At 68.0% G+C, this 57,671-nt stretch carries 45 protein-coding genes and 3 pseudogenes (1 of these 48 running past the window's edge); 28 read left to right on the forward strand and 20 right to left on the reverse strand.

Annotation, left to right across the window (positions count from 1 at the left end):
- Positions 1–135 precede the first annotated feature (135 nt).
- A complete protein-coding gene (locus tag OG538_RS35720; RefSeq protein WP_406099784.1) occupies positions 136–435 on the forward strand; it encodes a hypothetical protein in 300 nt (99 codons plus the stop codon).
- Positions 436–806: 371 nt separating this feature from the next.
- On the opposite strand, the gene OG538_RS35725 is transcribed toward OG538_RS35720, so the two are convergent.
- Positions 807–1,913, reverse strand: a complete 1,107-nt coding sequence (locus tag OG538_RS35725) for a GlxA family transcriptional regulator (protein ID WP_406099785.1) — start codon at positions 1,911–1,913, stop codon at positions 807–809.
- A gap of 69 nt (positions 1,914–1,982) precedes the next feature.
- Here OG538_RS35725 and OG538_RS35730 point away from each other — a divergent pair, with 69 nt between their 5' ends.
- Entirely contained in the window at positions 1,983–2,966 is a 984-nt protein-coding gene (locus tag OG538_RS35730; protein WP_406099786.1) for an NADP-dependent oxidoreductase, read from the forward strand.
- A gap of 506 nt (positions 2,967–3,472) precedes the next feature.
- A complete protein-coding gene (locus OG538_RS35735) occupies positions 3,473–4,192 on the forward strand; it encodes a VWA domain-containing protein (protein ID WP_406100431.1) in 720 nt (239 codons plus the stop codon).
- Between the two features lie 796 nt (positions 4,193–4,988).
- Here the strand turns inward: OG538_RS35735 and OG538_RS35740 are convergent.
- The 3 genes and pseudogenes from OG538_RS35740 to OG538_RS35750 form a co-directional block, all read right to left on the reverse strand.
- Positions 4,989–5,297 carry a glycosyltransferase gene (locus OG538_RS35740; protein WP_406099788.1) on the reverse strand — a complete coding sequence of 103 codons (309 nt, stop codon included), beginning with the start codon at positions 5,295–5,297 and terminating at the stop codon, positions 4,989–4,991.
- 460 nt (positions 5,298–5,757) lie between these two features.
- Positions 5,758–6,075, reverse strand: a complete 318-nt coding sequence (locus OG538_RS35745; protein WP_406099789.1) for a putative quinol monooxygenase — start codon at positions 6,073–6,075, stop codon at positions 5,758–5,760.
- 218 nt (positions 6,076–6,293) lie between these two features.
- Positions 6,294–6,524, reverse strand: a pseudogene (locus OG538_RS35750) (Imm53 family immunity protein); the annotation flags it as partial.
- A gap of 179 nt (positions 6,525–6,703) precedes the next feature.
- On the opposite strand from OG538_RS35750, the pseudogene OG538_RS35755 reads away from it, so the two are divergent.
- Positions 6,704–7,184: pseudogene (locus OG538_RS35755) on the forward strand (helix-turn-helix domain-containing protein); the annotation flags it as partial.
- A gap of 490 nt (positions 7,185–7,674) precedes the next feature.
- Positions 7,675–7,854 carry a hypothetical protein gene (locus OG538_RS35760; protein WP_406099790.1) on the forward strand — a complete coding sequence of 60 codons (180 nt, stop codon included), beginning with the start codon at positions 7,675–7,677 and terminating at the stop codon, positions 7,852–7,854.
- A gap of 147 nt (positions 7,855–8,001) precedes the next feature.
- Here the strand turns inward: OG538_RS35760 and OG538_RS35765 are convergent, their stop codons facing one another.
- Complete coding sequence (locus OG538_RS35765; RefSeq protein ID WP_406099791.1) at positions 8,002–8,202, reverse strand: chaplin; 201 nt, start codon at positions 8,200–8,202, stop codon at positions 8,002–8,004.
- 734 nt (positions 8,203–8,936) lie between these two features.
- Between OG538_RS35765 and OG538_RS35770 the strand changes: the two genes are divergently transcribed.
- Together OG538_RS35770 and OG538_RS35775 are read left to right on the forward strand one after the other, a co-directional pair.
- Positions 8,937–11,612 (forward strand): tetratricopeptide repeat protein, encoded by a 2,676-nt coding sequence (locus OG538_RS35770; protein WP_406099792.1) that lies wholly within the window; start codon positions 8,937–8,939, stop codon positions 11,610–11,612.
- A gap of 93 nt (positions 11,613–11,705) precedes the next feature.
- A complete protein-coding gene (locus tag OG538_RS35775) occupies positions 11,706–12,431 on the forward strand; it encodes a dienelactone hydrolase family protein (protein WP_406099794.1) in 726 nt (241 codons plus the stop codon).
- A gap of 159 nt (positions 12,432–12,590) precedes the next feature.
- Here OG538_RS35775 and OG538_RS35780 read toward each other — a convergent pair whose 3' ends face one another.
- From OG538_RS35780 to OG538_RS35790, 3 genes are all read right to left on the reverse strand, one after another.
- On the reverse strand, positions 12,591–12,872 hold the full coding sequence (locus tag OG538_RS35780; RefSeq protein WP_406099795.1) for a hypothetical protein: 282 nt from the start codon (positions 12,870–12,872) through the stop codon (positions 12,591–12,593).
- 329 nt (positions 12,873–13,201) lie between these two features.
- A complete protein-coding gene (locus OG538_RS35785) occupies positions 13,202–14,491 on the reverse strand; it encodes an amidohydrolase family protein (protein ID WP_406099796.1) in 1,290 nt (429 codons plus the stop codon).
- Positions 14,492–14,783: 292 nt separating this feature from the next.
- Positions 14,784–14,927 (reverse strand): hypothetical protein, encoded by a 144-nt coding sequence (locus tag OG538_RS35790; protein ID WP_406099797.1) that lies wholly within the window; start codon positions 14,925–14,927, stop codon positions 14,784–14,786.
- A gap of 52 nt (positions 14,928–14,979) precedes the next feature.
- Between OG538_RS35790 and OG538_RS35795 the strand changes: the two genes are divergently transcribed.
- Positions 14,980–15,309: an SDR family NAD(P)-dependent oxidoreductase gene (locus tag OG538_RS35795; protein WP_406100433.1), complete on the forward strand. Its 330-nt coding sequence runs from the start codon at positions 14,980–14,982 to the stop codon at positions 15,307–15,309.
- A 10-nt stretch (positions 15,310–15,319) separates the two neighbouring features.
- On the opposite strand, the gene OG538_RS35800 is transcribed toward OG538_RS35795, so the two are convergent.
- Positions 15,320–15,499, reverse strand: a complete 180-nt coding sequence (locus OG538_RS35800) for a hypothetical protein (protein ID WP_406099798.1) — start codon at positions 15,497–15,499, stop codon at positions 15,320–15,322.
- 532 nt (positions 15,500–16,031) lie between these two features.
- Positions 16,032–16,457, reverse strand: a complete 426-nt coding sequence (locus tag OG538_RS35805) for an ArsR/SmtB family transcription factor (RefSeq protein ID WP_406099799.1) — start codon at positions 16,455–16,457, stop codon at positions 16,032–16,034.
- Positions 16,458–16,553: 96 nt separating this feature from the next.
- Between OG538_RS35805 and OG538_RS35810 the strand changes: the two genes are divergently transcribed.
- The 3 genes from OG538_RS35810 (at position 16,554) to OG538_RS35820 (ending at position 20,738) form a co-directional block, all read left to right on the forward strand.
- Complete coding sequence (locus OG538_RS35810) at positions 16,554–18,545, forward strand: heavy metal translocating P-type ATPase (protein WP_406099801.1); 1,992 nt, start codon at positions 16,554–16,556, stop codon at positions 18,543–18,545.
- Positions 18,542–18,949 (forward strand): (2Fe-2S) ferredoxin domain-containing protein, encoded by a 408-nt coding sequence (locus OG538_RS35815; protein WP_406099802.1) that lies wholly within the window; start codon positions 18,542–18,544, stop codon positions 18,947–18,949. Before OG538_RS35810 ends, OG538_RS35815 begins: the two co-directional genes overlap by 4 nt.
- 331 nt (positions 18,950–19,280) lie before the next feature.
- Positions 19,281–20,738, forward strand: coding sequence for an NF041680 family putative transposase (locus OG538_RS35820; protein WP_406093517.1), 1,458 nt, complete (start codon positions 19,281–19,283; stop codon positions 20,736–20,738).
- A gap of 193 nt (positions 20,739–20,931) precedes the next feature.
- Here the strand turns inward: OG538_RS35820 and OG538_RS35825 are convergent, their stop codons facing one another.
- Positions 20,932–22,296 carry an IS4 family transposase gene (locus OG538_RS35825; RefSeq protein ID WP_406100435.1) on the reverse strand — a complete coding sequence of 455 codons (1,365 nt, stop codon included), beginning with the start codon at positions 22,294–22,296 and terminating at the stop codon, positions 20,932–20,934.
- Between the two features lie 355 nt (positions 22,297–22,651).
- A complete protein-coding gene (locus tag OG538_RS35830) occupies positions 22,652–23,158 on the reverse strand; it encodes a class I SAM-dependent methyltransferase (RefSeq protein WP_406100436.1) in 507 nt (168 codons plus the stop codon).
- A gap of 236 nt (positions 23,159–23,394) precedes the next feature.
- On the opposite strand from OG538_RS35830, the gene OG538_RS35835 reads away from it, so the two are divergent.
- A complete protein-coding gene (locus tag OG538_RS35835) occupies positions 23,395–23,889 on the forward strand; it encodes a Tn3 family transposase (RefSeq protein WP_406099803.1) in 495 nt (164 codons plus the stop codon).
- A 432-nt stretch (positions 23,890–24,321) separates the two neighbouring features.
- Here OG538_RS35835 and OG538_RS35840 read toward each other — a convergent pair whose 3' ends face one another.
- Both OG538_RS35840 and OG538_RS35845 read right to left on the reverse strand, forming a co-directional pair.
- The gene (locus tag OG538_RS35840) at positions 24,322–25,440 is read right to left on the reverse strand and encodes a fatty acid desaturase family protein (protein WP_406099804.1); all 1,119 of its coding nucleotides are present in this window, start codon (positions 25,438–25,440) and stop codon (positions 24,322–24,324) included.
- Positions 25,441–25,447: 7 nt separating this feature from the next.
- Entirely contained in the window at positions 25,448–26,503 is a 1,056-nt protein-coding gene (locus tag OG538_RS35845; RefSeq protein WP_406099805.1) for a ferredoxin reductase, read from the reverse strand.
- A gap of 86 nt (positions 26,504–26,589) precedes the next feature.
- Here OG538_RS35845 and OG538_RS35850 point away from each other — a divergent pair, with 86 nt between their 5' ends.
- Positions 26,590–27,729 carry a PucR family transcriptional regulator gene (locus OG538_RS35850; RefSeq protein ID WP_406099807.1) on the forward strand — a complete coding sequence of 380 codons (1,140 nt, stop codon included), beginning with the start codon at positions 26,590–26,592 and terminating at the stop codon, positions 27,727–27,729.
- Positions 27,730–28,166: 437 nt separating this feature from the next.
- Positions 28,167–28,505 (forward strand): thioredoxin family protein, encoded by a 339-nt coding sequence (locus OG538_RS35855; RefSeq protein ID WP_406099808.1) that lies wholly within the window; start codon positions 28,167–28,169, stop codon positions 28,503–28,505.
- 344 nt (positions 28,506–28,849) lie between these two features.
- Here OG538_RS35855 and OG538_RS35860 read toward each other — a convergent pair whose 3' ends face one another.
- Positions 28,850–30,148, reverse strand: a complete 1,299-nt coding sequence (locus OG538_RS35860) for an MFS transporter (protein WP_406099809.1) — start codon at positions 30,146–30,148, stop codon at positions 28,850–28,852.
- A 49-nt stretch (positions 30,149–30,197) separates the two neighbouring features.
- Between OG538_RS35860 and OG538_RS35865 the strand changes: the two genes are divergently transcribed.
- The 3 genes from OG538_RS35865 to OG538_RS35875 all read left to right on the forward strand — a co-directional run bounded on the left by OG538_RS35865 (position 30,198) and on the right by OG538_RS35875 (position 32,308).
- Positions 30,198–30,566 (forward strand): MerR family transcriptional regulator, encoded by a 369-nt coding sequence (locus tag OG538_RS35865; protein WP_406099810.1) that lies wholly within the window; start codon positions 30,198–30,200, stop codon positions 30,564–30,566.
- A gap of 99 nt (positions 30,567–30,665) precedes the next feature.
- Positions 30,666–31,670: a transposase gene (locus OG538_RS35870; RefSeq protein WP_406099811.1), complete on the forward strand. Its 1,005-nt coding sequence runs from the start codon at positions 30,666–30,668 to the stop codon at positions 31,668–31,670.
- Between the two features lie 38 nt (positions 31,671–31,708).
- The gene (locus OG538_RS35875; RefSeq protein WP_406099813.1) at positions 31,709–32,308 is read left to right on the forward strand and encodes a GPP34 family phosphoprotein; all 600 of its coding nucleotides are present in this window, start codon (positions 31,709–31,711) and stop codon (positions 32,306–32,308) included.
- A 282-nt stretch (positions 32,309–32,590) separates the two neighbouring features.
- On the opposite strand, the gene OG538_RS35880 is transcribed toward OG538_RS35875, so the two are convergent.
- Positions 32,591–32,980 (reverse strand): hypothetical protein, encoded by a 390-nt coding sequence (locus OG538_RS35880; RefSeq protein ID WP_406099815.1) that lies wholly within the window; start codon positions 32,978–32,980, stop codon positions 32,591–32,593.
- 464 nt (positions 32,981–33,444) lie between these two features.
- Between OG538_RS35880 and OG538_RS35885 the strand changes: the two genes are divergently transcribed.
- The 7 genes and pseudogenes from OG538_RS35885 to OG538_RS35915 all read left to right on the forward strand — a co-directional run bounded on the left by OG538_RS35885 (position 33,445) and on the right by OG538_RS35915 (position 41,610).
- Positions 33,445–33,687 carry a hypothetical protein gene (locus OG538_RS35885; protein ID WP_406099817.1) on the forward strand — a complete coding sequence of 81 codons (243 nt, stop codon included), beginning with the start codon at positions 33,445–33,447 and terminating at the stop codon, positions 33,685–33,687.
- A gap of 117 nt (positions 33,688–33,804) precedes the next feature.
- On the forward strand, positions 33,805–34,104 hold the full coding sequence (locus OG538_RS35890) for a hypothetical protein (protein ID WP_406099818.1): 300 nt from the start codon (positions 33,805–33,807) through the stop codon (positions 34,102–34,104).
- Between the two features lie 389 nt (positions 34,105–34,493).
- Positions 34,494–35,984, forward strand: a complete 1,491-nt coding sequence (locus OG538_RS35895) for an alpha/beta hydrolase family protein (protein WP_406099820.1) — start codon at positions 34,494–34,496, stop codon at positions 35,982–35,984.
- A gap of 639 nt (positions 35,985–36,623) precedes the next feature.
- The gene (locus tag OG538_RS35900) at positions 36,624–38,699 is read left to right on the forward strand and encodes a M4 family metallopeptidase (protein WP_406099822.1); all 2,076 of its coding nucleotides are present in this window, start codon (positions 36,624–36,626) and stop codon (positions 38,697–38,699) included.
- Between the two features lie 954 nt (positions 38,700–39,653).
- Positions 39,654–40,508, forward strand: coding sequence for a hypothetical protein (locus OG538_RS35905; protein WP_406099823.1), 855 nt, complete (start codon positions 39,654–39,656; stop codon positions 40,506–40,508).
- Positions 40,509–40,541: 33 nt separating this feature from the next.
- Positions 40,542–40,878, forward strand: a pseudogene (locus OG538_RS35910) (transposase); the annotation flags it as partial.
- A 162-nt stretch (positions 40,879–41,040) separates the two neighbouring features.
- Complete coding sequence (locus OG538_RS35915; RefSeq protein WP_406100438.1) at positions 41,041–41,610, forward strand: bacterial transcriptional activator domain-containing protein; 570 nt, start codon at positions 41,041–41,043, stop codon at positions 41,608–41,610.
- Between the two features lie 48 nt (positions 41,611–41,658).
- Here the strand turns inward: OG538_RS35915 and OG538_RS35920 are convergent, their stop codons facing one another.
- Together OG538_RS35920 and OG538_RS35925 are read right to left on the reverse strand one after the other, a co-directional pair.
- Positions 41,659–42,846, reverse strand: a complete 1,188-nt coding sequence (locus tag OG538_RS35920) for a DUF2235 domain-containing protein (protein WP_406099824.1) — start codon at positions 42,844–42,846, stop codon at positions 41,659–41,661.
- A 627-nt stretch (positions 42,847–43,473) separates the two neighbouring features.
- Positions 43,474–43,686, reverse strand: coding sequence for a hypothetical protein (locus OG538_RS35925; protein ID WP_406099826.1), 213 nt, complete (start codon positions 43,684–43,686; stop codon positions 43,474–43,476).
- Positions 43,687–44,830: 1,144 nt separating this feature from the next.
- Between OG538_RS35925 and OG538_RS35930 the strand changes: the two genes are divergently transcribed.
- Positions 44,831–46,288, forward strand: a complete 1,458-nt coding sequence (locus OG538_RS35930; protein ID WP_406099827.1) for a hypothetical protein — start codon at positions 44,831–44,833, stop codon at positions 46,286–46,288.
- An 18-nt stretch (positions 46,289–46,306) separates the two neighbouring features.
- On the opposite strand, the gene OG538_RS35935 is transcribed toward OG538_RS35930, so the two are convergent.
- Positions 46,307–47,767, reverse strand: a complete 1,461-nt coding sequence (locus tag OG538_RS35935) for a hypothetical protein (RefSeq protein ID WP_406099828.1) — start codon at positions 47,765–47,767, stop codon at positions 46,307–46,309.
- A gap of 385 nt (positions 47,768–48,152) precedes the next feature.
- Entirely contained in the window at positions 48,153–48,920 is a 768-nt protein-coding gene (locus tag OG538_RS35940; RefSeq protein ID WP_406099829.1) for a peptidoglycan-binding protein, read from the reverse strand.
- 413 nt (positions 48,921–49,333) lie between these two features.
- Between OG538_RS35940 and OG538_RS35945 the strand changes: the two genes are divergently transcribed.
- From OG538_RS35945 to OG538_RS35955, 3 genes are all read left to right on the forward strand, one after another.
- Positions 49,334–50,371, forward strand: a complete 1,038-nt coding sequence (locus OG538_RS35945) for a hypothetical protein (RefSeq protein WP_406099830.1) — start codon at positions 49,334–49,336, stop codon at positions 50,369–50,371.
- A 422-nt stretch (positions 50,372–50,793) separates the two neighbouring features.
- Complete coding sequence (locus tag OG538_RS35950) at positions 50,794–53,727, forward strand: hypothetical protein (protein ID WP_406099831.1); 2,934 nt, start codon at positions 50,794–50,796, stop codon at positions 53,725–53,727.
- A gap of 27 nt (positions 53,728–53,754) precedes the next feature.
- Positions 53,755–57,671, forward strand: partial view of a peptidoglycan-binding protein gene (locus OG538_RS35955; protein WP_406099832.1) — the 5' portion only. The gene runs 733 nt beyond the window's last position; only the first 3,917 of its 4,650 coding nucleotides appear in the window; the start codon lies at positions 53,755–53,757; its stop codon lies beyond the right edge, outside the window.

Below are 57,671 nucleotides of genomic sequence, written 5' to 3' on the forward strand. Positions count from 1 at the left end.
GATGCGGTGCATCGCAAGGCGGAGAGGCGCCCGCATACTGGATGTATTCGGGCGTTTCGACAACGCGGCGAGGTGTCGTAGCTGTCGTCGTGCGCCCACCAGGAATTGCGGGACAGCCCTTACCATCTCGGAGGTATGCATGACGCGGCGCAGACGCCTTTCATCGCCCCGGACTCCGACTACCCGTGCTGCTGGTTCTGCCCCGCACTGCGCTTCCCGCGTACGGGCTTCCTCGTCGCGGACCGGCCCAGCCGGCACTGGCCGTTCGATGCCGCGGACGGATTCCGGTATACGGTCGATGACCGGGTCCCGGTGTGCGTGCATCCGGGTCGGGTGGGGCTGGAACCTGAGCGGACGGCCCCGCCTTTCGTCGAGGCGCCGCCCACCGAACCGGAACCGACCCGGCGCTGCCGCCGATGGTGGCGGCGCGACTGAGCGGGTCAGTGCGCAGGCTCTGCCAGCCCTCGGGTGTGGCGACGCAATCACCCATGCGGGCCTATGCCGTTGTGCGCCCCGCCGCCCCGCCCTGTGACGGTGCTGACCGCCACTTCCAGGGGAGACCAGCCGTTCTCCCTGTGCCGCCGTGGCGATGTGCTGTCAGCGCGGAGCGGAGGGGGCGGCCTCGTACTCGCTGCTTGGGCCACGGCTCCTCCGGCCGGAGGCGGCGCAGTGGGCTGCCCAGGACGCCCGGGCCCTCGACACCGCACTGATCAGTCGGCCTCTCACGGTCGAGACCACCAGGCCGGCGGTGCGGACCACGATGTACCGGGGGCGTGCCGCCGGAGCGGTCCGGCCGAGCGCGGGCCTCAGCTTTCAGCCCGCTCGATGTGTTGCCTCCCTGGGGAATCGCTCGCGGCCGGAGTGGAGGCGCGGAAGGTGCGCCGGTATGCGGACGGGGCGACCCCGGCCTCCGCAGCGAGGTGCCGGCGCAGCGATGTGGCGGTCGCGAAGCCGACCTCGTGGGCGACTCGGTCCACCGACAGGTCGCTGGACTCCAGCAGGTGCCGGGCGCGCCGCAGCCGCTGCTGGGTCAGCCAGCGGCCGGGGCTCAGACCGGTCTCCTCCTGAAAGTGCCGGGCGAAGGTCCGGGTGCTCATTGCCGCGTGCGTGGCCAGTTCCTTCAGCGACAGCGGAAGCTCCAGCCGCTGCAGTGCCCAGTCGCGGGTCGGCCCGGTGCCGGTTTCGCTCGCCGGCGGTAGCGGTCGCTCGATGTACTGTGCCTGCCCGCCGTCCCGGTACGGCGGTACGACGCAGCGGCGGGCGACCTGGTTGGCCACCTCGCTGCCGTGGTCCTGACGCACGAGGTGCAGACACACGTCGACGCCGCTCGCCGCACCCGCGGAGGTCAGCACGTCGCCGTGGTCGACGAAGAGCACCCCCGCGTCGAGCTCGACCCGGGGGAACAGTCGCTGGAAGTGGTCGGTGAGCGCCCAGTGGGTGGTGGCCCGGCGCCCGTCCAGGAGACCGGCGGCGGCGAGCAGAAATGCGCCGGTACAGATGGACACCAGACGAGTGCCGGGGCGTACGCGGGACAGGGCGGCGAGGGCCTGCGGGTCCAGGGCGGCGGCCGAGGCCCTGGAGAGCGCGTACGGAGGGATGATCACCGTGTCCGCCTCGGCCAGTACCTCGGGGCCGTGCCCGGGGGTGACGGTGAGGTCCGAGTCGGTGCGCACGGGCTGCCCGTCCAGGCTCGCGGACAGGACTTCGTAGCGGCCGTCGGCCGAGCCCAGGACCCGGTGCGGGATGCCGAGCTCGAAGGGATAGACGCCGTCGAGGGCAAGGACGACGACCTTGTGGGCGTCGGGCCGAGGGGCTTGGTGCATGTAGCTGTCCAGTTCGGACACGCGGTCGGCGAGGTCCTGGGCCGCTTCGGGCGCGGGGGACGCGATTCGGGCGGCCGGGTCGAGGAGCATGGCGTGATTGTATCGGAGGATGACCTTCTTGCCATCGTCACGAGCGGACCGGGCAGCCAGGGTGGAGGCATGACTTCTGCGGACACCCGTGAAAACATCCACTCCCCGAGGCGGGCACCCGTGATGCTCGCCCTGCACCAGACGGCCCTCGGCGGGCCCGAGGTGCTGCAGCTGACGGAGCTTCCCCGGCCCGTGCCCGGCCCCGGGGAGATCCTGGTTGCCGTGCACGCGGCCGGACTCAATCCCACGGACTTCAAGCACCGTGCCGTGAGCCTCTTCCTGCCGCCCCCGCCGCGGACCCTCGGTTGGGACGTTTCCGGCACCGTGATCGAAACCGGCTTCGGCGTCACCCTCTTCCAGCCCGGTGATGAGGTGTTCGGCATGCTGCCCTACCCCTACGGGGCCGGTTCCCACTCCGAGTACGTGACCGGCCCCGCCCGCGCCTTCGTCGCCAAGCCCGCCGGGATCGATCACATCCAGGCGGCTGCTCTGCCGCTGGCCGCGCTCACTGCCTGGCAGGCCCTCGTCGAGACCGCGGGCCTGCGGGCCGGGCAGCGGGTGCTGATCCACGCTGCGGCCGGGGGTGTCGGTCATCTCGCCGTTCAGATCGCCAAGGAACGCGGCGCGCATGTCACCGGGACGGCGAGCGCCCCCAAGCATGAGTTCCTGCGCGAGCTCGGCGCGGACGCCTGCATCGATTACCGCTTCGACGATTTCACCGATACCGAGGAGCCTTACGACGTCGTTCTTGACACCCTCGGCGGGGAGACCGCCACCCGTTCCCTGGGCGTGCTTCGCCCGGGTGGCACCCTCGTCTCCCTCCTGCCGGGTGCCGAGGACACCCCGGCCGCAGCGGAGAAGGCACAGGTTCGCGCCGTTGTTCTGCTCGTCGAACACGACCAGGCCGGCATGCGCGCCGTCGCTGAACTCGTCGACCGGGGCAAGCTCCGTGCCCACGTTTCCGGCGTCTTCCCCCTGGCCGAAGGAGGCCGGGCCCACGCCATGGGGGAGACAGGACGCACCACCGGGAAGCTGGTCCTCAGCGTGCGCTGAGGCGAGATGATCCCCGCGTCGCCCCGGGCCGCTGCACGGGACGACGGATAGAGCCCGAACGCCTGGCGCGCCCAGAGAGGGACCCGGTGTGCAGCCGGTGACCGGCGCCATGGCACAGCACCATCAGGATCGGGGGCGTCCACCGGCGGAGTGCCTGCCCCGAAGCGGCTGCGAGACGTACACCTCCCAGGCGAACCACTGCGGAAGCTCGGCGCTCCGACCAGCGAGGTATGCACCGACTTCAGGGCCACCGCTCGGCCGCCGGCCGAGCGGTGGCCTCTCGCGCCTTCCACAGTCAACGCCGATGCCTTCCTCGCCCCCGCAGGGAGGCCCGAGGCCCGGAACGAGACAGCGGCGACCCAGAACGTCGCGCGGACAAAGGCCGACTGGTGTCCCCACACGGTGGCCGTACCGCGCGGCGTGCTCCGAGAGCCGTCGATGCGGCCATACGCGGCTGCCCGAGGCGCCACTATGGCGAGGTGATTGCGAAGAACGGCACGGAGCGGATGTCGGCCATGAGTCTGGTCAAAGTGCAGGAACGCGCACCTGACCTGGTCAGTCTTTACAAGACCGCAGGCGACAGCCTCAGGGGACGGGGGCTGGAGGGTATGCGGGCTGCGGTCTATCTCGTACTGGACCGCTCCGGGTCCATGCGGCCCTACTACCGCGACGGCACCATGCAACATCTGGCCGATCAGGTCCTGTCGCTCTCGGCCCATCTGGACGACGACGGCATCGTGCCGGTGGTCTTCTTCTCGACGGACGTCGACGGCTCGGCCGACCTGAAGCTCGGGGGGCACCGGGGTCGCGTCCACCAACTGCACGCGAACCTGGGTCACATGGGACGCACGAACTACCACTGGGCCATGGACCAGGTCATCGATCACTACCTCGACTCCGGAAGCCGAGAGCCAGCGCTGGTCGTCTTCCAGACGGATGGTGGACCCACCAGCAAACTCGCCGCGGAACGCTACCTGTGCAAAGCGGCGCGCCTGCCCCTGTTCTGGCAGTTCGTCGGCTTCGGAGACCCCGACAGCAGCGAGTTCACCTTCCTGCGAAAGCTGGACGCCCTTGACGCACCGGCCCGCCGCATCGTCGACAACGCCGCCTTCTTCCACGCCGGGAAGACCCCCAAGTCCACGGGCGATCGCCGTCTCTTCGACCAGTTGCTGCGCGAGTTTCCGAGCTGGCTGGCCGCGGCACGCGCTGCTGGAATCGTGCAGTGACACCGCGCTGAGAGGCGCGGGAAGTTACGCGTTCCCTGGCGCGCCGATCGGAATCCATCACTGCCTCGTCAGCCCTGCCGAGGCGGATCGGAACACTCAGCGTTGCGACGCCCGGGGCGCCGGCCTCCCCGTCAGCGACAGCCGCGCTTCTCGCGTTCGGCTTCGGTCCGCTGTCCCGCGGATCGATCAGCACCGTGGGCGCGCTTCCAAAGGGGCGACACGACCGGGCACCGTACAACCCGTACCCGCTGCCCGGCCCGGCGTCCGGGGAACGCCGTCCGACCGCGTCGATGACACCGGCCGCCGCGGCCACCGGGCGGGGTCACCCGCTGGTAGGCGTCATCGACCGCTGCTTTCACATGTCGGGGCCGGTCGCCCTCTCACAGAAGAAGGTCCCCGGTTGTTCCAGAAGTTCAGAGGCCTGCGCAGGACGTGCGCAGTTCGCCGACGGACGGCAGCTGGGAAAGGTACGCCAGAATCGTCAGGATGCGCGAGAGGTCGGTGTTCTCGTCGTCCGACGCCGACCACCTCCGCGACGTTCCCGCCCACCGGCCCGGCCGCCCACCGGCCGGACGTCTGGCGCACCGCACCCGCCGATGCCCCGGCTGCTCGCTCTGCCGTACGACCGGCGCGCCCGCCAGGGATGAGCAGGACAGCCCCTGGCACGGGCGGCCGGCGGCGAGCCACTGGGCGAGGCCGCTTAGCCCGACCGCCCAGCGTCCGAGGTCGGTGACCTCGGGCGCTGGGCGGTGACCACGGTGAGCAACTCGGCCTCAGGGCCGGCCCCAGGCGCTTCTCAGATGGGGACGACCGCCCCTTCGCGCATCCAGCCCCGTCCGTCCGCTGCCGCATCGGTGGTGACCAGGACGTAGCCGTACTCGTTGTAGGACGCGCCCTCACAGGTCGATGCGCCGACGATGTCCCCGGCGTACTTGGTCTTGACGACGACACTGTTCGGATTCGGGTTCTCGTACACCCCGGCGGTCGGCCACACGACCTTGTACTGGCAGCCGGCCTGGGCTGCGGCGCCGGGGGCAAGGGCAAGCGCTCCGGCGAAGCCGAGCGCGGCGGCCAGGACGGCGGCGGCGGGACGGGTCATGCGCATGATCGGTGGCTCTCCTTGGGAGGCGGCGATGTGTCAGGCACATGATGACAGGTCGGATGGGCTGACGGCGCTCAAGGAACTCGGCAGACGAGATGAGGGAACGCCGGGGGCAATTCGGCACGCTGCGTTGCGCCGTCAGCGCAGGGGCACGCAGTAGTCGGGGCCGTCGTGCGGTACATGCCTGCCGGCGGAATCGCCGTACTCCTGGAGGCGTCCTCGGCGCAACGCTCATCAAGCGGCGGGAAGACCAGGACATCCGGTGGCGGGACAACTGACCGCGCTGCCGGACGGGTTCGACGCTGCTGCTGAAGCTCAAACGGCTCGCCGAACGCACAGTCCGGATCGAGCCCGGGGAGGGCTGTTCACCATGCCGCCGCCGTGGTTGCCCAGCAAGCCCCCACGGCCGGGCGCCTCGCCATACCGAAGGCGGGCAAGACCTATCGGCCCGCGTACCGTTGCGCTAACGTCCCGCGGGCGGGATCTCGTGAGGCTGGTCATACATCCGCACGTCGCGTGCAGTCGCCAGCGGCATCAGCCGTGCAAGGCCGATCTCGCGGAAGTGGTCGGAGTCGCGGTGAGCTGCGAATGCCGCGGAGTTGACGTACTTCTCGATGCTCACGTACCGCTCGGGTGTGTCTTCGGAGCGGAACACGTCGTAGGAGAGGCAACCCGGTTCCTCGCGACACGCGGCAGCGAACTCGTGCAGGACCCGGCTGAACTCAACGGTGTTCTCCGGACTGCATGTCACATCGGCAACGAGAAGTACGGTCGACTCCATAACGCACACCCTACGTTCAACGGTTACGTGTCCGGCAGCAGGACGCTGAGGTCCGGTCACAAGGAGGAGCTCCCCACCCGGTGTCGGTTCTGATGGCGGCCATGCTTGATGCAATCCGCTACTCGAACGGATGCGGACTCGCAAACCGTCCCTTGAGGGAGGACATTCTGGGACGGTAGGAAGGCCTTGTGGTCGCCTGATCATGTGGGTTCAGGCGTTCACTGCGGGGTGTTCTCCACCGCCCACCAGCGGAAGAGGGCGAGTGCCTCAGTGAGGTTGCGTGGCCCGCATGCAGCATGGAAGGTCATGTGAGAGGTCCAGGCCAAGACCCAGTCGTCCTTGCTGCGTCTAAGGTCCTGGCGGAGGAAGTCGTGCCCTTCGAGGTCGGTGTCCTGCAGGTCGATGCGGACTGACCAACCGGGGTTGTCGAGCGTGTCGATCTTGACGCCCCATTCATGTTCCCAGTCCTCATTGCACTGTGCGGAGTACCAACCCTGCAGCCAGTCCAAGACGTTCTCGGCTTCGGTCATGGCACGAGATGCTAGGTCAGCCGCGGGCCCAGGACCGTGACACGTTGGTTCAACCTGCCCTGGGAGTCGCGAGGGCCGAGCCGGTACACGTGCGAATAATGACCGAACAGGAGGGGCGGCGGTTTCAGCAGATCGTGCGGCGGAGCAGCGCCAACTCGGTGCGCTACCGACGCGCGACGATGCTGCCGGCCTCCGCCGGCGGGAACCGGGTCCCGGTGAACGCCCAACTGGTGCAGGCCGACGATGACACCGTCCGCGACGTGATCCACCGGTTCAACGAGATCGGACTGGCCTCCCTGGACCTTCGTGGGCGGGAGGCCGCCCCCGCCTGCTCAGTCCTGACGACGAGGACTTCGTCGTGCAGACGGCCGCCACCCGCCCCCACCATGCTCGGCCACCGGCGGGTCGTGCTGGGCCGCGTAGGGCCAGCCCGAGCGACACCCCGCGACCCGCCACCGCACCCACGGCGTTCGCTGCTTCCACGGCTGCTACTCCGTCGGCGACTACAACCTGTGGGGCGTCAACCGCCGCGAGAAGGGCGCCGCGAACACTCTGGCCGTGCTCCGATCGGTACCGGCAGGAACGGCCGCAGCGGCTCGCACTCGGCATCACTTGGATCACCCCGCCCCAGGCCCACATCAACGACCCGGACACAGAGCAGTCACCTGATCCGCAAGAGAGGTTCTAACCTCGGGCTTTCACGGGCGGGCCGGCGCGGACCTTGATCAGATAGACGGAGAGTGCCGCTGAGCTGTGGCGATGGGACTTGCCAAGGGTCTGTCGGATGAGAGGAAGCAAGCACTCTCCAGGTGAACGAGCGCATCGTGCCGTAGCCGCCTGCCCGAGCCCTTGTCGGCGGTGCCGCGGGGTCGCATAGGCTCCGCAAAATGGCTGGTCACGGGAGCGGTCTGTGCAGGACTCTGTGGGTATGCCTCGACGTCTCATGTTCGTGCAGTTGAAGACTGGTTACAGCACCGACCGCGGACCCTCGTGGATCGGGTGGGTGGGCTTCTCGAAGACCTGGAACACTGCGTACTTTCGCGGGAGGACACTGCGCAGGGCAGGGGGAATGTTCGATGCGAACTTCTACGACGTGCAGACCGACGAGGAGTTCTGGGTCTCCGGGCCGAAGCGGGACCGCACGGACACCCGCTATGGCCCCTCCGACCCTGAAATCGAGCCGGAAGCCGTCGACGCCTATCGCGCCTTCCTTGAGGGCGCACCTCTGCCGGGCCGGGAAAACGGCTGATGTCGCGCCCTTGCGAGCGGGGTCGTCCGGGTCTTGATCATAAGGGCGGAGAGTGCTCCTGAACTGCAACGATGGGACTTGTCTAGGGGCCGTCGGCCGCGCGGACGGCCAACTCATCGGCCGACGGCCAGACCTGAGGGCGCAGGGTCAGTTGTTCGAGCCGACCGTGTTGTCGTGACCGGCGTTGAAGACGTCGTCGGCAGCGAACTGGAGCCAGTCGCCGAAGACGAGCGTGTAGGAACTGCCCTCCGGGATGGTCACGTTCACATCGGCGCTGGCAGCGGACGCACCGCCCAGGACGATGGCGAGAGCGGCAGCGGCGGTCAGTACAGAGGAAACAGAGCGCATGGAGAAGACCTTTCGAGGTAGTGGACGAAGAGTGATCAGGCCGCACCTGTTGTGGGACATGAGGAGCACGCCCTTGACCCGATCAGCTTGTGGGCGCTGGTGCCTGCGCCCCGCCGCGCCACACGGTTGATCAAGCTGAAGTCACCTGCTTGGCTCGGCACTGTTGTCGGCAACTCATGAGCGCCTGCTGGGGGTACTCGTACCAGGGAGCGCCACAACCGTCCGGGGCGCGCGCAAACCCATCCACACGTGTGTGTACCTGGCGAGCGTCGGCGCGGGGGAGTGGTTTGGTAGGAAGGAAGACGGAGAGGGCGCTCTGTCGGCGGACGGTCAGAGGAAGACGGCCGGGGGCGAGGCGGCCGGCGTGGTTGACCGTGGCGGTTCTCTCGCAGCGAGTACCCAGGCCGCGGCCCACCCGTCGTACAGGAGGTGCCGACCGACGCGGTCAGGCCTGCGTGCGCAGGCGTCCCTGGCCACCGGGTGCGCCGAGGCCTGTCTGAAGATCGAGGTCAGGACACCGGGCGGCACCAAAGTTCTCCCGCGGGCCGAGGCGGCCAACGGGGCCGAGGCTGTCGCCACGGTCCGCTGCGCGCGGCCCGACGTTGTCGTCGTGGACATCCGGATGCCGGAGATCGACGGCTGCCCCGTGTTGCCTGCTCACACGGTTGACCTGTCTACAACAGGGATGTCGCCTAGCCTTGTGAGTGGGGACGTCTTCTGATCCGGAGTTCGCCATGATCAATCGGCGAAAGGAAAGCGAGACCACGCTGACATCCCCGCTTCCCGCGCCGAGGCGGATCGCATGGATTGTGTGGAGCGGCGTGGGCACGCTCGGCCTCCTCGGCCTCCTGATGTGGGCAGGCAAGGGCCACCCGGCCTGGAACGAGGGCGGTTGGGGCTGGGCGCAGGGGTTCACCGGGTGGGTGGCGCAGATCTTCGGCGGGCTCGGGCGGGTCGTCGACGGCGACGGCCTCGTCCTCGGCCAAAGGCTGGGATTCTGGTTCGTCGCGCTGGTCGTTCTCTACCTGTACTGGCGCGCGACGCGTGCGCTGGTGGCCTACAAACCGGGTCCGGTCGACGTTCAGGAACTCATCGACGCGACGGCCCCGGGGACCCTCGCTGTGCCGGTGGGGGATCTGACCGCCGAGCTTCGTCAGCAGTTGTCCGAAAGCAGCATCTACGCACCAACAACGCTGCCCGCCGAGGCCCCGCCGACCAGCTTTCTCGAGCTGGTCGGCGATGTCGAGCTGGACCCCAAGAAGCTGGGGACCGCAATTCCGCGCCTCCTGAGCCGGCTGAGGCCGAAGCTTGCCTACCGGGTCGGAGGAGTGCTCCGGATCCGTGAACAGGGACCGGATCGCTTTGGTGTGACGGTGACGGTTACGGCGTTCGTGTTCGGCGGTTCCAGCTCGACGACCCTGTGGGGAAAGGAATGGGGCGAAGTCATCCGCAAGACCGGCTGCTGGGTGATCAGCGTCCTGCTGCCGGTGACTCGAGCGGGGCGGCAGCCACCGTGGCGTCAGTGGTGGGGCCGTGAACTCAATCCGGAACTGTACGAGGCGTACCAGAGCGCGAACGAGCTCAGCCGGGCCGGCCGCTATCACGAGGCGTTGTCCCGGTACTTCGACGCGGTCGCGCTCGACCCCAAGAACGCGTACCTCAGGAGTGAGTTGGCCGAGGTGCAGGAGAAGATGGGTCTGCATATCGACGCTCTCGAAACGTGTCAGCGCGCCCTGACTCTCGATGGACAGACTTCCAGGCAGTACAACAGGCGACTGTGGCTGAGACCTAGGGAGGCGGATTGGCGGCGGCTGCGCTATCTGCGTCACCCTCGCCTGTATCGGGACGTGCTTGGTCTGCGGTACCGGAACGCCATCCTCCTGGGAATGGCGGAGGAGACGGCACAGCAATGGGCCCAGCGTAAAGGCAGCCAGGATGACACGACCCGGCGCCGCCTCGTGCCCCTTCTGGCGGAGCGCTACCAGCAAGCGGCCAGCACGCTGGCGCCTCCCGGGGAGGAAGAGGCCTGGCTCGCAAGAGTGCTGGAGCAGTCCCTCTACGGGAGGTCCGAGTCCGCTGCCGTCGCCAAGAATCTTGTGCGTCTGGTCTTCCAGCGGGCCGCGATGCAGGAGACGAACCGTCTGGCCGCAGATGACCGCTGGGCGCGCCTCGCCGGCCTGTACTGGCCGGCACGGCTCCGAAGTTACTTCCGGCTCATATCCCCCTTCTCCCATGTCCAGAGCGTCCGCGGCCCCCGGCAGGCGGTGACTCGAGGCGCATTCCGTATCAACCGTGAGGTGTGGGCCCCTCTGCGTCTGGCGTGGGCGGTTGAGAAGATGCAGCTCCCCGGCCCCGGGTGCGACCCGCACTCCCGCTATACCTGGCGCACCGGACCGCCTGTGACAACGCACGTCACCCCCGATGAACTCGAAGCCCGGATCGACAGGGCCCGGAGTCGACTGGTCTTTGTACGTCGCTTCCTTCCGCGGTGCCGGCGCGGCGACTGGTTGACCCGCTACAACAGCGCATGTGTGCATGCCGTGGCCCTGAAGATCAAGGTCAACAAGGAGGAGAGGGAAGCCCGGACGAAGGAGCACACGCAGCACGCGGTGGAGGAGCTTGAATGGGCGATTCTGGTTCCCAGAGGAGACTCCGCAACGGTGGAGCGGACCTGGATGGTGCATGAGGACCCGGATCTCGCTCTTCTTCGGAGGGCGCCGATCTTCGAGCGCTTCGTACTGACCGCCTACCCGGGGCAGGAGCTTCCGGCGCATCCTCCGCCGCACAGCTGGTCCGAGGCCCAAATGAGGGAGTACGACTACAGGCTCCTCGAAGAGGCCGCCAAGGTGATGGAGAAGGTGTGGATCGCCCGAGGCGAGGAGCCCAGCTTCGACATCCGGGACGCGACGGAGTGGCTTCGTGCCGAATCCGACATCTGGAACGGGATGCGGAAGGTGTCCGACTCGCAACAGCGGGGCCACTGGGAGTACCGAGTGGACCTCATTCGATCGGTTCGGGCCGGCAGTCAGCCCACGCTCCCGGACACTCTGGGATTCCCTCCCTCGATGTTCGCCGAGGGCTCGGTGCGGTCGGACCGTGACGTGATCACCAGACGCCTCCGGAGGCTGCAGAGCGACCTCCGGAGAGACGTGAGAGGCGAGATGGCCCACTACACGAACATCCAGGAGGGGCAGGACGCCTTCAGCAGGGCCACAGCGGGCGGCGTGGCGTGGCTGAACCCGCGTACCGTCCACAGCCTGTGCACCGCATACTCTGCCGTCTGGCAGACGCTCGCCGAATGGCTGGAACAGGGCCGGGCCGAGAGCCACTTCGTGGACGCTCTCGACAATGTTCCCAAGCCATCGGCGGACGGGCTGCCCCGGGAGGGTGTCCCACGCTACGGATCCTGAGCAGGGACCGGCATTTCAGGGGCGCACCCGCGCTGTTCTGCCAGCGGTGAACACCGGCCCGCCCGGGCTCGACGATCACTACAGTCCAGTCTCATGACGACGGTTACCGCGCGTACGGTCGGGTACCCGGCCGACGGTGTGACGATGATCGGCCACCTCGCGCTCCCGGCCGGCGTCGACCGCCGGCCTGCGGTGCTGCTCGGGCCAGAGGGCATGGGACTCAGCGACGTCGAGCGCCGCCGGGCCGATGCTCTCGCCGAGCTGGGGTACGTGGCGCTTGCCTTCGACCTTCACGGCGGGCGCTATCTGGGTGACCCCGAGGAGATGCTGGCCCGTTGCATGCCGCTGCTCGCCGACCCCGACCGGCTGCGGGGCATCGGCCATGCGGCGCTCGACGTGTTGCGTGCCGAACCGCGGACCGACCCCGACCGGATCGCTGCCGTGGGCTATGGCACCGGGGGCGCCGTCGCGCTGGAACTCGGGCGCGACGGCGTCGACCTGCGTGCGATCGGGACGGTCAACGCAACGATCACGGGCCGACCGGGCGAGGCTGCGCGCATTCGCTGCCCGGTGTGGGCCGGGGTCGGGTCGGAAGACCCGATCATGCCGCCCGCGCAACGGGACGCGTTCACCGCCGAGATGCAGGCCGCGGGCGTCGACTGGCGCCTCGTGGTCTACGGCGGCGCCCTGCACGCTTTCCACCACCCGCCGGTCGATCACCCCGTGGTCCCCGGCGTCGGCTACCACCCACAGCACGCGCAGCGCGCCTGGCGCGACGTCATCGACCTGCTCGCCGAGTGCCTGCCCGTAACGGCGTGACCTGGTCAGCAACACGCGATTCCTGGCCGCGAGCCAGGCGGTAGACCGCCACCGGCTCTGGTTTGGGGGACATCACCGCAGATCGGAGACATGGGGACGAGGTGCTCTGCGAGGCCGTTCCCACTCGGCGGCGGGAACCGGCTCCGCCGATGGCAGGGCTCATCCGGCTTCAGGGGCATCCGGCTTGGTGTTCTCCCTGCGCATCATCCGGCGCAGGCTCGCGCGAGCCGCGTCCCGCCCCGGCACGGCCTCCGCCTCCGCCTCCGCCTCCGCCTCCGCCTCCGCGAGCTTCTCCTCCCACTCGGCCTTGCCCCGAGTCAGCGCGTCCCTCTGGGCGGTCAGCTCGGCGTTCTGGCAGCTGAGCTCGTCGATACGTGCCGCCGGCTCGCATTTCGAGCGGCCCGCGTGCCAGTGGACGTAAATCTGGGTGAGGTCGACCACGACGAACGGTCTCCTGGCCGTCCGGGCGACCATCGGCCTTCCGAACCACAGGGCCAGGGGCCCCCACGCGCCTCAGCGATGACCAGGCCCTCGATCCCGGACGCCGTCGTACCCAAGGCCGATGAGGAGAAGGCGGGATCAGGAAGTACACGACGCTCGAACCACCCGAGACGGGGATGGCGTGAACACCCACACTCACTGGCCGGCGAGATATTCCGGCCGAATGCCCGGCGAACCCTGGGTGCTGACCTCGGCGGCTCCAAGATCCCCGACTGAGTCACGTGAGGAGGCAGACGTTCGACCGCCACGGCCCTTCATCCGGTTTTCCTCTACGGGAGCAGGCCTGCGGAGGCGAGAACCCCGGCCCGGTCGATGGCGATGCGTCCCTCCTTGAGTACGGCGTGCACATGGGCGGGGTCGGCGAGGGAGTTGATGTCGTTCAGGGGGTCCGTTCCGCAGACGACCAGGTCGGCGGCTTTGCCGGCGACCAGGCTGCCGGTGGTGTCACCCACGCCGCACAGATCGGCGGCGTCGAAAGTGGCTGCTCGGATGGCTTGGAGCGGCGTCATGCCACCGATGCGGACGAGGAGTCCCAGTTCCTTGAGGTTCTGTCCGTGGGAGGCGATCAGGCCCGCGTCAGTTCCCATCGCGACACGGATCCCGGCTGCCACGGAACGCGCCACGGACTCCTGGGCCACCCGGTGCCAGTGCACGGCCTTCGCGTGTACGGCCGCCGTCACGGCGGAAGGGTCGGGATCGGCCATGGTCTCCAGGAGGGTGGGCACAAGGAACTGGCCACGTTCGGCCATCTCCGCCCGCAGTTCGTCGGTGAGAGCGTAACCGTGCTCGATGCTGCGGACCCCGGAGCGGACAGCCGCGGCGATCCCGGCCTCCCCGATCGCGTGCACCGCGACGGGAAGGCCACCGTAGGACTCGGCCTCCTCCACGGCTGCGCGGATCATCTCCGCACGCAGCCCGAGCCATTCGGGCTGGTCGTGCGGGGAGGTGACGCCTCCGCTGGCGGCGAGTTTGATGCAGTCGGCGCCGGCGGCGACAAGCTCGCGTACACGGGTGCGGATGTCATCGACGGTGTCCACGATGCCGGCAGGGCTGCCGGGAAAAGCGACGGCGGAGGCGAGGGCGTCGATGCCGCTCGGGAGGCGGAAGTCGGCATGCCCGGCCGTCTGGCTCAGCATGCTCACCGCGACCAGGAGCCGCGGGCCTGCGATGCGGCGTTCGGCCACCGCCCGCCGGAAGCCCGCGTCGAGCCCCATGAGGTCGCGTGCCGTGGTCACCCCGTTGTGCAAGGTGACACGGAGCCGTTCGATCACCTTTAGCGTCCGGTAGCTGACGGGTTCGCCCGCACCTGCCAACGGGCTGCCCACCGGGCCCGGTAGGGCGAAGTGCACGTGCGCGTCGATGAACCCCGGGCAGATGGTGCGGCCACCGAGGTCAACGCGGGTTGCGCGACGTAGTTCGGGATCCTCCGGCGCCGCGTGGGCAGGGCCGCACCAGCGGATGAGGGCGTCTTCGACCACCAGGATTCCATCGGACACCGGCGGGGCACCCGTACCGTCGACGATCCGGGCGTTGTGCAGGACGACAGAGGTCGGGGGCACGGCGATCCTTCGGTTTCGGCCAGCGGTGAGGCGATCGTGCCACGGCACACAGGCAAGATCGGGGAGCCGCTCAGCAGTGAGGACCGGCTTTTCACTTGGGGTGCCGGGAAGCCCTGACCTCCACGACCGGCCGGCAGGGCCGGAGCCCGTCCCGCCCTTCAGGGGCGTCTACGCCCGCATGGCCACCGATCGCGCCACCTTCGCCTCTGGCTCCTTGTCTGACGTATCGGACGGATGCTGTCGCGCATGCTCACCGTGATCAGCGGCGTTCTTGTACGGGTAGGGGAGGTAATCACACGACAGGGGAGTCGAGTTGGATCCCGTGGGCATCGGAACGGAGGGCTGCGACAACAGCGCCTCCGTGGGCGAGCGTGAGGAAGGACAGTCCCACCTGCTCCGGGGTACGGGCCGCGGTCGTCGATTCGTGCTGCTCCATGGTTCGGGTATCCACCCACAACATGACCATGAGGTACCTCACGAAAGGGGTGATGGGGAGGGGCCGTCCCGTCGCCGTGATCACCGGAGCCACCTCCGGACTGGGTCGCATCGCCGCCTTCGAGCTGGCCGGCCGGGGCTACCGCATCAGGGCCGTGGCCCGTTCCCGTACCAGAGTGGAAGCCCTCGTCGCCGACCTCAAGACGGTGACGAACGAGCCGGTCGACGTCTTCCACGCGGGCCTCGGACTGATTTCCGACGCGCCGAGTGGGGGAGGAGATCGCCGCGTACTACCGCTGCCCGCGCTCGGACGTTCTGGCCAACAAACGCCGGCCTGCGTGGCTTTGCGCAGCGCGTCACCGCCGAGGGCTTCGCGGGGATGACGGCTGTGAACTACCTGGGCCCGTTCGTCCTGACCGAGGCGCTGAAGACGAAGCTCGGCGCCGCGCCCGGATCGTCAACGTCGCCACCGAGGCGTCCCAGCAGGCCAAGACGATCGCCCCGGCCGAGGATCTGCGCCGCACCGACCCCATACACCCGCCGGGAGTCGATGGCTCTGTACGGGCGCACCATGCTGATGACCATCATGTGGACGCAGGACCTCGCTCGGCGCATGGACCCGGGCGAGGTCACGGTGAACTGGTGCGCTCCCGGTTTCAAGGCCACCGGTCTGGGCCGGGACCTGCCCGGCTCGGCCGTGCTCCAGCGGGTGCTGAACACCTGCGGATGGGGGACCCTCGCAAGGGCGCCGGCATCATCGTGCGGCTCGCCACCGACTCGGCGCTCGGGGCATCAGCGGCGGCTGTCTTTCCCGTGCGCGACGCCCGCTCACTCCAGTGCCCCGAGCCCGGCCGGGACCCGCGCGTACAGGGGATGGACGGTCACCGCGGCAGCCACGGGTGTGACCGTCGGCGAAGCACCCCCATCCCCGTGAGCCCACAGCGACGGGACACCAGCACTTGACACCCAGACGGCCACGATCGGAGCGAGGGGATGCGGAGTCGCTCTCGGTGCGGTCGACCGGCTCGGTGGCGGCAGCCCGGGCGGGCGACGGCTGCGCAGGGCGTCGCGGGTCTTGGCGTATTCGGTGAGGCGTCGCTGACGTCTACTTCGGTGCCCGAGAGGTCGAGGAACCCGGCCGCCTCCCGCGGATCACGGCCGAGACTGCTTCGGTGCCGGGGGAGTCGCGCAGGCCGAGCCGCAGGTGTTCGACGTGGAAGAGGGCCTGCTCCACCAGTTCGGCGACATGGTGGTCGTGCAGGGCGTAGATGATGGAGCGGCCCCGGCGCTCGCTGGTGACGAGTCCGAGGTTGCGCAGCAGGCGGAGCTGGTGGGAGCAGGCTGAGGCCTCCATGCCCACGGCCTCGGCGAGGTCGCCGACCGCGCAGGGGCCCTCCTCGAGGCGGGCCAGGATGTACAGCCGGGAGGGGGTGGCCAGGGCCTGGAGCGTGGCGGCTACTTCGGTGGCCCCCGCCGCATCCAGGCGCTCGCGGGGGGTGGCGTGGTTCTTGTCATCGGCTCCGTGACCCATGGCATCCACCCTACCCGTCACACATGAAAACCTGTTCAGATGTTCCTGTACGGTGGATGGGTCGCCTTGCTTCCGGCCCGAAGGGTTTGTTCTGTCATGCCTTCCGACCTGCTCCAGAGGGCCGGGCGGGCAGCCTCGGCCGCCCCGGGAGCGGCGCCGAAGCGCCTCACCCGGGTGTTCGCCCTGCCCGAAGCGCGCTGGGCCGCCGTCGCGCTGGGACTGTTTCTGATCGCGCTGCCGCTCCAGCTGACCGGCGCTCCCGCCTGGGCCTGGGGCCCGCTTTACGCTGCTGCCTACGTCACTGGCGGGTGGGAACCGGCTCGGGCGGGGCTGACGGCACTGCGGAAGAAGACCCTGGATGTAGACCTGCTGATGATCGTTGCTGCGATCGGCGCGGCCTCGATCGGGCAGGTGATGGACGGCGCGCTGCTGATCGTCATCTTCGCCACCTCCGGCGCTCTGGAGGCCCTGGCAACGGCCCGTACCCAGGACGCCGTGCGCGGTCTGCTCGATCTCGCTCCGAGCGTCGCCACCCGCCTGGCCGACGACGGCAGCGAGTCGAGGGTCCCGACCGAGGACCTGGTGGTCGGCGACACCCTCTTGGTCCGTCCCGGTGAGCGGGTCGGCGCGGACGGCCGCGTGCTTGCCGGGGCCAGTGAAGTGGACCAGGCCACCATCACCGGCGAGCCACTGCCGGTCGTGAAGGAGGTCGGGGACGAGGTATTCGCCGGCACCCTGAATGGCACCGGTGCCCTGCGGGTCAAGGTCGAGCGGGACGCCTCGGACTCGGTGATCGCCCGGATCGTGGCCATGGTCGTGGAGGCTTCGAAGACCAAAGCACCCACCCAGCTGTTCATCGAGAAGGTCGAGCAGCGCTACAGCCTGGGTATGGTCGGCGCGACCCTGGCGGTCTTCGCGGTCCCCCTCGGGTTCGGTGCGGACCTGACCGGCTCGCTGCTGCGGGCGATGACCTTCATGATCGTGGCTTCCCCGTGCGCGGTGGTCCTGGCGACGATGCCGCCGCTGCTCTCCGCGATCGCCAACGCCGGACGTCACGGTGTCCTGGTGAAGTCCGCCGTGGTGATGGAGCGTCTCGGGCAGGTCGACGCGGTCGCCCTGGACAAGACGGGCACCTTGACGGAGGGCACCCCCCGCGTCACCGACATCCGTCCCCTGTCCGGCTCCGGGCTGACCGAGGATGTCCTGCTGGCGCTGGCGGCCGCCGCCGAGCACCCCAGCGAACACCCCTTGGCCCGCGCCGTCGTCGACGCCGCCCGCACCCGCCACCTGACCATCACCGACCCGCGGGGCTTCACCTCCACTCCCGGCATCGGTGTCACCGCCACCGTCGACGGCCACACGATCACGGTCGGCGCACCCGACCGCCTCCTCGGTGGGAACGGCGGCGCCGGCTCGACCCGTGTCGCCGAGGTCGCGGCCGACCTGGAGCACCGGGGTCGCACGGCCGTCCTGGTTCTGCGCGACGGCGTCCCGGTCGGGGTGCTCGGCGTCGCAGACCGGCTGCGCTCCGATGCCGCCGCGACCGTCGCCACCCTGACCGCGCTGACCGGCAGCACCCCAATGCTGGTGACCGGCGACAATCCCCGGGCCGCCGCCCGCCTGGCCGCCGAGGCCGGCATCCCCGGCGATCAGGTCCACGCCACTCTGCTGCCCCAGGACAAGGTCGAAGCCGTACGGCGCCTTCAGGCCCGCGGGCGCAAAGTGCTGGTCCTCGGCGACGGCGTCAACGACGCCCCCGCCCTGGCCGCTGCCCATACCGGTATCGCGATGGGCCGGACCGGCTCCGACCTCGCCCTGGAAACTGCGGACGTCGTCATCGTCCGCGACGAACTCGCCACCGTTCCCAAGGTCATCGCCCTCTCCCGGGCTGCCCGATGGCTGGTGGTGCAGAACCTGGTCATCGCCGCGGTGTTCATCTGTGGCCTGGCCATCTGGGACTTGGTCGGCCACCTGCCACTGCCGCTCGGTGTGCTCGGCCACGAGGGCTCGACCGTCATCGTCGGCCTCAACGGACTGCGCCTGCTGCGCGAAGCCGCCTGGAACCGCGCCGGACGGGACGCTCGGTGAGCCGCCGCACCAAGAAGGTCGCGCCCGCTGCGGGTGCGGCCCGGCCCACCGTCACCGTCTGCCGGGGCTGCTGTTGCGGCACGCCGGCCAGGGTGCCGTATCTGGACCACGAAGCGCAGCTGGCCGACCTGCGTGCCCAGCTGGCCGAGGTCGCGATGGTTCGGCGCACCGACTGTCTGGATGCGTGTGAGCGCGCCAACGTCATCGTCATCCAGCCCTCAGCCGAAGGCCGTAAGGCCGGCGGACGCCCCATCTGGCTGGGGCAGGTCAACGACCCCGACGCCGCCGCCGACATCACCACCTGGGTCAAGAACGGCGGACCCGGCCTCGCCGAGGCGCCCGACATCCTCGACCTCTACACGTTCAGCCCGTCCCGACGCATCCGCCACGAACTCGACGACTGACAGTGCGACCGTCGTCAGTAGTCAGCACGAGCAGCGTCAACGGCAGCCACTGACATATCTCTGACTCGGCGCCGCGCGTGATTCCCGTCGCCTCGACGACCCGGTGCTGTCGGAGGTGCTGGCCGAGCGCGGGCGGACGGGAAGGGCGTCGACACAGGTCGTTCAGCGGGGGCTCGTCAGCACTCACCTAACTTGATCTTTAACCTCGGGGCCCGAACGAGTCCTCGTACTTGATCACTCGGACTGGTAACTGCGGTACATGCGGGCGGCCTTCGGCTGAGCATGTGATCCGACCAAGGAACACACAACGCTCAGCACGAAGGCCGTGGGGATGAGTCTGTCGCATCACGTCGTCCGACAGGATCCGATTGCGGGACTGTCACGCTTCCGGGGTGAGTTCTACTCCTGTCTGACCAGGCGTGCGGATGGACTGTTCGAACTCGTGGACGCGGTGTTGTGCGCGGACGGGCCGGTCCGTTCCCTGGTGGAACTGTCATTGGTCGGCGAACACCGGCGGGGACACGGCGGGCTCTACGACGCCCTGGCCGCAGGCCGGGTCGATGTCACCCGGCTGCGACGGGCCCTCGCCACGATGCCGCTGCCGCGCGCGTCGGACGGCCGCCTCGTCCTTGCCGCCGACCTCACCTGCTGGCTGCGGCCCAGCGCCCACACCTCACCGCAGCGAATCCTGTGCCATACCTACGGCCGGGGCAAGGACCAGCACATCCCAGTTCCCGGCTGGCCGTACTCGGTGATCTGCGCGCTTGAGACGGGCCGCAGTTCCTGGACCGCACCACTGGACGCACTACGTCTGGCACCGGGCGACGACGCTGCCACCGTCACCGCCAGGCAGATGCGCGAGCTCATCGAACGGCTCATCACAGCCGGGCAGTGGAAAGACGGCGACCCGGAGATCCTGATCGTGGTGGACGCCGGATACGACGTGCCACGTCTGGCCTTCCTGCTGAAGGACCTGCCGGTGCAGGTGCTGGGCCGGATGCGCTCGGACCGCGTACTTCGACGCGCGGTACCACCCCGTGAGCCCCGTCTCCGAGGGCGGCCGCCCCGTCACGGCGGCGAGTTCGTGTTCGGTGACCCGGCCACCTGGGGCGCCCCCGACGCGCAGACGGTGACTGCGACACGCCTTTACGGCACTGCCGTCGCACGGGCCTGGGACCGGCTCCACCCGAGACTGACCCACCGCTCGGCCTGGACCGCCGAGCTGGGTGCCCTGCCGGTCATCGAGGGCACCGTGATCCGGCTGCGGGTCGAGCACCTGCCCAGCGGCGCGACACCGAAGCCGGTCTGGCTGTGGTGGTCAGGCACCGACGCCACAACGGCCGACGTCGACCTGCTCTGGCAGGCATTCCTGCGACGCTTCGACATCGAACACACCTTCCGGCTCTTCAAACAGACCCTGGGCTGGACCTGCCCGAAGATCCGCAGCCCCGAAGCCGCCGATCGCTGGACCTGGCTGATCGTCGCCGCGTTCACTCAGCTCCGGCTCGCACGCCCACTGGCGGCAGACCTCCGACGGCCGTGGGAGAAGCCGGCCCCGCCCGACAGACTCACCCCCGCCCGAGTCCGCCGCGACTTTCGGCACCTCCGCACGAAGGCCGCCTGCCCAGCCGGAGCACCGAAAACCGCCCGGCCCGGTCCAGGACGCCCACCCGGCCGCAAGAACGACCAGCCCACTGCCCGCTATGACGTGCACACAGTCGGCAAACCAGGTTCCGCCAAGCGACGAACGAAAAAGTCAACGACTCCACGTCCACGCCGCACAGGTTAAAGATCAAGCTAAGGGCTGTCCCGCAATTCCTGGTGGATCAGCGTGCGGCGTCAGATGCGGTGTATCGCCCAAGGCGGAGAGGCGCCTGCATACTGGATGTATTCGGGTGTTTCGGCAACGCGGCGAGGTGCCGTAGCTGTCGTCGTGCGCCCGCCAGGAATTGCGGGACAGCCCTTAGGCCAAGGCCGTGAAGTTAAGGCTTGGTCGTTGGCGTCAAGATCTTGATGTTGAGGGTGGCTGTGTAGGTGCGCCGGTCGACTCTGAGGCTTTTGTATGCGTATCGGGACATGGGTCGTTTCACCGCTCGGGGGCTGACGCGGAGGCGGCGGGCGGGCATGAGGTGGTCCAGGACGGCTCGGCCGATCGTTCCGGCGAGGTCGATGACGGAGTCGGCGATGATGCCTGCGGCTCGGACGATCTGATCGCGGGCGCATCGTAGTGCGACGCTGAAACTTCCCCGGTCGGGGTCTGCTCCGGGTGTGGTCCCGGTGGCGTCGGCGATCGCGATCCGCAGGGCCTGGTATGCGCTCAGGAGGGCATAGACCTCTTGGGTGATGCCTGCCCAGGTCTGAGAGCGCAGGACTCGTCGGCCCAGCATCGACTTCTTGATCGCGAAGTAGGCGGATTCCACTTCCCATCGCTCGTGATAGAGGCTGACCAGGTTGGATGCCGGGTATCGGTGGTGGTCGAGGAGGTTGGTGGCCAGCCGGTAGAGGCCGGTCGTGCGGCCCTGGCTGGTAATGATGGTGATCTCGCACTCGATGATGCGGACTTCGAGGCCGCCGAAGCGGGAGAGGTGGGAGCCGTCGTCGAAGCGGGCCAGGACCGGGGGCTTGCGGGCGGCCGAGATACGGGCCAGGAAGGCGGCCTCGGTGCCGGCGACGGCGGTCAGGAACGGATTGCCGGAGAAGCCCCGGTCGAGAAGGACGATCATTCCCGCGTGCAGGGAGCGGGCCAGTTGCTTGGCGTAGGCGGTCTCGCCGCTGGAGCGGGGGCCGAAGGCAGCGTCCAGGACCGCGCGGGTGCCGCAGGCCACCAGCGCGGTCAGGCAGATCTGCGGGTAGCCGGAGGTCCCGTACTGGTTGGTGATCCCGCCCAGACGGGCCCGGTGCAGTGGGCTGTCGGGGACGTCGAGGCAGGTGCCGTCGATCGCGACGGTCAGCAGGCCCTTGAAATGGGCGCCGGTGGTACGGATCGCTGTCGCGGGCCCGCGCAACAGGTCGAACAGGGCCTGCATGGGACGCGCCCCCAGGCGGGTCCGGGCGTGCCAGAGCGCTGTGCCGGTGACCTTCGCGACCGGTATCGCCTCCAGCGAGGCGGTGAGCTTGCGCCAGACTGCCAGGTAGCCGCAGTCGTCGAAAAGGGCCGCGGCCAGCAGCAGGTAGACCACCACCCGGGCAGGAATCTTCCGCAGCCGCTGCTGGACCGCACCCGTTTCGACAAGGGCCGCATCGACCATCTCGAACGGGACGATCCGGGTGAGTTCCCCCAGATGCCCAGGAGCGAACAGGCCCTTGGCTACCGTGATTTCACGCGTGATGACACACTGATCGGACAGCGGAGCCTCCGGTGCTGTGAACGGCTGTCTTGGTCGACTGCCAGTTCTACCGGGGCTCCGCTTCTCACGTCCCGGATCGCACCAGATCAGACCCCACACGTTGGCGTCCCCCGAGCCCTAACTTCACGGCCTTGGCCCTTAGGCCGCGATGCTACCGAGCTGCCCATCGCCCGTGCGGTTTCAGGATTGGCGCTGGAAGTCCTTCGAGGGGTGACGTGAGGGCCAGGGGGCCAGATCCAGTGATCGAACGCTGCACCCCTCCCGTGCCCGCCCGCGGCCATACGGCGTCCAGCAGGTCTGTGGACGGTGACCGCGAAGCAGCCGGCGGTTCAGTGGCGGAAGCAGCGGGCAGCCCTCAGGTCCGGTGCAGGATGGCCCACGATCCCCAGCCGGCTGCGGCTTGGGTTGCCTGCCAACTGCCGGGCAGGGCGGCGGCCACGGCGTCCGTCGGAAGATACAGAGGTCCGTCTTCACCGAGCTGGTTGATCCACAGCAGGACGCCCTCGGGGGCGAGGACGCGGGCGGCCTCGGTGGGATAGAGCAGCATGTCGATGGTGGCGACAGCCGCCACTGAGGCATCGGGGAGCGCAAGCCGGCCGGCGTCGGCGCGTACCCGGCGACGTGAGCGGCCCGCGGCCTGGCGGAGCATCTGCTCGGACAGGTCCAGGCTGATCACCGTGGGGTAGGCGGCCGCCGGCAAGGGGGTGAACAGGCCGGGTGAACAGGCCGGTGCCTGAGCCGAGTTCCAAGCAGGGCCCCGCGGGGAGCGGTACGCCGCGGTCGATGGCGTCGCGCAGCGGATCGTCCCGACCGGTGGCGCGGGTGGTGTCCCAGTCGGCGGCCAACTGGTCGAACTGGTCAGTGATGAACGCGGCGGCTTCGGCCGTCCGGGGGGCGTCGGCCGTCAGCCAGGTCACGGGCGAACGCCCGGAAGACGTCGGCTGTGCCGGGCGGCGGCACCGGTTTGCCGTCCGGACTGGGCAGGACACGCGGCAAGGTGGCAGTCACAGGGCTACTACAGCATGCCGATGGCGGTTCACGGATCGGCCTGTGGGTAGAGCTGGCCCTCCACCCGCGGGTGGAGGGCTACGCTCAGTTGTGGTGCTGGCCGTGCGTGTCCCCTGTGGGGACGTGCTGCACGGGGTCGGTGTGATCGTGGCCGGTGTCGGGCGAGCCGCCCCTCATGCGGAGTTCTGCGGGACGTTCGGACGCAGCCTGGTTGCCGCGGGCCGAGGAATCCGTGAACCCACGTGCTTCGGCCCCGACTGTGACGATCGACTGGCAAGCGGAATGGAAGTCGGTCTGCGTCTACTCCCGCTCAAGTCCTGTTCGGCCTTCGAGGTCGCCTCGATCCACGAGGGCGCGCTGCACTGCTCCGATGTGGATGTCGAGCGGCAATGCCCCGACGCCCATGGCGGGTTCAACGGCGGCACCGTCTTGGACCACATGCTCGGCTTCCAGTTGATGCCGAGGCTGAAGATCACCCGCTTCGCGAGGCTGCACCGGCCGGCCGCCGGGCAGGACGAGAACCGTGGAGGGCCGCCGCATGACCGGCTCGACCACGGTCATGCCCCAAGCACAGGGCGGCGGTGACAGCACGGTGAGGCGCTCATGCAGGACCGCCGGCCAGCATGGGCGAACACCACAGGTCGGCGCTCGCCCTCGTGATGGCACAAGAAGGAGGATCCCCCGGCCCAGTCACTGTCTCGTCGCCCTCTTCGAGCCGCCACAGCCGAAATTTCTTCATGTCCGTCTCGGTAGCAGACCGCAGGCTCAGACGTCGGTCCACGAGGACCGGGTGCGCACGCGCACCCGGTCCTCGTGGACCGACCACGGCAGGCCAGCGCACTGCAACACATCGCCGGGGGCTGTGTGCTGAGCTCCTGGGCAGCGCAGCCGGACACCGGGCTGCCCGGCTCCCGTCTCGTACGGTCTGACGTCGCGGACGCCCGCCGTCCGCGACGGAACTTACCGAACCCGGCGGTGCCGCCGGTACGGCGGAAGGATCCGAACGAGTACCGGGAATCAGGCTGCGACGAGCTCCTGCTTGCGGTCCGGAGTCTTGACCTTGGGCTTCTTGTTCGGCAGCGAGAGCCGGAAGACCTTGTGCCACGCGGAGACCACCTGCTGGGGCAGCGGCCCGGTGACGTACTCCAGTTCGTACTTTTCGAACAGTGCGCGCACCTTCACCGCGACCTCGGCGTATCGGTTGCTCGGCAGGTCCGGGAACAGGTGGTGCTCGATCTGGTGTGACAGATTGCCGGTCATGAAGTGCATGGCCGTGCTGCCGCTGATGTTCGCCGAGCCCAACATCTGGCGCAGGTACCACTGGCCGCGCGTCTCGCCCTTGATCGACCGGCGCTCGAAGACCTGCACGCCCTCGGGGAAGTGCCCGCACATGATCACCGAGTGGGACCAGATGTTGCGGATCAGGTTCGCGGTGAACGTGGCGGCGAGCGTGGTGAGGAACGACGGGCCCGACAGCAGTGGGTGGATCACGTAGTCCTTGAGCACCTGCTTGCGGATTTTGCGGCCCACGGCCCTGGCCCGCGCGCGGAACTCCGGGTTCTTGCGGCGGCGCTTGTGCAGGTTCTTGCCGAGCTCCAGGTCGTACGCTGCGATGCCGTACTCGAAGAAGCAGGCATTGATGAAGTTCCACAGCGGCTGGCCGAGGTGGAACGGGTGCCACTTCTGGTCTTCATCGACGCGCATGATGCCGTAGCCGAGGTCGTTGTCCTTGCCGATCACGTTGGTGTACGTGTGGTGCAGCTCGTTGTGCGAGTGCTTCCACTGCTCGGACGGCGAGACGTGATCCCACTCCCAGGTGGTGGAGTGAATCTTCGGGTCTCGCATCCAGTCCCACTGGCCGTGCAGGACGTTGTGGCCGATCTCCATGTTGTCCATGATCTTCGCCACGGACAGGCCGGCGGTGCCGAGCAGCCACGCGGGCGGGAAGACCGAGAACAGCAGCACGCCCCTGCTGACCAGCTCGAGCTTGCGCTGGGCCGAGATGACCTTACGGATGTAGGCGGCGTCCTTCTCGCCGCGACTGGCGATCACCTCGTCGCGGATCGCATCAAGCTCGTGGCCAAGCTCCTCGATCTGTTCCGCTGTCAGGTGGGCGGTGGGGTCGATGGCGGTCAAAGTGCTCCTACCGTTCGATGTCGCAGGGGCCCGCCGCGGCGGACACGCAGGTCTGGATGAGGACGCCCGGCTCGGCCTCGGTGATCTCGCCGGTGCGCAGATCGCGGACGGCGCCCGCCTTGAGCGGCGTGATGCAGCCGAAGCAGATGCCCATGCGACACCCGGAGGGCATGAGCACGCCGGCCTCCTCGCCGACGTCCAGCAGCGGCGTGGCGCCGTCCGCGTCGACGGTCTTGCCGGTGGCGCTGAACGTGACCTCGCCGCCGTCTCCGGCGACGACGATGCTGGGGCGGAAGCGTTCGGTGTGCAGGTACTCGTGTACGCCGTGCTCGGCCCAGTGCTCTGCTGCGGCGTCCAGCAGGCCCGCGGGCCCGCAAGCCCAGGTCTCGCGCTCGGCCCAGTCGGGCACGAGTTCGTCGAGACGGCCGATGTCGAGCATGCCATCTGTGTCGGTGTGCACTTCGGTGAGCCGCAGCCTCTTGTCCGCGACCAAGTCGTGCAGGTCGTTGCGGAAGATCACGTCCCGCGGCTGTGGCGCGCAGTGGACCATGACGACGTCGTCCAACTCGATGTCGCGCAGCATGCCCATCACGGGCGTGATGCCGCTGCCGGCCGTCAGGTAGAGCACCTTGGCGGGTTTGGCCTGCGGCAGCACGAAGTCACCGGTCGGCTGGTCGAGCTGGATCAGCGTGCCCGGTTTCGCCCTACGGACCAGGTGGTTGCTGACCTTCCCGTCCGGGATCGCCTTCACGGTGATCGTGAAGCGGCCGTCCTGGCGGTTTGTCGGCGAGGTGATGGAGTAGGCGCGCCGCAGGCGCACCCCGTCGACGTCCACCCCGATCCGCACGTACTGACCGGCTGTGTGGCCGCGCCAGCCCCGCCCGGGCCTGATCACGATAGTCGCGGCGTCACCCGTCTCGGGGTGCACGGCCTCGATGCGCCCTCGCAGGTCAGCGCTCGCACGCAGCGGGCTGACCAGGTCGAGGTAGTCCGACGGCAGCAGCGGCGTCGTGACCATCTCCAGCAGTTTCCACGCCCTGCTGCGGAGGGCTGCACTCGTCATGACTTCAGCTTGCTGCGCCTCACGGCGTAAAGTCCTGACCGCAGGATGTAAATCTGGTCGGCCGAATTGTTCGCAGGGAACAAAACGTGAACCACGCAATCCGGAGGGCCAGCGAACTGGCCCTCAATGAGACGACGGTCACCGCACTTCGGGCTGCGCTGAAGACCACCGCCGACGAGGTCGTCCAAGCGATCATCGACGAGGTCCCTCCCTACGCCAACGCCCTGTCGGGCCGCATGGGCGGCACCATCCGCCGAGCCGTGCGCACCGCCCTGGGGCATTACCTGGACCTCGCGAGTGGGAACGCCACGGGCGGGGACGCCGGTGACGCAGCCTACGAGCTGGGCCGCGGCGAGGTGCGGGACGGCCGTTCGATGGACGCCCTACTGAGCGCCTACCGCGTCGGCGCCCGCGTCGCCTGGCGATGCCTGGCAGCGGGTGCCGTACCCGCGGGTCTGCCCGCCGCCGAGGTCGCCAAGTTCGCCGAGCTGACCTTCGCCTACATCGACGAGCTCTCCGCCGCGAGCGCCGCGGGCCATGCCGACGAACTGGCCGCCCGGGGCAGGGCCCACGAGCGCCATCTGGAACAGCTGGCCCGCGACCTACTCGCCGGCGCGAGCCCGGACGTGCTGCTGGCCTCCGTCCAACGGGCCGGGTGGCAGCCTCCGGTTTCGCTGACCGCGGTCCTGCTGCCGGCTGCCCAGGCCTGGCCTGCCTACCGCGCGCTCGACCCGAGCACCCTCGTCCTCGACGATCTGCCGGACGCCACAGGTGTGCTGCTCGTCCCCGATGCCAACCGATCACATCTCTTGCGGCACCTGACCGACCGTACCGCCGTGGCCGGCCCGGCGCGGCCATGGACTCGTGCGTCCGCCTCGTACGCGCGAGCGCTACGCGCGCGCTCCCTCTCCTCTGACATTCGCGACACCGAGGACCACCTGCCCGAGCTGGTGCTGAGCGCCGACGTGGACGCGTTCGCAGACCTGCGTGCCCGAGTCCTGGCACCGTTGCGGACCTTGCCTGTCGCGACCGCACGGCGGCTGGAGGAGACGTTGCGGGCGTGGCTGCTGCATCAGGGCAGGCGCGACGAGGTGGCGGCGGCGTTGTTCGTCCATCCCCAGACAGTCCGGTACCGGATGTCGCAGCTGCGGGAGGTGTTTCCCGATCTCGCATCGCCACACCGGGTCCTTGAACTGACGCTGGCGGTCGGCCTTCGAGTCAGTTGACGCGTACTTCGACCGTCCACGACCGTCTCCGCGAGCAGTCCAGGAATCATGTGTGGCTCTCGGTGCCATCAGCTGGTTCATGCGGCCCGGAGAAGAGCGGTATGAGCCGGCTGAGACCAGGGGGTGATGGGAAGACCGGACGAGGCCTCGGAGAGCCCGTCGGGGCGCTGTCTCTGAAAAGCGAGGTGGCGGATACGGTTCGACTGGATCCGGTGAACGATGCGCATCGCCCTGCGGCGCTCGTCGAGTGTCGGGTCGGCGGTCTGGTCCGCTATGTCGCGGAAAGCGGCTTTCATGTGGCCGTGGAGGGCGCCGTGCTGGCATGAGCTCACCATGGGCGGACGGTGGGCTGCAGTTGGGTGAGGCGGGGAGGCCTGGCATGCCGCGCGCAAGGGAGGATGGGGATGGAATGACGGAACGTGAGGTCAGGAGATTCCATGGCGAAGCGGTTTCACCGTCCTCGTGAGGATGCGGAGTTCAGTTTCATCCTCGGGATGAGCGAGGTTCCGGTGCTCGCGTACTTCACCGGGACATGGCCCAAGGCAATCGAGCCCTGCCGGGTGATGGACCTCGTCGTGGGCGGCATCGCCGACGACTACGCGGGCCGCCTGACGGCCGTCCGTGCTGACATCACACGTTGTCCTGCCGCAACCGAGCGATACGGGATCACCGGAGCCCCGTCCTACGTCCTGCTGAAGCAGGGAGAGGTGGTGGCGCACGGCATGGGGCCCATGACCATCACCGAGATGCGGAAGTTCCTGGACGGCCACCTCTGAGCGGCCGCTGCGGCGCGTGGCCGCGACACCCTTCACGTCCCGTCCACGGGAGCTGCGCCGCCTGGCACCTTGGGGCCGAGACACGCCCGCAGTCACATAACGCCATCGAGTCCCTCGTCCGCGGGGGAGTGCGGCAGTCGCTGCGGTGACCTCGGGAAACACCATGGTCATGTGTTGCCCGCCGGGAACGAATCAGCACCCGCCCGTCCGTAAATCGGGCCAAGAGCGCCCGTCAGGAACTGCGGGACAGCCCTTGGCTGTCCCAATTCGGCTCCGCAGCGTGCCGAGCGAGCAGGGCTGAACCGTCCCCCGCCGCACGGACGCTCTCCCTGGTCCGGCGGCCGTTACAGCGGCCTCCCTCGTGCTTCTGCGGCGGAGGGATCCTGTGCACCTGCTCTTGCGGGGTCGTCACTTTCTCGGACAGCGTCGGTGTGCTCAGCTCCGGAATTCTCACCGCTGGCGGGCCGGCCCCGGAGTCCGTTGACCACCAGTCCGAAGGTGGCTGCGGCAATGACCGCCGCGGCGACGGCGGGTAGGGCTCCGGCCTGCCAGTTGTCGAGTACTGCCCCGCCGAGCGTCGCCCCGGTAGCGATACCGAGGTTGAGTACGGTGATGCCGATCGCCCCAGAGGCGGCCTCCCGGCCGGGGGAGGCGATCCGTAGCAGGTGCATCTGGAAGACCGGTGGCAGCAATCCGATGAGTACGCCCCAGCCTGCGATCACCACGACTGCCACGGAGAGACGGAGATTGATTAGGAGCAGTGAGGCGGCGCTGCCGGCGAAGGCGGCGCTGACCCAGCTGAGCGCCTGTCGCGGGAACCGGTCGGAGAGTGATCCGGCCCCGATGGTGCCGACCACCCCTGCCGCTCCGAAGACGAACAGCAGTATGCCGCTGGTGGCGTTGTCGTAACCGCCGAACTGTTTGAGCAGCGGTGCGATGTATGTGTAGAGCAGGAAGTGTCCGGTGATGACGAGCCCTCCGGCTAGCGCGACGCCGAGTGCGGTCCACAGTGCCGGGTCTCGGCCTTCCCGCCGCGCAGCTGGCTGGGGCGCGTCTCGAAGCGGCAGGGAACGGATGCCCAGGGCCGCCAGCGCGAGCAGCGCCGCCAATGCGCCGAAGGAGACCCGCCACCCGAGCCAGACGCCGACGGTAGCGCCGAGCGGAATGCCGACGATGCTGGCCATCGCGGGACCGGCCAGCACTACCGAGACGGCTCGGCCGGTCCGCGCCGGCGGGACGAGTGTGGCCACCGTTGGCACGAGCAGCGACCAGAAGAGGCCGTGCGCGGCGGCGGCGGTGATACGGCTGGTGAGCGCCCACCCATACGAGGGGGCGAGCGCGGTGCCGGTGGTCGCGAGGGCGAGCAGCAGCAGAACGAGGGTGAAGAGCCGTCGGCGCGGTACCCGGGCGGTCAGCCGGGTCAGCGGGACGCTGGCTACGGCGATCGTCAGCGCCCATGCGCCGACCAGTCCGCCGGCGGTCGCGGGTGTGATGTCCAGGCCGTCGCTGAGCTGCAGCAGCATGCTCGCGGGCAGCAGTTCGGTGGTGACGGTGGCGAAGGCCGCGCCCGAGAGAAGAAGCAGTGCTCCCCAGGGCAGCCTGGGCGGCGCTTCCGCAGTAATTTCGGTGGGTTGAGTGCTCATGGTCGGTACCGTAAAGTCTCACATTCATGTGAGAGTCAAGGAGCGGTTCATGCGGATCGGCGAGCTGTCCAAGCGCACCCGGATTCCGATCCGGATGCTGCGGTACTACGAGGAGCGGGGGCTGTTGAGGCCGGAGCGCGCGCCGAGCGGCTACCGGCACTATCAGGAGGCGGACGTCGAACAGGCAACGCTGGTGAGCAGCCTGGTCAGATCGGGGCTGCCGACCAGACTGATCCTGCCGCTGCTCCAGGAGAACCAGGTGGACGGGGACGCAACAGACGACGGAGACGACCTGGTCGCACTGTTCGACGCCGAATTCGCCCGCCTCGACAGCCAGGTCAAGTGCCTGAGCTTCAGCCGGAACGCCGTCCAGCAGCACCTGCGACGCCTCCGCAGCAAACGGGTCAATCAAGAATGAACGGTCGCCTGAGCCGCCCAACCACCCTGCGTACAGCGGATGGTGGCTTAAAGGTGCTCAGTAGTCGGCCTTACGCCTCATGCAGAACGCCGCGATGCAGTGGTCACCAGCGACGCACTCCATATCCAGCGCGAGCACGCCGCCTACCTGACCGGACGCTTGGCGCACTACATCGTGATCGCCAAGGGGAACCAGAAGAAGCTCCGCAAGCCGCTCGGAGCCCTTCCCTGGAAGCAGATCCCGCTGCAGGACCGCACCCGCACCACCGGTCACGGTCGCAGCGAGCTCAGACGCATCAAGGTCTGCACTGTGAACAGCCTCCTGTTCCCCGGCGCCCAACAGGCCATCCAGCTCAAACGCCGCCGCGTGCACCGCAAGACCGGGAAGGCCACCCTGCACACCGTCTACGCGGTCACCGGCCTGACTGCAGAGCGGGCAACGCCCGCCCAACCGGCGACCCTGATCCGCGGACACTGGTCAATCGAATCACTGCACCACGTCCGGACACCATCCTCACCGAGGACGCCTCCCAGCTACGGACCGGCAATGCACCCCGCGCGATGGCCACCTGGCGCAACCTCGCCATCGGCGCACTCCGCCTCGCCGGCACCGCCAGCATCGCCGCCGACCTGCGACACAACGCGAGAAGCCCCACCGGCGCCTCGCTCTCCACGGGATCGCATGATCACCAATCCGGACGAAGCGCCACTTTGCCGAGGCCCTGGCCCCGGTGAGGTCGAGGTCCGCGGACCGGACGGCGGGGCGGGGTTCGACTCGTGGGGTGATGGTCAGGTACATCCAGGAGCGGGTCGTAGATGTTGTCGTCCGGCTCGGCAACGTGGAAATGAATCCGCATGGCGCGGAGGCGGTGGGGCATTCGGCACAACCTTGGTTCTCCAGATGCCTCAGCACGTCTCATCCCTCACCTGGAAGGACTTGTGCGGAGGCATCACACACCTGATGATCTCGTCCCTTTCGATCGTTCCGACTCGCTCGGCGGCCCCGCGGGCGAAGCATCCTCCGGGATCCAGTAGACGGGGCGATACTGATCGTGCCCGACCGTCCCGTCGCCGGGCCGGCCCCGGACGTCGGGCGCGTCGGTAGGGGCGCAGCTTTGTCGATGTCTCCGAGGGGAGCCGTTCATGACCACGGCGAAAGACCTGTTCATCATTGCCATGGACCCGAAGCGGTCCGTGGGACAGGGCGACCTGTCGCTCGCGCTCGCGGGAGCTGAACTGATCGATCTCATTGTTGCGGGGGCGGTCGCGATGGACGGCGACCGCATCATGCCGGGCGGCCAGCCGGCACTGGACGATCGGCTCATGGAGGAGGCTGCCGCGGGGCTCACTCGGCAGGCGCCCTACGAGCGGATCGAGGATTGGTTGTGGCGCCGTGGCACAGATCTCTCGGCCGCGTACCAGGCCGCCCTGGAGGAGGACGGTGAGCTGGCGCAGAAGCGAAGCGGCCGACTGTCCTTCGGCTCGGAACGTGTGGAACCAGTCGACACGCCTGCGCGGCGCCGGGCAGCCGATCGCCGGCGGGAGCAGGAGCCTGTTCTGGCGGCCCTCGCCGCGGTCGTAGGTATCGACGGCGAGCGGTCCGACGATGAGCCCGGCCTCGAGGACGAGGCGGTGACGACCGTGGTTGCCGTTGTTCACGACGCAGTGATGGAGTTGGAGGCCGTACGCCAGAGGCGTTCCATCGAGAATGCGGCCTTCGCCAACATCTGGCGCGGACCGTGAGCTGAGTCCGGCTTCGGGGACGCGGTGGAGTCCGAGGACGAGGTGAGCTCTCGTCCGGCTGTCGGGCGGCGTCGGCGTCAACCACGGCTGGAGTGCTGGTCGGCGGATCTTGATCTCGGTGATGCGGTGTGTGCGATGCTCCGGGACGGGCGATACATGACTCGATCGTTGACGCCGAGAATCGCCGAAGCCGCTCCGGATTTCTGCTGCGTCCGTTCCTGCGGCCCGCGCGATCCTAGATGATCAAGCCCAAGGGGTGCGGTGCCTGCGGAGGGCGGGCGGTCAGGCGTCGGGGTCGACTTCGGGGTTCGTGAACCGCATGGGCTTACCCAGCAACCGGGCGTAGGCGATTTCGGCTCGGGTGCTGTCTCCGATGTAGTCGCCGACTACAAGCACCTCATCAGCCAGCCGGATTTTCGCTCGGTGCAGATCGTCGAGTCGACCCTTCAGCGCCTCGGCCTCGACAGGATCGGACCAAAGTTCGTGCGGCGAGTGCATGTCGCAGCCCGGCTTGACGACAATCTTTCCGGCCTTGGTCTCCCGCAGATCGACCTCGGTCATCTCGGTCATGAAGCGGGTGGAGCCGCAGATCACGACGATACGGGGAAGACTCAGCTGTTTCTTCGCGTCGGCGAGCCGCTCCTCGGGGGTGAGCGGTTCCGGGTACGACACTGGTTCCTCCTGGTGGTGTGGTCAAAGGGGTGCCCACGGCGGCGAGAACTCGGGCACACCGGAGCTCGCGCGAAGGGGTAAAGGCCGGTGCCGTGCGGACGGGTCTGCCGGCCAGGCGGCCGCAGCGGACATCGATCGGCTCCAACGGGCCAGGCGAACGGGACGCGAACGGAGACGAGCACACGCATGCAGGATCCGCGAACCCGCGCACTCGGCCTGCCGGGTCCGGGCCGTCGGAATTGGCTGGCGTGAGTCTGCCCCCACGCGGGCTGTTTGCTGCCGTGGTGGGATGCTGAACCGCCGGCTGGACCACGGTGGGTAGAGCTGTAGGGAGGACATCAGAAGTGACGGCGCGAAGAACGATTGCTGTGACGCTGTGCAGCGTGTGGACCGTAGGGGTACTGACCGGCTGCGGCGGGACCAGCACCGGGGAGTCAGGAGGTAAGCCGTCGCCGACTCCATCCGTGAGCGACGCACAGCGTATGACCCAGGCTCTGACGCTTTTCAGGGGGTATCGATCCTTCGGACTGACGGGGGAGGTCAGGGATGCCGTTGACACGCAGATCGGCCTGCATGTCGACCGCCAGGGGAACTGTGCTGGAACCTACAGGCGGCTTGGCGGCACGACCGAGTTTGTCATCATCGGTGACCGCGCCTGGGAAAAGCATGACGCGACGGCGCTGAGCGGGGTCCTGGATTTCGCCTAACTTGTGGGGCCTGACGCGGCGGCTGAAGTGGGGGAGGCAGTTGCGAAAGCACGCGGGAAGTACGTTGAGTCCGCTGCGCGTGAGCTGACGAGGGATGTTGCCGTGTCCTTGTGCCGGATGGACCGGGTATTCGAGGCGGTGCCCGCTTCCGTATCCAGTGCGAAACAGGGCATAGCCCGAACGGAGAACGGAGAGCGGCGCGTCTCGCTCACGCACACGCGAGAAGACGGCGAGGTGGTCGTCAAGATACCCGAGACAGGAATGCCGACCCCCCGCCATATCGAGTTCGACATCGCGGACGTGCCCGTGCTGGTCGGCATTGACGACTACGACAAGCCTGTCGAGGTTCACCGGCCCGCTGCCTCCGACGTCGTGTTGGCGAAAGACGTAGGAGAGTTCCTGCCGTCCGCCGACTGATCAGTCCTCACCGACTGCTCGCCCGAGGAGATCGAGCGGTCTACCAGAGCGCTGAACGCCGCCCCGGACGGAAACAGGGACGCGTGAGCGTCCTGGCGACCTCGAGGGGCCCGGCCTGGTACGCGACGCCCACCTCGCCTACGCCCAGGAGCTTGGCTACGACGTTGCGCCGGTCGACGCGTGGGTCCGGTACGAGAACGGCCGCTACCTGGACGGCTGGTACAACGGGCTGATGCCGAACACGGCCCGCGGTCGTAGAGCGGCCGTTCACCCACCTTGCTTGCTTGGGAACCTGGTTGCACAGGCGAGAGGTCCGAGTGCGACTGTGGTCGCACCTGGACACGCCTTGGACTGCGACTCAAGTTGCATGTGATGGCTACCCAGGATCGATGTGGCATCGAGCACCCCGACCTGAGGATGGCGGGGTGACCGAGATCATCGCGGGGCTGTACATGTCCCCTCTGGAAATTCTCTCTCTGTTGGGTGCCGTCGCACTGGTGGTGGCGCGCTGGTTTCCCCCCGCTGTCCGCCCACGTGTCGCGATCGGGGCGGGGACGGTTCTGCTGCTGTGCGCCATCGTGCTGCTTGTGACGGGGGTCCGCTGGCAGATGCTGCCGGTTCTGGCAGGCGCTGCCCTCGCGTTGCCGTTCGCCCTCTCCTCCCTGCTGCGGCGCCACGCCGGCCGGCCGGCGTGGCGGGCCCGATGGTGGCTGGCATTGCCGGGGTCAATCACCTGCGTCACCCTGATTGCCACAGGGCCGGTGGCTGCCTGGGCCTTTCCTGTACCCGTGTTCCCCGAGCCGTCGGGCCGTTTCGCGGTCGGCACCCGCGTGGTGCAGTGGACCGACCGACACCGCCCCGAGACCCTCACCGCTGATCCGCACGACCGGCGCACGGTCGTGGTCCAACTCTGGTATCCCGCGCGGAAGAGCCCTCCAGGCACGCAGCGGGCCCAGTACCTCGGACGCACCGAGCTTGAGGCGCGCACCGTTTCCGCTGCCCTCGCCCGCCAGGTTGGCCTTCCCGGGTTCCTGGTGGAGGGCCTCGCACGTGCCCACTCCCATTCGATCTTCAACGCTCCGGTGACCGGTGGGGGCGGGCGATTCCCAATCGTGCTGTTCTCTCCCGGTTCGGGCGGAGTGCGAACCCAGAACACAGCCTGGGCGGAGGAACTGGCCAGCCACGGTTACGTGGTCGCCGCCCTCGACCACCCGTACGACTCCGCCGCCGTCGTCCTCACCGACGGTCGAACACTCCACGCCACGATCGCCTCCACCGGAGACCAGGGGAAGGACGAGAAACTGGCGGTCGACTGGACTGCTGTCCGTGCCGCCGACCTCAGCTACGTACTCACCCAGCTGGAGCATCTGGACCGAGGTGAGATCACCGGTCCGCTGACCGAACGCCTGGACACCGGTCGGGTTGCGGTCACCGGCCACTCCATAGGCGGTGCCGCCGCTCTGCAGGCTGCCCGGCGGGATCGCCGGTTCGACGCCGTCATCGATCTGGACGGCTACCCCCACGGCCCCGCCTCCCCCTCCCTGCACCAGCCTACGCTCGCACTCACTCAGGCCATCACCCCCACAACCGACCCACGTTACCTACCCCGACTCACCGAGGCCCTCAAGTTCAGCACCGCGACGGGCTATCAGCTCACCATCCCCGGCGCAGCACACCTCACCTTCATGGATGGCCCCTTGTACCTGCCGCCCGTACCCTCGATAGTCGGCTCGCTGGGCCGCACCAAGAGCCCCCACATCGTCGCCGCAACCACTCTGGCCTTCCTGGACACCACGCTGCGGCACAAGCCTGGTGATGTGGCCGGCGTTCTGTCGGCCTACGGCGGCCTCAGTGTCTACCCCCCGGACAACGGGCGCTGATCAGAGCGGGGGAGGGGCGCGCCCCGGGTCCGGACGCCGTAAGCGACGGCCTCCGGACAGCCTCCCTGCTGCCGGCACTTGATGATCCGACAGCGCAGCGTGAACGCGTCGATGCCGCGTCCGCCGACCGCTTGCCTGCGGACCACGATGTCGTCGGCACCACGCGGGATGTCCCTGGCCATGATGACGAACACGCTGGGGTGTTCCTCGTCTCGAACCGCCGGTTTGGTGAAGGCGGGTTCGGCCGCGTCTCCAGTAGCTGTTCGCCGAGCGAGGCGTCGAGATCAGCGTCACCACGCCGCTGGTGCTGGATGTGATCAAGACGGAGCCCGCCGGCACGCACGCCAGAGTCCGGGGCAGTCTCCAACGGACCGTTGCGAAGCCTATCGAGAAGCTACGACGGCAGCACCCGCGACGACTGCACGGCTCTCGGCTCCGACAACCGTGCCACTCGGCCACGACCTGGCCGGGGATCGACGAAACGGTAGACCCTCTGTGAACAGTTTTGACCACAGCATGGAGTGCGGCGGAGCTGTGACCGCGAGAGGAGGCGGTCACCGGCCTCTTCACAGTGAGCGCAATTAAACAGAGTTGGTGCTCGTTGACCCGACCACTCGACCACGGCCACGATCCCGGCCCATGAAGAGAACCGTTTTCGCCGCATCGATCTCACTGGTTGTCAGCGGACTGCTGATAGCCGGCGCGGGATCCCCCGCCGCCGCCGGCACCGCCCGGCCTCACCCGCCCAAGGCCGACAAGAGCCAGGCCGTCCAGGACGCTCGCGACTCGATCGCGGCCCACCCCGCGGCGGTTCGGGCGAGCTCGGACGACACGTTCAAGTCCACCTCGGTGCTGATCGACAAGGACGGCACCCGGCATGTGCACATGACACGTGAGTACCGCGGCCTGCCCGTGCTGGGCGGTGACGTCATCGTCCACGACGCGCCCAGCGGGGCGTTCCGCGAGAGCACGCTGACCCTCAAGGCCGGCCTCTCCCTGCCGGTGAAGCCCAACGTCAGCGCCAAGCGCGCGGAGACTCTGGCGCAGAAGGCCTTCCGGGGCAAGCGCGCCGGGACGACTAGCGAGCTGGTGGTGAACGCGCTCTCCGGCACCCCGCGGCTGGCGTGGCAGGTGACCGTCAACGGCATCGCTCCCGACCAGTCGCCGAGTCACTTCAACGTGCTGGTGGACGCCCTGACCGGCAAGGTCGGGCAGATGTGGAACGCCTTCCACACAGCCGATGGCACCGGCCACGGCTACCAGGTGGGTGACGTCGCGCTGACCACCACCGCGATCTCCGGCGGCTACCAGCTCAAGGACTCCACCCGCGGCAACGGGGAGACCAGGGACGCGCAGAACCTGACCGCCACCAATGACAGCCCGCCGGCGGGCTGGGGCAAGGCGTTCACCGACACCGACAACGTGTGGGGCAACGGCACGCTCAGCGATCGTGCCACCGTCGCGGCCGACGCCCACTTCGGCATCCAGGCGACCTGGGACTACTACAAGAACGTGCACGGGCGCAGCGGCATCAAGAACGATGGTGTCGGCGCTCGTTCGTTCGTGCACTACGGCAACAACTACGCCAATGCCGGCTGGGACGACACCAGCTTCAGCATGATCTACGGTGACGGCGCCCCCGGCGACAAGCCGTTCACCGAGCTGGACGTCGCGGGCCACGAGATGAGTCACGGGGTCACCTCCGCCACCGCCGGCCTGAACTACTTCGGTGACGCGGGCGGTCTGAACGAGTCGACCAGCGACATCTTCGGCACCCTGGTGGAGTTCAACGCCAAGAGCCCGGCAGACACCCCCGACTACCTCATCGGCGAGAAGATCAGCTCCACGCCGCTGCGGTACATGGATGATCCGAAGAAGGACGGCGTCTCGCAGAGCTGCTGGACCACCGGCACGAAGAACCTCGACCCGCACTACTCCTCCGGAGTGGGCAACCACTTCTTCTACCTGCTGGCTGTCGGTTCCGGCTCCTCCAGCTGGGGCAACAGCCCGACCTGTAACGGCGGCACAGTCACCGGCATCGGCAACGACGCCGCGGGCAAGATCTGGTACCGCGCGCTCACGACGTACATGACCTCGGGCACCACCTACCCCGAGGCCCGGACCGCGAGCGTCAAGGCCGCGATCGACCTGTACGGCGCAAGCAGCAGCCAGTGCGCCGCGGTGGAGAAGGCGTGGAGCGGCGTGGCCGTCGTCCCGACCGCCACCACCTGCGGCGGCGGCACGACGACGCCGCCGAGCGGCACCAACCTGCTCTCGAACCCGGGCTTCGAGTCCGGTGCCGTCAACTGGACCACCAGCTCCGGTGTGATCACCAATGACACCGGCGCCACCGCGCACTCCGGCTCGTACTACGCCTGGCTGGACGGATACGGCAGCACCCACACCGACACCCTGTCCCAGTCGGTGACCATCCCGGCCACCGCCACGGCACCCAAGCTCAGCTTCTTCCTGGCGATCGACACCAAGGAGTCGGGCACCACGCCGTACGACACGCTGAAGGCCCAGGTCATCTCCGGCACGAGCACCACCACCTTGGCGACGTACTCCAACGCCACGCCCGGCGGCTACGCCCAGCGGACCCTTGATCTGTCGGCGTTCAAGGGCAAGACGGTCACGATCAAGTTCACCGGCACCGAGGACTCGTCCCTGTCCACCGGCTTCCTGATCGACGACACCGCGGTCACCACCGGCTGAGCGTCGTCCCCCCAGGCTCCGCGCGTACGTTCAGTGGGCCCGGCCGGCGAAAGCCGGCCGGGCCTGCCGCGCGTTTCGCCGAAGCCGTAAGACCCGGCGGCCGCGTCGGCGTACGTCTCGTCGTCGGCGGACGGCCCGCTCAACGAGCGGCCGGCGAGCGCGAGTCCGGCGGGCAGGGCTCCCGCCATGACGGTGTTCTTTCCTCATGTGGGGTGATCGTCGCCGCCGCGATGATCGCCCCGTGACGAACGTATGTGGACCAGTGACGAGACGAGTGCAGATGCGCTGCTTGTCACCTCCCTCGTCCGCGTGTGGCACCGGCGACTACCTTGCTCTGACGGCGCGTCGCAGATACCGCAGCAGCAGGTACCACCTGGCTTCTCCACGTTCAACCCGACGTCGTACCGGTTGGGCCCCGCAGTGGATCCCAGGGAGTGCGGTCGCTGGGCAGTGCCGTCCGTCAGCGGCGTCGGGGACATCACACCATCAGCAGGCCACTGACCGACCATCGAGATCTGAGCAGCGAGAACAGTATCGTGGCCGTCGTCGGGTGGTCGGCATGCAAGCGACAACTCCGTTCGCTCGCGGGCCATGTGGAGATGCCGGTGAGTTCCCAGCCTCCGCCGACACTTCTGCGCCACCTTCGAGCTTTGGTCAAAACTGTACACAGAGTGTTCAACATTTTATCGATGACTGGCCTGATCATGACTACCCTGTGGCCCGTTCTATCCCCCACGAGAACGCTGCCACACGCACCGCCCCTTCCCTCAGGCGTGCGCGGGCAGTGCAGGAGGCGAGAGACTGGTGGACACCAGTGGCACGGCACGTTCCGGGCGTACGCTCCAGGTGGCACGGTCGCCGAAGCCGAGAGCTGTGCAGTCGTCGCGGGTACTGCCCTCGGAACTTCTCGATGCGCTGCGCAACGGTCCGTTCGAGACTGCCCTGGATTCTGCCGTGCGTGCCAGCGGGCTCAGCCTTGAGCGGATCCAGCACCGGCTTGCCGAGCGAGGCGTCGAGATCAGCGTGACCACGCTCAGCTACTGGAGACGTGGCCGGCGCCGGCCCGAGCGGCCTCAGTCCCGGCAGGCGATCCGACTCCTGGAGGAGCTGCTGGGTGTCCCCACCGACGGGCTGGTATCACTGCTCGGTCCGCGTCGTCCCCGTGGCCGCTGGGTCAAACGGGATGCCGCCGTACTGGAGACCGAGCGGCTGTGGCGGGAGTTCGGGAGCCTTCCCGAGCTGCTGACCGAGCTGGACAGTACGGACGACGGTCTGCTCCGGGTCGCAGCCCACGACCATTACGAGCTCAACGCGCGCGGAGCCGGGGCTCGGCTGACCACCCGCCTGACGCTGAAGGCCACCCGGGACGGGGTGGACCGCGTTGTGCTGGTCCTTCGCGGCGAGGACCCGGACTCGGCGCTGCCGGAATTCGCCGACGTACGCAACGCCCGCCTGGGGCGGCTGCGCTCGGACCGCAGCGTGCCGTTGATGGTCGCCGAGCTGTTCCTGGATCGCACGCTGGCCCAGGGCGGTACCACGCTGATCGAGTACACCGTGCTGTTCCCCGAGAACGGACGCCGCGCAAAGGAGTGCGGGCGAGGGTTTCTCTCTCCTGCTCTCCTCTACACCCTGGAGGTCGATTTCCACCCGGACGCCGTGCCGGTGCGCTGCTGGCGTTGTTTCAGCGCCGGGGGCTCCTGGCAGCCCGTGTCCGCGGAACCGGTGTGGATCAGCGCCGCCAGCCGGGCGCACACTGTCTTCGAGAACCCTGGCCCCGGCTTCCAAGCGCTCCACTGGGAATGGCATTGACCCTCCGTGGGGTGTTGGGGTCAGGCTGTTTGTATGGGCCGTGGTGATCTGACGAATGCGGAGTGGGACCGGCTTGAGTCGTTCTTGCCTCCTGGTGGGGCCCGCGGGGGTCGGTGGTGTGACCACTGTCGGGTGATCAAAGTGGTTCTCTACCGGGTCCGGACGGGCGTGCAGTGGAGGGATCTGCCGGAGCGTCGGGCCGTGGGAGTCCGTCTACAAACGCCATCGTCGCTGTTCAGCGGATGGAACATGGGCGATGCTGCTGTCGCGGATCCAGGCGGCCGAGGACGCCGTGGGCCAGATCGGCTGGGACGTCTCGGTGGCCTCGACAGCTGTGCGGGCCCACCAGCACGCCGTCGGCGCACGGAAGGCGCCGACGGTCGCCAGCGACCATGACGAGACCCTCCAATCGATCCGCTGGATTCAATCGATCGGGACGGAGCCCGGGGATCGGCGACCAGCCCCAGTGCCGAGAAGGCATGCAAGGCGGCGTCGGTGTCCTGCACGACACCGAGCGCTGTCGGGTGAGGGCGTGGACGTCGAGCCCTGCTGGAGCTGGGACGAGGACTGGGTGCTGCTGGAGCGTGAGCATCTGCGGCAGCTGCGGCTGCACGCGCTCGACGAGCCGGCCGAGACCCTGATACCAGCAGGGCAGACTGTTCTCGCGATCGAGGCGGCCTGGGCCAGCGTACGGGCGGAGTCGCTGCGGGTGAGCACGCACCGGGCGGTCGTGTCAGCCCATCTCGCGGAAGGCAACGCCGGCGAGGCGGTGCGCCATTACGAGGCGTTCTGCCACCTGCTGGCGACAATACTCGGCGTTGTGCCCTCGCACCGGTTCGCCCGGATGCTGTCCGAGCTTCCTTCCCCCGGCTCCGGCTCGGGGCCTTCGACGACCCCGACACCCAGCCCGCGCTGGCTGCCCAGCTCTCCGGGCCGGGTTTCATCGTGTCCGGCGCCTGATCTGCGCGTCGGCAACGGCGTCCGGCGCCTTTCAGCCGGGCATCGGCGCCACCGACCTCGGCGGACAGAACGTCGGAGGCCACCAGCCACCCATTGGTACGAGCGGCACGGCGAGGGCGGGGAGAGAACACGCAAGCCGTGATGGTCTCGGTCTCGCGGGCCAGGGGATTCCCGGTGGACGGGGACTGAGTCAGCGGGTGGTGCGGCCAGCCCCTGGTGCGGATGCGGCGGGCGGCATCGGCGGCAGGCCTGCCGCGAGATCCGGCAGCAGGACGGGCTCCAGCCGGACCCGCTTCTGGTGCGTGAGATACAGACCGAGCTCCGGCGGCCGGTATCCGGCGTCACGCCCGTAGCGCTCCTTGGCCGGCACCGCCAGGAACTCGTTCCCGTCGGGCTCGTTCCTGTCATTCACCGCGCTGCCCAGCGGCCGGTGGTAGGCCTTGGCCAGCCGGTACATGCGCGTGCGCGACTCATGCAGCTCACCCGAGCTGTCCGGCTCGACCCGGAAGTCCGCGCTCCGGTCCGGCCTCATCTCCTCCGGCCCGGCAGCGCTGAGCGCCTCGTCGTCGAACTCCAGCCCGTAGCGCCGGGCCTGGTCGGCCATCCACAGCAGGGCGATGTCGGACAGCCCTGCCTCCGTGTACCCGCCACCGACATCGCAGTGCACCCCGGCGAACCAGACCTGCTTGAGCTCCTGTCCCTGCCGGGCGGCGTGAGGCTGCTGGTGCCACAGCGCCGGTCGGAACGCCGAACGCTTCTCGTCGATGGCCAGCGCATGGAAGGCTCCCTCGACCAAGCCGCCCAGCTCGGTGTCGTGGAACGCCCAGCGGCGGTTGAAGCCGTTCACCGCCGACTGGAGCGGAGCGGCGTCCGGCAGAGGTATGCCCAGCGCACCCACGGTGTCCCACACGCCGATGAAGCGGATTCGTGTCTCGCGGGCGTACGAACGGCGGAACAACGTGGACGCCGCGCCGTTCGGATGCTCGGTCCGGTCGCGGTAGAGGGACCACGCCGCCTGCGAGCGGTCGGCATGTTCCCGCCGCAGGACGCCGCTGTTGCGCACCAGCCCCGCCAGGCTGCGGGCGGTGAACGCGCCCCGGCTGAAGCCGAAGAGGAAAAGTTCGTCGCCGGGCTCGTACGTCTCGACGAGGAACCGGTAGGCGTCCATGACATTCCGCGAAAGCCCCACACCGAAGGCGCCACCCCGCAGCCTCTCCCACTGCTGGGTACCGACGCCACTGTGGTAGTAGACCCGCTGGTCCTTCCCGCCGACCGACCCCTGCCGCACAGACAGGGCGACCTTGGCGACGTTTGTTTTGCTCGACTGGTCGGCGAAGTTCCATGTGCCGTCGCAACAGATGACCAGACGCTTGGCCATGACCATCCCTCCTCGCGAGAGCGTGGTGGTGTATAGCACCACTTCCATGTTTCCACCACCCGTTGGGCCGCGCCATCCGTGAGGGGGCGCGAGCGGCCCCTTGGGGGTAGAGCAACGCTGCTTGTCTCTTAAGGAGATGGGTAGGCGCGGTGCACAGTTCTCGGCCCGGTGGGCGCTCCAGCGGCAGTGAGATTGACGCCCTGGCTGGTGAGGGAAGGCCACTGCCCAGACTGCACCGCCGAGCCCCGGGCCCACTCCTCAGCCCTCATAGCCAGCACAAAATGAAGCTAAGGGCTGTCGGATGGACCTGGCCGACGGACAAGGAAAGGCCCGTCGCCCCAAACGCCTGATCACTGCCAACCGCGACCGGCTCTGACCAGCGGCCCGACCCGCCCGACCCGGGAGACCGGGCCCGGCGTGTGCCGGGAGACCGGAGACGTACGACGGCGCTGTCAGCTGAGCGCGGATTCGGCCCGGCCCAGGACGGCCTGACGAACCTGCTCCGCACGGCCGCGCTCGCCCGCCGGGGTGGTACACGGGAACCTACATGGTGTGGGTATTGCGCACGGACTTGCCGATCCTGCCTGGGCTCCGTCGATTCGGCTGCACTGGCGGTGGCGGTGGGTGTCAGTCGGGTAGGGGTACGCGAATGACGGGCTCGAACGGGCGCTTGTTGAAACCGCTGCGTACATTGCGGCAGCTCGGTGCCGTGCACATGAAGAACTCGTCGACTGTTCTGCGACCGGTACGGTTCTTGAGCCAGACCTTCTCGTTCCCGGTCAGAGGACGGTGCTGTTCGTCGGAGTCGCAGGTGAAGCAGTACATCTTGGTCGGTGGCATGAAACCTCCTGGAACAGGCGGATAGGCCGAACCCGAGCATAGGTGCACGCTTCGGGGCAGTGACAGGATCCAACCAGCCGTTCACCCGGTCCGGAACCCGCCTGCCCGGAGGCTCCTTCTCCCGGTCTGGTTCCGGTGGTGGTGGAGACGGTGGAGTTGGTCTCGGCGTCCGGCGCCTTGGTGAAATGAGGAGCCGGTCCTTTACCGGGGGATTTGGTCTCCTGCCAGCTGATGTCGCAGGTCGAGGAAGTACAGCAGCCGACGCCGGCACGTCCGCGCCCTGAGGTTCGAACGACAGCGTTCCATCCTTGACGGGACCTTGGACCTGACGAAGTCGGCCAGCGCATCCCGCTCCGGGTATACCGATACCTGAAGAGTCACGAGAGAACCGTGCGCGCTTCGGATGCGACGTGGGTCGGGTCGAGCAGGCCTGCTGATGCCGCTGCTGGGATCGGCCTCGATCGCCACGGCAGGGATGAGGGTCGGCGAAGTCTGTCTCTCCCGCGATGAAGCGGTCCACCTCGCCGTTGTCGGCGATGGCGTAGGTGATGACCTTGCCCTGGAACTGTGCTCCGCTGGGGGTGAAGACGAGCTCGTCCGCGTTCGGCTCGTTGATCTCCATGGCGTATGTCGTCAGTACCGCGCCTCGTGTGCTGCCCCGACTGATCCCCGAGGCGGTCGTGATCGACCCAGGTGACAGGACATAGACCGCAACGAAACGGTCGTCATTGCTGAAGCGCAGCAGCAGCCAGGTGACGCGTTGTGTGCTCAGGTCTGTCCGGTTGGGCACTTCGGCCCTGGTCCGGGACTGCCGGACGAACCGGCTGCCGTCCCAGCGCCGGCTGATGTGGCGGAGCCCTGACGGGCCAGTGGCATGGCTGTCGCCAGGTCCGTAGAACTTGACGTCTGCCAGGAGGTGTCCATCCCGGAAGTTCACGGTGCCCGGTTGATACTGCGGGGCAGGGTTGCCAGGTCCTCCAGCGGGTGATCGGCACCGCCGTTTCAGCACACCGGGCCGTGGCCGCCGGCCGGCCGGCCGGCGGTGGGGTCGCAGCGACCGCTCACGGTGAGACGGGTGACCCGCATGACGGCAAACGGTGTAGCCCCGCGTGCAGGGTGCAGGCTCCGGTTCGAGTCTGTGGTCATGAGTATCCGCCCGTGGGTCATCGTGGAGCCGCCGGACAGTCGTGGCCTTCGCCGCGTCACCATCGGCGGCGAGACGGTCGGCATGGCCTGGTCACGGGCTGAGCTGCGGAGAATTCTCGACCGCCGAGGTTACCCCGAGCACATGGATCTGGATGATCCGGCGTCCGTGTGCTGGCGCGGGGGCGATAGCAGGACCTGGCTCGACCGGGCCTGGAAGAGGCATTCGATCATGACACTCATGATGATCGGCCTGCTCGTTTCCATGGTTTTCAATGCAGTCATCGGATGGCCGGACGCCTCGGGGGCTTCGACGTTCGCGCAACGGATCACCGGAGTGTTGTTCGTCCTCTCGGGCGCGGTGCTGGGAGTTTCGGCGCTCGCGGCAGTCGACTACTGGGGGAGACGGCACTTCAAAGCCTCCGGAGCGCTTGTCCTGCTTGGGGCGATCATCGTGCTGGCGACTGACAGTCTCCTACTTCTTCTCTGGTCCGAAGAACGGGAGTACACGCGCTATTTGTTGGTCTACATGCCGGCATGGTGCTGGTCCATTTGGGCAGTGCTTCTACTTGTGAGTCAGAGATCGTGGAAGGGTGTACCACAACCCAAAAGGTTCGCGGCCGGGGTGGTTGCCACAGCACTCCTGACGGCTGTGAGCCTGGCGTATTCAACCATGTACCAGCCTGCGGCCGCTCCCATGTACTTCACTTTGCAGGCGAAATTCGGTAAGGCGTGGGAGGACAACCGTCACCTTCCCTTCGTGCACGTGCCTTTGACCCTCTACATGAAAAACACCGGAGGAATCCCGGTGTACATCATCAACGACATCTACACGGTCCGAGGCAGGGTCGCCTCGTATTCTCTGGGGGAGAGCGACCCGGTGACGGAGTGGAGGGAGAGTGTCGGGAAACAGGGGGCGCGCGCGGGGGAAGCCGAACTCTACGTCGACCAACTCAAGTACACCACCATCAGCAGTGGGAAATTCTACGACGTCGGTAATTCGCTCGAGGTCGGGCAGGAATACGCTCTGAAGCGTGTAATTCAGCTTCCCAAGGACGTCGAGTATGACACCGTGAGTATTGAACTGAAAATCTCTTACATGAGGAAGGACCGTGGGAAGCTGGACGTGGAGGAGTTCAGGTCTCCTCATGCTTCGTGGAACGAAGATGACCGGAGCTACTACTGTGAGCCCGCGATATGTGGAGGGCAGCTCGTGCACCGAGGGAGGGTGCGACACAACGACAACCTCATCAATGTGACGCGCAAACCGCGTTTCGTGACCGCTGTCTGGTCCCCGAGCGGCCGGTTCATCTCCTCGATCTCCTCCTTGCCGTACAGCTTCTCCGCATTGGGTGATTATGGGGAAGAAAGGAGGGAGCTGGAGAGATACGGAGCTGCGAGGGCCCGAGCTGATGCAGAGATCTCCGTGGCCGAACTGTTGAAATCTGCCGGAGTCTGACCAGTATCACCCGCGGGATCACTCGCTGCTCTCCGTGAGCCAGGTGCCCGCCGTGACTCCGAACTCCTCGTCAAGATACGTGGCAGTCTGCTCGCAGTACAGGGCCGAGGCTCCCAGACTCCCGAACAGTCTGTCGTGCGGCACGAGATCGGCGAGCTCGGTGATGAGTGGTATGACGTCGAACGGTCCCTGAGTATGCTCGTTGTTCCGCAATTGGGCGAGGACGTCCAGCATGTCGTTGCCCTTTTCGCTTGCCTTCGCCTTCCAGAAGTCCTTGATCCCTTCGTCCTCCCACCGTGCGGGAACCAGCTTCTTCAACCCGCTCCTGAGCGCGGACTCGGGAGTGGACTCGAAGATGGCGCTGGTGCAGAGTGCGGCCGCTTTGCCGAGCGACTCCTTCGGGCGCTCCTGAGCGGTGGCGGCCCGCTCCTGCTGCTCCCTCATGCGAGTGCTCTTCTCCCCCAGTTCCTTTGTCGCTTCGGATCGCTCTTTGTCTGATGTCCTGGGATCACTTATTTTCTTCAGGAGCGCGCTGACCTCCTGCGTGATCTTCGCAAGCTGTTCTCGGTCCGCCGGCGGTGTTTTGCGGTCGTGCATGATGTCCGAAGAGGAGCTGACCGGCAACAAGGTATTGAGAGCGGTCTGCCTGGACCCCTCGCCCGCAGGAAAGTTCTGGCTTTCGTCCGCCGAGCTGCCCCGCGGTCCGGTCCAGCCGTTCTCCGCAGCGTCGGTCGTATCCTTCATTATGGCGATCATCCGGTCCCGCAGGGTTCGTGGCGTCTCGGGATCGCAGATCATGTCCAGGGTGGAGGTGGTCCGTGCGACCACCAGAATGAGCATGGACCGTTCTTCGGCCGGTACCCGCGGGTCGCTGACCACCTTGAGCGTCGCAGTCACCTGCTTCACCATCGCGGTCAATTCCTGTCGCAGTTCGGGAGGTGTCCTCGGGTCATTGATGGCTGCCAGCGCGGTGGACAGATTCTTCGCGCTCTCGGTAACGCCCTGCCTGTCCTGCGGCAAAGTCCGCGGATCCTCGACCATGTCGATGATGGTGATCAGCGTCTCCACGGTCGATGTGAGTTCTTCGGGAACGTGTTCCTTCTCCTCGGTCAGGGCAGTCGTCGCCTGGTCGATGTCTTCCTTCTGTTCCGGTGGGGGATCGGACTTCTGTCCGTCCGTGTCGCCCGGGTCTGTCGGCGCAGTGGTGTCGGGCGAAGACGTCGAGGGTTGGGTCGGATCGGGCGAAGGCGCGGAGTCCGGTGGCGAGGAGGGGGGCGTCGCGGGTTTCTTCGGTTCGCTCGGCGTGGGGGGAGGAGACGGTGGAGGATCTGTACTCTGAACCGATGTTCCGTCGTGGCGCCCATTCGGGCTCCGGGAATCCGCTGCCGCGATCGTGAGGCCTGTCGGCAGCGCAAGCGCCGCAGCCAAGAAGGATGCACTGGCCGCGTGAAAGATGTGTTGCCGGGAGATCTTGGCCATGAGGGCTCCAGATGCGCTGTGCGTCGAACTGCCCAGTTGTCGCAGATTCTTCCCATGAGCCACGGCTTCAGAAATGCGGAGCTGGAATACCGCAGAGCCGATATCAAACAACTCTTCACCTGCCCGGCGCATTCCGCAACGGGAATATCTGGGCCCTCAGCGCCGGCCCACGGCCCGGCCGGATCACGGCCGACGGACCTGCGCGGCAGAGTCATCAGCCTCGGCACCGAGCAGGCGGCCAACTGCGGCCGGAAGCAACCACCCTGCGCCCACGCCACCCTGGCCCCGCAACGGCGGCGTGCCGAGGGGCCCACGACCGCGCTGCGGGCACCGCTCTGCGCCCGCCCTGACGCGTCTGTCTGAACGTCTGGAAGCGCCTCCCGCCTCACAACTTGATCGGGAGCACGACAACCAGGATCTGATAGCCGAGTCCGTCAGGCACCGAGGTGTCCGGCAGGGAGATACGTTCGATGACGACCCCGCTGAGCCGCTGCACGATCTGCTCCATCTTCGGCAGCGTGAACGAGTTCGTGGCGATGGTGAGGCGTGCGCCGGACGCCGCGATCCGGCGGATCTCGCGCTCCCCGCGCGTGGAGATGGGCGCGGACCGCAGTGCGATGTCCGTGGCCGTGTCGCTCACAACGGTGTCGGTGAGCGGGCGAGGTGGTCCGCCGACGACGCCGGGGTCGGTGACGAAGTCCTCGAAGCCCTGATACCGGGTTTCCCCCTCGCCGCCGATGTTCACTTTCCGCCCGAGGCCCGGATTGACCGGCGTGGCGATGTGGTCGACCGGGTGCCCGCTGCCGTCCACCGGGCATGTCGTGTGGTCGTGCGGGGATCCTTCGTGAGTCAGCGAGACGAACAGGCTGACCACGGCGGGCGGAGGCCGGTTCTCGAACGCCACGATCTCGATGTCGAGCGCGGCGATCGTCTTCTTCCCGACGATGTTGTCCGGCGTCGTCTGGCCGGGACCCAGGATGTTGCGTGGCGGTCCCTTGAAGGCCAGTACGGCCCGCACCGTAGTAGGACCGTAGAGTCTCCCGTCGACCTCGTCGGCCGCGATCACCCCGGCGCCCAGCGTGACGAGTGCTGCCTGGATCCTGGTGACGTGATCGCCCTGCGCGCCGGGCAGGACGTGGTCGGCGTCGGACACCAAACACGCCTGCAGCGCAGGGTCATCGCGGAGAAGTTTCGACGTAAGAGGCATCTTTCCACCCTGTCCCACACCGTGCGGGCCGGCATCCGCAGGACGGACACCGAAGGGGCAGTCACCGAGCCGCCCCTGGCCGAACCGGAAGGAGAGCGGCAAGTCCGTCGCCGCAACTCAGTCGCCCAGGCCCTGCTCCGCCGGCTAGTCCAGCGCGTCGTCGGCGCCATCCCCTGGAAGCTGTTGTCGCTCCCGGAGCCCATCCGGATGCGAGGCCAATGCCGATGGGGCCACCATGGACGTACGAGCGAAGGTGGCACGGTAACGGGATCCCCGCTCGCGAGTGGCTGATCTCGCGGACACCTTCGGTTTCGCCGCCGGGAGTCTGCACGGGGGCCGGCCGGACTCTGGAGCCCACCATGGCGATCTTCCCTGACCTGAAGTCTGACCTGCTCGGTCCTGACGTGGACCTTCAACAAGCCCTCGACAACGCGCTGGCCGCCTCCCCACAAAGCCTCAGCAATACGCCTATGGGCATCGTCGCGCTCAATGACTCCGCGCCCCATGGCTTCGCCGGACACCGCGAGAGCGAGATCCATTTCTCCGCGAGCCTGCTCAAGGCAACGTCGATGTGGGCATCGTCCGAACTCCTGCGAGCGGCCAACGAACTCGTCGCTGAAAAGCAGCCTCAGCCCGCCGACGTCATTCCCCTGCTGCACAGCGAATTCGACGACATCATCAACGATGTCCGCGTGGTGCAGCTCGCCGGCGTCAACCTCACCGGATTCATACTTCCCCGGTGGGAAAAAGTCTTCACCGTGCAGGCGGATTCCACCGTCACGTTCTCCACCGACTTCCAGACGAATCTCACCGCTTCCGTCGCCGACGGCGACGACGTGGCGACGGGTGCAGTGGTGCACGGTGTCGGCTTCGGCTATCTCACCGAAGGGGCTTCCACCGCAGGGTTCTTCGACGAGACCGCCACCGGCACGCCCCAAACCGCCGACGGCATATGGCTGTGCGGGGACTTCGCCAACGGGTTCCCACCGCAACGCATCCCGTGTGTCAACGACACGCCCACCGCGCAGGGAACGTCCGTCCGGCAGATGGCCCGCCTCTTCACCTTCCTGGCCGGTGACGCGCCGCTGGTTGACGGACCGAGCGACGAGGCCATGCTGGACCTCCTGACCAAGGCCGTGCAGCGCCGGCACACCTTCCTGGACCGTGACACGACCGTCCAGTTCAGCCTGCTGCAATCGAAAATTGGCCTTGGCTCCGTCCACACCGGCACCCCCGCTCAGCAGGCGGTGGCATCCGAAGCGGCGATCGTCCGGGAGAACTCCACAGGAAGCCGCTTCGTCCTGGTATTCCAGAACCGGGCGTTCGCCAACGACGCGTCCATCAAACCGGTCTCACAGGTGTTCGACGCCGCGATCGCCGCTTTCCTCTTTCCCTGACGCGACAGCCGTGCGTCGGACCCCGAGTCCCCCTCGATGCGTACGGGCTCGCACTCCCGGTGCGCGCCGGCGCCGACTGCTGCCACGCCACCGCCCGGTGGCGGGGATCCGCCACCGGAGTGAGCATGGAAGAGGTGTGAGTGGCGTCGCCGCGGTTCCTACCTCCCACGACCTCGGATGAGGCGTTCGTCATGACCTTCAACCCCTCTCGCTCGGTCTCCCTGCGGCTGTGGCATGAACTGCGGAACCATCCCGGCCCCGGTGGAGACCACCGCGCTCACCCTGGCGGAGGCTTCGGTGGTGGCCGAAACGGAGGAGGGGGTGGGAGGCGGCCTCATCCACCTGGGCCGGACCCCCGCCCCGACAGGCCCCCGGACACCAAGCCGCACGACCAGGACGGAGCGGACGGACCGTTTCGGGTGGTGCGGCCAGCCGACATGCTCGTCGTCGACATTGGGCTGGTCAACCTGCGATTCGACGGCCGCCGCCTCGTACGGCGGGACCCCGGTGCGCCCACGCTCATCCTCGTCGGGCTGCCACCGCAGCATGTGCTGGAAGAAGTCCCCCCGCAGGTAGCCACCGGCGCCACCACACTCGGCCCCATGGGGGCCGTGACCGCGGGCTCGACCCAGTTGGCCTTCTCGGTGCCCGCCGACATCGACGGCCTGGAGCTGTCGCTGACCTCGTTGCTCAACTGGGCGCGTCTGGTGCCGATGACGGTGCCGACGGGTCTGCGGAGCCCGGACACGGCAGGGTCCACGGTCTTCCAGGGCATCCCCAGAAGTGTTATCGAATTCCCGGCCCGACTGCTGATCACCTACGACGAGCCTGTGGACTGGGTGGGCCGACAGGAACCCCAACAGGTCGACGGACGCACCGCGTTGTGGCACACCCGGCTGCACGGTGCACGCGACGGCGAGGTGTTGCTACGGGCTTTCGCGACGGTCGCCGACCGCAGTGGACTGACCGCGAACAACCCGCTGACCATCGAGAAACTGGAGGACATCGTCACCCTCACCAGCCGGGCCGAACTGTCCGGACCGGGCGGCAGCCTGCCCATCGAAGTCCCCAGCGCACCGTTGCAGGCCGAGCAGTTCATCATGACCCCTATGGGCGCTTCCGCCCACCTGCGCGGTGCCTGGGAGCCCCTGTCGCCGACCGCCCGGGGCCAGCTCCAGAACCTCGGGAAACGCGCCCCGGACCTGGTGACGTACGACCACATCACCGGGCTGGGGCGGGACCAGTACATACGCGTCGTCAGCCGCGGCCATTTGTCCACCGGGCATGAAGCCCTGCTCGTCTCGGAACTCAGACGACTGTTCGTCGCGCGCCCGAACGACGGAATCGTCGCCTACCTGCAACGAGAGGACCGCGTCGTCGTCAAGCAACCAGAGGTCCAGTACGGACCGGGGACCGGTTTCACGCACGGAGGACGCGAAATGCCCTTCCGCGCACTGCGCATCACCGACCGTGTCACCCCACCGCTTCACGAGCCAGTGTCTGACCACGATGCTCTCTGGGTGGTTCAAAGCTCCGGCGACGACTACGAGTTCACCGTGATCGGTACGGATCACGAGAATCGGAAGATCAGCTTCACCATGCCGCTGGTGTTCGTTCCCGACAGCCTGACGCAGGCCGAACAGGAAGCGCAGTTGAAGGAGCTGTATGCGGGGGACCTCCACACGACCACCCCGAACGCGACCGACCAGAAGCTGATGACCCGCATGAACCGGTCGATGGGCGGCCAGGTCATGGCCATGGCACAGCCGCCCGACGGAGCCCTCGGCAGCACGAGCCACGCGGTCGGCAAGCTGACCTTCGGGCTGGGGGTCACGGGCCCGGCGGGCCGCCCCCGGGTCGGCCTGCCCCATGTATCCGCTGCGGAGGTCCGCGTCCCCGCCGTCGAGCAGTTCACCCCGAACGCCGGATATCTCGCGGTGACATTCAACGAGACCTTCCTCCGGCAGAGCATGGAGAAGCATCCGGCGGGTGCGTACCTGAGCCTGGACGAGGCGGTCAGCCTCACCTTCGGGGCGGAGAAGGCCGGCGGAGTCGCCAGCCCCAACGCCGCGGTCAAACTGATCACCAGCCAGGCGGGTGTCATCCCGGACGTATTCAAGACAGGAACCGCCGGGGACGTCGTCGACGCGCTTCCCCTCGCAGACATCAAAGCGGCCTTCGGCGGTGCGAAGCTGCTCGGTTTCATCGATCTCGGCCGGTACCTGCAGAGCATCGCCAAGGACAGCCTCGGCACGCTGCGGCAACTCGGCGACGACCAGATCGAGGCCCTCCTTCGCGCGCCCAATGGCCTGCTGCCGGCACCCGTGCTCCGTATCCGTGACCTGGCGGACGGGCAAGGCAAGGAACTGCGCTACGTGTGGAAGACCGCCCTGGGAGAGCGGGACGTGCAGCCGGGGGACGACTCGAAGGATGTCCTCGACGTGTCCCATGCCGTGCTGACCCTGGACGCCCGGACCGTCCGCTCGAAAGAGGCCGTCGACAAGGCCACTGTGGAGGGGCGACTGACCGACTTCGCGCTGAACTTCGGTGGAATGGCTCGGGTGGAGATCGCCGACCTGAAGTTCAGGACCGGGCCGGGAAAGAAGCCCGACGTGACGGCCAGCGGCCTGGAACTGAAGTTCAGCAACGAGTTGGAGTTCATCAACAGCCTGCGCAGCGCCCTGCCCGCCGACGGTTTCGGCGGCGGTGCCTACGTCGAGGTACAGCCCAGCGGAATCCGCGCGGGCTACGAACTCGCGCTTCCGGCCATCGGCGTCGGCGTCTTCACCCTGTCGAACGTCGCGCTGGGTGCCGAGCTGGTGATCCCGTTCGACGGCAAACCGGTCTCGTTCCGCTTCTCGGTCTCCGAGCGGTCGCATCCCTTCAACGTCAGCGTCTCCCTGTTCGGTGGCGGCGGCTACTTCTCCATGCTGGTCGATGCGACAGGCGTCCAACAGATCGAGGGCGCCATAGAGTTCGGCGGCAGCGCGGCCCTGAACCTCGGAGTCGCCAGCGGTGGTGTGTCGGTCATGGCGGGCATCCGCTTCGAGTTCGACAAAGCCGCCGACAGGGTCTCCCTGAGCGGATACCTGCGCTGCAACGGATTTCTGTGCGTACTGGGCATCATCACGGTGTCCGTCGAGTTCTATCTCGAGCTCACGTACGAGAAGCATGGTCGCGAGTCGGTGGTCCGGGGCAGGGGCACCCTCACGGTCAGCGTGCGGATCGCCTTCTTCAGCAAGTCCGTCTCGCTGGAGCTTGAACGCAGTTTCTCCGGCGCGCCGGCCGACCCCACCTTCGCCGACTGCGTCCTGCCACGCCACTGGCACGAGTACTGCCCGGCGTTCGCCCCGTGAGACCTGCCAACCCCGTGGGAGACGACGATGCCATTCGAACAGCACATCAACTGGACCGTTCTCCCCGCCGGGTTCTCGGACGACGGCACCCAGCTCCGGGTGTCGGTGTTCATCGCCCCCCGGCTGACCACGACCGACCAGCCTCAGGGAGACGCGTCCGACCAGCAGACCCTCAGCACGCTCGGTAACTTTCCCGACTTCGTCACCTGGCCGGAAAGGGTCAAGGCGGCAACGTTCGAGTTCGCCACCGGGGAGGACGATTCCGCGGTGTCCACGTCCTTCACGGGCCGACTCGACCCGCAAGGACCGGCCCCCGACGCCGACCTGTGGAAGAAGCTCTTCACCGAGGACACTCCGCTCGCGTTGTTCGTCTTCAAGAGCATGAACATGGATGACGGCCACACCTACCCGGCCAGGGAAGTCAGCCGATTGACCCGGCGTACCTACGCCGAGGCGGCAAAGATGTCACCCGAGAAGGCGCCCGTGACCGGGAACGTGATGCGCTCGCTCAGTCTTGTCTCACCGGACGTCGAGGGCGTGGCCGCGGGGCAGGGTGCAGGTGCCATGCCTGAGGCCCTGGCCGCACTGAACGCCTTCCACACGCTCCCCGAGGCGCCCACGATCGCCGCCGACGAGGAAACGTCCCCGGCGCCGCCGACGGAGTTGTCGCATCCCGACTTCCATCAGATGCTCACCTCACTCGGCGACCACCCGAAGCTGCTCCGTCGCCTCGGACTGGTCCTGGACTTCCTCCTGCCGGCCGACCGGCTGCCCGTCTCCTCGGGCGAACGGTTCCTGACCGTCGTTCCCAGCTGGGCCGACCCGCACGCAAACTCGCACGACGTGTGCCCCCACACGTTCTATGTCTTCCTCCCGGACCGCCACGTCCTTGTCCCAGGGGCCAAGTCCCGCACGGCCGCCGACCCGCTGGCGTCGCCGGCCCGAGGCGTGCTGGCGCTGCCCGAGAAGGACTTCTCCCTCGAGCAGGCCGACATCGACGGCGCCGCGATGGAGATCGCCGCGCACATCAGGACGCCGGGCTCCTCGGACGCCAAGGGGCTGTCCCCGGTGCGGACCCATGGGATCTCGCTGGTCAGGGATCAGCGCAAGGAGATCCTCAAGGAAGAACTGAATCGGGCGGTCGACCACGACAAGGCCTTCACCCAGGTGCTCGCGGACGCGAAGTCAGTGGCGCGGGACCCGCAGACCCCTGGCGCCGCACCGCCGCTCCCGCCCGCCCCCAAGCTGGTCGCCGAGGACCTGGTCCGCGGCCACCGGATGGACATCTGGGACGAGGAACGGCAGCGCTGGTTCTCGCTGCACGAGCGAGACGTCGAGTACCGGCGGCCGGACGGCGGGTCACTCCTCTTCACGGCCTCCGACGAGGGTTTTTTCCAGGCGAACCTGATCTCGCTGCCACCCGGGATGGGCGACGACAAGCCCTACATACCCGAGCCGCTGGCCACCTGGGAAGGATGGGCACTGTCCGCGCCCCGCCCCGGCCTGGTGCTGGACACCGATGAGGGATCAACCGAGGCACACCGGCCCCCCAATCAGCCGGTGGAGGTCAGCAACAAGGCGATGACGGCACTGCCGCTGGAGATCACGTCCAAGGTGCGGCCCGGCTCGCTGCCCAGGCTGCGGTTCGGCCACCAGTACCGGGTGCGGCTGCGGACGGTCGACCTGGCGGGCAACGGCCCCACGCTGGCGGAAGCCGATGCCCTGATGGACCAGCAGGATCTGGCCCTCCCTGGTGACGGGCCGCTGACGTTCCAGAGGTACGAGGCTGTCCCGGCGCCGGCCGTGGCTCCCAGACTGCCGCTCGCGGAAGGCACCTCGGCCTTCCGGATGGTGATCCGCAGCAGCCCCGGGTCCGGGCCGCCTCCGGCCCCTCCGTCCGGCCTCCCGGAGAATCAGGTGACGGTCGTGCTGGCCGAAGTCCGGATCGGCAAGACCAATGACGATGTCCGCATCGTCCAGAAGGCCCTCATCGCCCAGGGACACAGCCTTCCGGGTGGCGCTGACGGTGTCTTCGGCGACCGGACCAAGGCCGCCTACGCCGCCGAGCAAGGTGTGCAGGGGTTCGAGGGGAGCGACGCCGACGGGAGCCCCGGCTGTGAGTCCCTCACCGAACTCGGCCGCAAGAGCGGCTTCGCGGTCGACTGCGCCACCGGGCCCGGGGGAGCCGGTGATCACGCAGGCGCTGAAGGCCAGGCCACGGGCAGGACGGCGGAGCAGTACGCTGCGGACTTCAACCGGTCGCGACTGGTCACCGAGGAAGGGCACCTCCCGTACCAGGAGGTGGACGAGCGCCATGTGGTGGCGCCCAAGGCTTCGCTGCGGTGCGTCGAGTGGCACGGACTGCTCGACGAGGCCATCGGTTCCACCGATCAGCGGGCCCAGGACGCGGTCTACGAGCTCGCCAGACGGGAGAGCGGCTCACTGAACGATCCGGCCCTGCCGGATGTGCGACTGGAGCCGATCCCGTCACCGGCGGCGGACCCCGGAAACCCTGCGGTGACCGCCCTGCACACGGGCACGCAGGTTGACGTGCCCTATCTTCCCGACCCGCTCGGCACGGGAGCGGTCTTCTTCGACCTGCCGGGAATGCCCGCAGGCAAGCCCTTCACGGTCCCCTGGGGCGGTGATGTCTGGCACCGCCCCAGGTCCTTCCGGCTGAGGCTGGCCGAAGGGACCGAGCCGCCTCGCTTCGACGAGGATGCCCGGGTACTGACGGTGTCGCTGCCGAGAGGTGCCGTCGCGACCGTCCGGCTGTGCTCCGCCATCGACTTCGACGAAAAGGTCATGGGCATGGCCTCGTGGTGCCGGGAGGCGCCGGCCCCGGCCCCGGGGCTCGCGACGGAGACGGAGGCGGAGGCGGTGGAAAGGAAGGCGGCCGAGCAGCGGAGAACCGACCACGCGCTGGGAATGGCCGCGGCCGGCCGACACTGGATGTTCACCCCCTGCCAGGAACTGACGCTCGTCCACGCCGCTCAACAGCCTTTGAAGGCACCCGTATTGACCCTGTCGCCGGTGGCGGCGCCGCGTGGCCTCAACGCGACGGCCGAGCACCTCGCCGGCTCCTTCGCGCTGGACGAGGACAGTACGGACCGGATCGATCTGGTCGCGGAATGGACCGAGGTGACGGACTCCGGGCCCTCGGGCCGCGACACCCGGGACATGGCCGTCCCGGTGTTCGATCTGCTGACGGCGAGGGTGAGCCGGGAAGGCGCCCCCGGAACCGAACCCGCCATTCTCCGCGACGGCATCCTGACCTTCAGCACCAAGGCGGCCGAAGAACGGGCAATGACGGCCGCGGACGAGGTGAAGGCACTCGAGGAAGCGGCCACGACGGTCGAGGAAAGAGCGAGGGCGCAGGCGCTCAGGATCCCTCCCGTACCTCCGAAGCACGAGTTCGGCGATACCAAACACCGGAAGGTGAGCTACCGCCCGGTGGCCGGCAGCAGGTTCGGCGACTGCTTCCCTGCGCAGTTCTCCGCGCCCGGCCAGAACGCGCTGACCGTACGGGGGGAGGCGAAGGAATACTCGGTGCCGAGCAGCGCGTCGCCCGCTGCACCACGACTGCTGTACTGCGTACCCACCCTGTCCCTGGAGCGCCTGAAGCATGTCGACGGACCGCCCGGCGCCATAGTCCACCGCCGGCGAGGCGGCGGCATCCGGGTCTTCCTCGACCGTCCCTGGTTCTCCTCCGGAGATGGTGAGCTGCTCGGCGTGGTCCTCGGTGAGCCTCCGGGCGGAGACCCGACTTCTGTACGGGATGCCTGGGTCACCCTGATGGGTCGTGACCCGATCCACCGTTCCGCGCCGGTCGTCGCCCCGACCGCGGACATGTTCACCAACTCGGTACGGCAGTCCGGGAAACTGGCCCTCCACACGCCTTCAGGCGCGCTTGATGTGACGGTCGTCGGCTTCACCCCACAGTT

Source organism: Streptomyces sp. NBC_01013, from assembly GCF_045162765.1.
Classification (GTDB): Bacteria; Actinomycetota; Actinomycetes; order Streptomycetales; family Streptomycetaceae; genus Streptomyces.

Bases quoted from the DNA above. Each gene is read 5' to 3' on its own strand.
- OG538_RS35720 (WP_406099784.1), top strand. From the start codon at position 136: ATGCATGACGCGGCGCAGACGCCTTTCATCGCCCCGGACTCCGACTAC.
- OG538_RS35875 (WP_406099813.1), top strand. From the start codon at position 31,709: ATGACCACGGCGAAAGACCTGTTCATCATTGCCATGGACCCGAAGCGG.
- OG538_RS35820 (WP_406093517.1), top strand. From the start codon at position 19,281: ATGAGTCTGTCGCATCACGTCGTCCGACAGGATCCGATTGCGGGACTG.
- OG538_RS35920 (WP_406099824.1), bottom strand. From the start codon at position 42,846: ATGGCCAAGCGTCTGGTCATCTGTTGCGACGGCACATGGAACTTCGCC.
- OG538_RS35855 (WP_406099808.1), top strand. From the start codon at position 28,167: ATGGCGAAGCGGTTTCACCGTCCTCGTGAGGATGCGGAGTTCAGTTTC.
- OG538_RS35775 (WP_406099794.1), top strand. From the start codon at position 11,706: ATGACGACGGTTACCGCGCGTACGGTCGGGTACCCGGCCGACGGTGTG.
- OG538_RS35745 (WP_406099789.1), bottom strand. From the start codon at position 6,075: ATGGAGTCGACCGTACTTCTCGTTGCCGATGTGACATGCAGTCCGGAG.
- OG538_RS35890 (WP_406099818.1), top strand. From the start codon at position 33,805: ATGGACCGGGTATTCGAGGCGGTGCCCGCTTCCGTATCCAGTGCGAAA.
- OG538_RS35925 (WP_406099826.1), bottom strand. From the start codon at position 43,686: ATGCCACCGACCAAGATGTACTGCTTCACCTGCGACTCCGACGAACAG.
- OG538_RS35935 (WP_406099828.1), bottom strand. From the start codon at position 47,767: ATGGCCAAGATCTCCCGGCAACACATCTTTCACGCGGCCAGTGCATCC.
- OG538_RS35730 (WP_406099786.1), top strand. From the start codon at position 1,983: ATGACTTCTGCGGACACCCGTGAAAACATCCACTCCCCGAGGCGGGCA.
- OG538_RS35860 (WP_406099809.1), bottom strand. From the start codon at position 30,148: ATGAGCACTCAACCCACCGAAATTACTGCGGAAGCGCCGCCCAGGCTG.
- OG538_RS35945 (WP_406099830.1), top strand. From the start codon at position 49,334: ATGGCGATCTTCCCTGACCTGAAGTCTGACCTGCTCGGTCCTGACGTG.
- OG538_RS35805 (WP_406099799.1), bottom strand. From the start codon at position 16,457: ATGGGTCACGGAGCCGATGACAAGAACCACGCCACCCCCCGCGAGCGC.
- OG538_RS35760 (WP_406099790.1), top strand. From the start codon at position 7,675: ATGTTCGATGCGAACTTCTACGACGTGCAGACCGACGAGGAGTTCTGG.
- OG538_RS35725 (WP_406099785.1), bottom strand. From the start codon at position 1,913: ATGCTCCTCGACCCGGCCGCCCGAATCGCGTCCCCCGCGCCCGAAGCG.
- OG538_RS35865 (WP_406099810.1), top strand. From the start codon at position 30,198: ATGCGGATCGGCGAGCTGTCCAAGCGCACCCGGATTCCGATCCGGATG.
- OG538_RS35790 (WP_406099797.1), bottom strand. From the start codon at position 14,927: ATGGAGCAGCACGAATCGACGACCGCGGCCCGTACCCCGGAGCAGGTG.
- OG538_RS35740 (WP_406099788.1), bottom strand. From the start codon at position 5,297: ATGCGCATGACCCGTCCCGCCGCCGCCGTCCTGGCCGCCGCGCTCGGC.
- OG538_RS35900 (WP_406099822.1), top strand. From the start codon at position 36,624: ATGAAGAGAACCGTTTTCGCCGCATCGATCTCACTGGTTGTCAGCGGA.
- OG538_RS35770 (WP_406099792.1), top strand. From the start codon at position 8,937: ATGATCAATCGGCGAAAGGAAAGCGAGACCACGCTGACATCCCCGCTT.
- OG538_RS35735 (WP_406100431.1), top strand. From the start codon at position 3,473: ATGTCGGCCATGAGTCTGGTCAAAGTGCAGGAACGCGCACCTGACCTG.
- OG538_RS35765 (WP_406099791.1), bottom strand. From the start codon at position 8,202: ATGCGCTCTGTTTCCTCTGTACTGACCGCCGCTGCCGCTCTCGCCATC.
- OG538_RS35930 (WP_406099827.1), top strand. From the start codon at position 44,831: ATGAGTATCCGCCCGTGGGTCATCGTGGAGCCGCCGGACAGTCGTGGC.
- OG538_RS35845 (WP_406099805.1), bottom strand. From the start codon at position 26,503: ATGACGAGTGCAGCCCTCCGCAGCAGGGCGTGGAAACTGCTGGAGATG.
- OG538_RS35795 (WP_406100433.1), top strand. From the start codon at position 14,980: ATGGGGAGGGGCCGTCCCGTCGCCGTGATCACCGGAGCCACCTCCGGA.
- OG538_RS35800 (WP_406099798.1), bottom strand. From the start codon at position 15,499: ATGGTGCGCCCGTACAGAGCCATCGACTCCCGGCGGGTGTATGGGGTC.
- OG538_RS35895 (WP_406099820.1), top strand. From the start codon at position 34,494: ATGTGGCATCGAGCACCCCGACCTGAGGATGGCGGGGTGACCGAGATC.
- OG538_RS35810 (WP_406099801.1), top strand. From the start codon at position 16,554: ATGCCTTCCGACCTGCTCCAGAGGGCCGGGCGGGCAGCCTCGGCCGCC.